The following is a 57,671-nucleotide window of genomic DNA, read 5'->3' as shown; positions in this document are numbered from 1 at the left end:
GAGAACCGTGTAAAAGGTATGGTTGTGAACTCCCGCATCTGGCTCCACCGCCTCATCAATGCCATTACCGCTGCGAGAGACAGGGAGGAAAGCATTTGGATGACCATTGGGTAGTGATTAGGGAGTAGTGATTAATTATTAGTGATTAATTATTAGTGATTAATTTTTAATACATTTTTATATCATGGAAAAAAATTATAAAACAAAAAAAGAAGAGATGAAAATGAAGGAGAATGAAAAGACAGCGGGTAATGCTATCGTGTTCGAAAACCCTGAATTCGGTAAGATTCGCACCTTGACCGATGAAGATGGAGAACCCTTGTTCTGTGCGAAGGACATCTGTGATGTACTGGGATACAAAAGAGCGAATGACGCTGTAAGCCAACTAGTTAAACCACTTGATACGGCAAAACGCAGTGCATGGGTAGTGACAGGTTTTAAGAAGGATGGAAGCGAGGCTAAACGCTGGACTCAGATGCTTTTCGTTAACGAGAGCGGATTCTATGCTTTGGTTCTCGGCTCCAAGCTTCCTACGGCGGTAAAGTTCAAAAACTGGGTTACTTCCGAGGTGCTGCCACAGATTCGCAAGACGGGCGGTTATATTCCGGTACGGCAGGGAGAGAGTGATGAGGAGACGATTCGACATGCTGAAGAGATTCTCAGGGCTACACTCAATGAGAAGGAGAAGCTGCTGAAAAACCAGCAAGTGCAGATAGATCAGCAGAAGAAACTCATCGGAGAACAGGATACGGAGATTCGACGGCTGAACGGTGTGGTGGATGAGCAGGTGGTTTGCATCGCCAAGAACGGTGAGAACATCATCCAGTTGGAGAATCAGGTGGATCATCTTCTGCCGAAGGCGCTCTACACCGACAATGTTCTCAACTCTGTTTCCTGCTTCACCACCACGCAGATTGCGAAGGAGCTGGGTATCACGGCGCAGGAGTTGAACCGCCAGCTCTGTGCCCTTCATATCCAGTACTACCAGAGCGGCCAGTATCTGCTCTATGCTGATTATGCCCACATGGGCTTGGCGAAGAGCCGCACCCGCTACTCTACCCTCCCCGACCCTCACTGCGATGGGGCACAGGAGAAGCTGGGCACCGCCTACACCCACACTTATCTCGTATGGACAGAAAGAGGAAGGAAGTTCATACATTTAAAGGTAAAAAGGTAAAAAGGTAAAAAGAGCCTAGCGGGGGGGGGTAAGCTAGGCTCTTTTTACCTTTTTTAGGGGGACCAGCGATAGAATCGCTGGGGACGGGGGCAGGAAGGGGGAAAGCCTCTTCCTGCCCCTTTGCGCCCCGTTCCCAGCGATTCCATCGCTGGTCCCCTAAAAAAAAGAAAGAAAAATTTGGTAGTTAGTGAATAAAGCCGTAACTTTGCAGGCTCTTAGAACAGAATAAAGGAAATAGATTAGTAATTAAAAGCAAATATGAATAATCATACAACATCAATAACGACGAACAAGAAACATCACTACCGGGAACTGCTAGCTATCGGCATTCCTATCATCATCGGACAGCTGGGTACCATCATTCTGGGATTTGCCGATACGCTGATGATTGGCCATCACAGTACACCGGAACTGGCGGCTGCCGGACTGGTGAACAATATCTTCGGTCTGGTATTCGTATCCTATATGGGATTCACCTACGGCCTCACTCCTATCATCGGACGGCTCTACGGCGAGGAACGGACCGACTGCATCGGACAGAAAGTGCGCAATGCCTTCTGTGCCAACATGCTGACGGGCATCATCTTCACCCTCGCCCTCATTGTGCTCTACCTGAATCTGGGGCGCATCGGACAGCCTGAAGAACTGCTCTCGCTCATCCGCCCTTACTTTCTGGTAAACCTTGCCTCGGTGCTCTTCATGGGCATCTTCTTCACGATGAAGCAATTTCTTGACGGACTCGGACAGACCAAGGTGGCGATGTGGGCGATGATTGGCGGCAACGTAATCAATATTCTGGGCAACTGGGTACTGATTTACGGTGTGGCGGGCTTCCCGGAACTGGGTTTGCTGGGAGCCGGTATTTCGACGCTGGTGAGCCGCATTCTGATGGCGCTGGCGATGGTGGGCATGCTGATGACGGGCAAGAATTTCGGGGAATACAGACGCGATATTCTGCACAGTTCTCTGACCAAGGCTGACTTCAGGGAGATGAACCGGTTGGGCTGGCCTGTGGCGCTGCAGCTGGGCATGGAATCGGCTGCCTTCACGCTGAGCTGTGTGATGGTGGGCTGGCTGGGAACCATTCCGCTGGCGGCTCATCAGGTGATGATTACCCTCTCGCAGCTCTTCTATCTCGTGCTTTCGGGCATGGCAGCTGCGCTGGCTATCCGCGTGAGTCATTTTATGGGTCAGAAGGACTACGCTGCTGTTCGCCGCAATGCCTACGACGGTTTCCGGCTGAACCTGTTGTTCTCGCTGTGCATGGGTTTGCCGGTGTTCCTGCTTCGCCATCAGATAGGTGGCTGGTTTAATGATAATGTGGAGGTGCAGGCGTATGTGGCTACGCTGATTATCCTGATGATGGTATATCAGTTTGGCGACGGACTGCAGTATACTTTTGCCAATGCGCTGCGTGGCATCGCCTGTGTAAAGCCGATGGTGCTCTATGCCTTCATCGCCTATTTCGTCATCTCATTGCCGCTGGGCTACACCCTGGGTTTCCCATGCGGCTTAGGCATTCTGGGCATCTGGATCGCCTTCCCGTTCGGTTTGACCATAGCGGGAGAGATGTATCGAAGAAGATTTGAGAAAGAACTGAAAAAGATTGAGGAATAAAAGGATACGCAGGAACGCCTGACGGACCATAACGCCTGACGGGATTGAAAAACTGCATCTATTAAAAATAAAAAAAAGGGTGTTCATACTCTATTTCTAGAAATATGAACACCCTTAAATATAAACTAACTGCAATTTCCTTTACTCAGCAGCCTGCTCAGCACGATCATCTACATTCTCACCCTCTGTAGGAGCGAGAGTAGCCTTGAAATCGGTGATGCCGTACTTAGCAAGAATGTTGTACCACTGGAGGAGCTTCTTGATATCGCTGTCGTGAACACGGTCGCGATCGTAGTTAGGAAGAACCTCAGCAAAATAAGCGTGGAGCTCAGCAACAGGCGCCTTCTTGTAGTTGAAAGTGCTAGGCTTGCCCTCTTCCTTCTTGCTTACGCTGTCGAGCACTTCCCAGAGTGGCACCTCATCAGCGTCTGTATACATAGCGATGTCACCAAGACTTGTTACACGGTCTGTAGCGAAAGCTGGGACACGCTTGTGAGTCTCATCGAGCGTTTCTACGATGAGGTTTCTGTTGCCTCTTGATACCAATTTATAAAGGCCTGGTTTGCCTGCAATTGAAAGGATTGTTTCCATTGTCTTTTCTATTATTCTTTATTATTAATGATATCCAATAATTTTCTTACCTGTGCATCGATATCCTGCTCGCCATCGTTCACGATTTCGAAATCGGAGCGGGCTGCAAGCTCTTCCTGCGGCATGACGGCATCTATCCACTGCTGCGCCTTCTCGGCCGAGATATGGTCGCGCTGCATGATGCGCTGGATGCGGACCGGTATGGGAGCCGTTACGCAGACCACGAAATCGAGGTGGACACGGCGGTAGAAACCGCTATCGAAGAGGATGGCACTCTCCATCCACTCATAGCTGCTCTGCTCGAAATCGCGCGCCACAGCCGGATGAACCACATCGTTGACAGCCTGCTTGTTAGCCTCGCTGGCAAGCAGAAACTGAGCCAGCACGGGCTTCTGCAAAACGCCCTCTGCGCTGTAAACCTGCTCGCCTACCAGCTTCTTCAAGCCAGCCTGCAAGCGGGCATCGGTACGCATGAGCCGCTTAGCCTCGGCATCGCAGTCGTAGACCCTGATGCCCTGTTTCTCCAATATCCGGCACACATAGCTCTTACCGCTACCTATGCCACCCGTTATCGCTATCTTCATCATAGTAGAAAAACTATCAACTATAAACTATCAATTATCAACTATCATTGCTGTTCCAGCAGATAATCTACCGTTTCCAGTTCGAGATGCGCCTTGCTCACCGAGCGCGGCACGCTGCGCAGCTGGAGGTGGCACTTGTCTGAAGGGTTGTTAGCCAGATCATTATAATCTACTACCACCTTAAACTGGCTCGGCTTGATGGTTCTGAAGAGGCTGGCTCCGATGGTGAATCTTACCGAAACCTTAGACGGGAAGGTACGGAGCACCATGTTATCCGGCATGTTGATGGCCGTAACAGGCACCTCGACCGCCTCTTCGGTAAGCACATCAGGATATACCGCCAGACGCACCATCTGAGGCACAATCTTCATGCCGCGTATCTTCTTGATAAGCACGCTGCGATGAATGGTATCCTGCAGGTTGCGCATGTTGAAAGGCTCGATTTCTACCGATTCCAACTGGTCGAGCATCTTCTTGTTGGCGTAAACCATCACCGTAGACGGCAGGAATTCGGTATGCGCCAGATAATAGCTCTTGCTGGTTGTAATCTTTCCTCTGAACACCACAGGCACCCGCTTGGAAGAGCCGTAGGTGAAGAAGAAATCGAATTTTGCCGGTTTGATGGAGATCAGTTTGGTAGAGCCATAGAGCTGGGATGCCACCTGTTTCTGCACATCAGCCATCGGAATCTGTCCCGTTCCCGTATCCTCGTCGGCATAATTGGCAAAACGGAATGTGAGCGGATGAATCTTGCCTCCGTAAGCATAGGTAACGAGGGTGAATCCCTTATCGCGCACCGTAATATGCACGGTATCAGGGATATCGCCGGTTATCACCGCATTGCGGGGCACGCCGGTCAACTGCACAGGGATATGGAATTCTCTCTCGGTAGTCTCATTGAGCGTCATCATCAGCCAGAAGATGCCGCTAAGAGCGAGAAAGAACAAAAAAATCAGAAACTCCTTATTCAGACCACTGAACAGGAAGTTTCTGACAGCTTTTAATATGCTCTTGATACTATGCATTAGGTGTCTGACTAGCTGCATCAGCAAACACGTAGCCCTTAGCTACAGTGATTACCACGCCACGAGCTATCTCAACATCAACGGTGTTAGCCTCGAGGTTAACACGCTTAACAGTGCCGTAAACACCGCCACCTGTAACTACCTTAGTACCCTCTGCCAAAGCATTCTGGAACTTGCGGATTTCCTTCTGCTTCTTCTGCTGAGGACGGATCATAAAGAACCACATGATAGCGAAGATGGCTACCATCATGATGAGAAAACTCATGCTGCTACCACCGGCAGCAGCTTGCAATACTAAATTTGTCATGTCGTTAAAGTATTATCTATTATTATTTATGTTCTATATATAAATAAGGTGTGGCCAGCAAGAAAGGCCTCCGTTATTTACTCACCCTCGCCCGGAGCGCGATGAATGCGCGGACGACGGCCGGCTGGGTGCTGGTTGTCTGGGCGCTGTTTGCCGGCATGTTCGCCGTGCTGTGCATGCTGATGCTGCTTACGCTCAGGCATCTCCTTCTGGATGAGGTTGCGGCTGATGAGCTCGCGGCAGATGCTGTCGAGCATACCGTTAACATAACCGCCGCTTCGAGGAGTGCTGTATGCCTTGGCAAGTTCTACATACTCATTGATAGTGACGGTAGCCGGGATGCCAGGGAAGTTCATCACCTCAGCGATGGCAATCTGCATGATAATCACATCCATATAGGCAAGACGTGAGAAATCCCAGTTGCGCAAAGCCTCGCTCATATAGCGCTGGTAGGTATCGCAGTTGAGGATGGTAGCACGGAAGAGCTTGCGTGCAAACTCTCTGTCTTCAGCATCCTTGTATTCTGGCAGCAATTCCTGCTTGGCCTTAGCCTCTGGGTCGAAACGCTTGATGGTCTTCAATACGAAAGTATCTACGATATCCTTGTCATCGTTCCAGTAGAGGCTCTTTTCCTCGAGGAATGCATCAAGATCTTCATTGTTCTGAATGAACTGCTTGTAGATGCGGCGCCATACCTCACGGTCGCGGTTGTACTCGTCGAGATCGGCGAGTTCCTCATCAATAGCTCCGCTGATATAATCAGCATAGAGATCGCTGGACGTAATCGCAGTATACACTTTGCGCACCATCTCGATATCCTCATCCCAGTTGGAATGCTTTACATCTATCCATTCGAGCAGCATCTTGTTCTCTTCGAGCTGCAGAGCGAACTTATTGAATGCGAAACGTGGTGAAGGTTCCTGCTCACCCTCTCTCTTGGCACGAGCTACTTCTACATCGTAGCGCTTGCGTGCCTCCTGGGTGACGGCAACGATAAGCTGCAACATGTAGTTGTACAAATCGTATGACTTGGAGAGACTAAACATCAGCTCCTTCTCAGCGTTATCCATGTTATGATCGCTGTTTTGATAGTATGCGTAGGTTAACTGCACAATCTTACGTCTTATCAAATCCCTATTAATCATTCTCTAATGTTTTTAAAAGATTTATATATTAAATTACCTAATACGCTTGCAAAAATACACATTAAATAGGTAATAGACAAGAAAACGGGCAAAATTTTCAGTTTATTTAAGCAAAAAAGTGTATTTTCCTTAATTTTTCTGCATGTAGAACATGTTTTTCAGTAAAAAGTTTGCTCATTCCAAATAATTTTCGTAATTTTGCACCCGCTTTAAGCAAAGCTAATCCGTGTGATGGCGAGTTAAGGCACATTTTTTATTAATAACTTAATTTAGAGTAACACAAAATGAAAGAGATTAATGTAACAGGTCAGAAGCGTACAGACCTTGGCAAGAAAGCTTCTAAGACATTGCGTAAGGAAGGTTTGATTCCATGTAACCTTTATGGTGAGAAGAAGGGCGAGAACGGTGCTCCTGAGGCTTTGTCATTCGCAGTTCCATTCGCTGAGTTGCGTAAAATCATCTACACTCCTCATGTATACGTTATCAACCTCATCATCGACGGTGAGAGCCACACAGCTATCATGAAGGAGATTCAGTTCCACCCAACAACAGACGCTCCTCTGCACGTTGACTTCTACGAGGTTAACGACAAGAAGCCTATCACTATCGGTATTCCAGTTAAGTTGACAGGTCTTGCACAGGGTGTACGTGATGGTGGTCGTATGAACCTCTCTATCCGTAAGATCAACGTTACAGCTCCTTACCAGGTTATCCCTGAGCACCTCGATATCGACGTTACAGAGTTGAAGATTGGTAAGAGCATCAAGGTAGGTGACCTCTCATTCGAGGGTCTCGAGTTGGCTACAAGCAAGGCTGTCGTAGTTTGCTCTATCAAGATGACACGTAACGCTCAGCTCGCAGCTCAGGCTGCTGATGATGCAGAGGCTTAATCGCTGAGTCATCAAGATTTTACGAACCTGAGTAAAGCATTATCAAACATTGGATAAATATTTGATTTGTGGGCTTGGTAACCCTGGCGATGAATACGCCGGCACCAGGCACAACACAGGATTTATGGTATTGGACGCTTTTGCTAAAGCGTCCAATATTCATTTTGAGGATAAGCGATATGGCTTCGTAGCCGAGACTACGCTCAAGGGAAGAAAGATTTTCCTGCTCAAACCTACCACATTCATGAACCTGAGTGGTAATGCGGTAAGATATTGGCTGAATCAGGAAAAGATTGACCAGAGCCGACTCCTGGTTATCAGCGATGAACTCGCCCTGCCACTGGGTGCCTTCCGACTGAAGGCAAACGGCAGCAACGGCGGCCATAACGGATTGGGACATATCCAGCAGCTTATCGGTCAGAATTATGCCCGCCTGCGCATGGGCATCGGCAACGATTATCCGCGTGGCGGCCAGATTGACTGGGTACTGGGCAAATATACTGAGGAAGACATGAAGCAGCTGCAGCCGGCCATCGACCTGGGTGTAGAGATCATCAAGAGCTTCGTCCTTGCCGGTATCGATATTACAATGAACCAGTTTAACAAGCTAGGGAAGAAATAGGAAGCCAGCAGAAGCCAAAGCCAGCAGAAGCCAGCCCCCGTTCCAAGCGATTCCATCGCTTGTCCCCCCAAAAAACAAAGCAGAAATGAAAGAATCAGCAAGAATAGACAAGTGGCTCTGGGCAGCCCGCATTTACAAGACTCGCAGCATTGCTGCCGATGCCTGTAAGAATGGTCGTGTAATGGTAGGAGGCGTAACGAGAAAGCCTTCCTTTATCATCAAGCGTGGCGATGTGGTAAGCGTCAAGAAAGCCCCTATCACCTATTCTTTCGAGGTTCTCGACTGCATAGAGCAGCGCGTAGGAGCCAAAATGCTCTTCGGAGTCTATAAGAACGTGACCGATCCTAAGCAATATGAATTGCTGGAGATGAGTCGCATCAGCGGATTCGTAGATAGAGCAAGAGGCACTGGTCGCCCAACTAAGAAAGAACGCCGAGCCCTGGATGCCTTCGTTGATCCAGCCATGTTTGGATTTGACGAAGAAGACTGGGACGAGGATGAAGAATAAAAAAGAGGATTGAATTTACTATATAAAGTAATTCAATCCTCTTTTTCTTTAATTTCTGAGCTTTGGCATGTGGTTTTGGAATACAAGAAAACGGGGATAAAAAAAATCTAAAAATATTCGATTTGGTAACAATTTCGTATTTTTTCGCCCGATTTTAGCAAATAATCATTAATTTGTTTGGACTCTATTGTAAAAACCTATATCTTTGCACCCGAGAGATGATGGAAAGGCATGATAAATGGCTACCTCATTTTCAGTTTTATAGTAACATACTATTTCAAAAGCGACGAGAATATTAACAGTTTTAAATTTATAAATTGAAAGAGTTATGAAAAAATTATTTATTATGGCAGCTATGGTGCTGTCTTCAGTAGGTGCTTTCGCACAGCAGGCTGCAGGTACAACAACTATTCAGCCTAAGGTAGGTTTGAACGTTTCTACAATTGGTGATAATGACTGGAAGGCAGGTTTCGCTGCTGGTGCAGAATTGCAGTATCAGGCTTCTAGCAACTTTGGTGTTGCTGTAGGTGCTCTCTACTCTGTACAGGGCTACAAGGCTAAGGATGTTGAAATCGATACTCCAATCGGAGACGTTACCGTTAAGAACGACTCCAAGTGGAATCCAGGCTATATCAATGTACCTATCACATTGAACTACTACCCAGTAGCTGGTCTTGCTCTCAAGGCAGGTTTGCAGCCAGGTTTCTTGGTAAACAAGGATGATGCAGAGCACGTTAAGACCGTAGACCTCTCTATTCCTGTAGGTCTCTCTTACGAGTACCAGGGCATTGTATTCGATGCTCGTTACAACATCGGTGTAACTAAGGTTTTTGAAAACTGGGATCACTACAACAACGTAATCCAGATTACTGTAGGTTACAAGTTCTCTCTCTAATCAATGAACTTTTAGTAATCCCAAATAAAACAATCCCCGTTCTTCATTACGAAGAGCGGGGATTTCTTTTTTTCTCGTCATACCTATTTGAAATGAGCCTCACGTAAACATTGAGTGAGGCTTACTATCGTTTTAAATGAAGCTTACTTCAAAGGCAAATGAAGCCTGTTTCATACGCAGATGAAGCTTACTTCAATGCCCAATGAAGCTTACTTTGTTTTCAAGAGAAGTTTTTTAGAACATTCTTCCACCTGGACGACCACCGCCAAAACCGCCATTGAAAGGACGGCCATGGAAGTTTGGACGGCCACCAGGACCACCAGGACCGCCAGGTCCACCCCTACGGGCATCCTTGCCTCCGAAGAGATTCAGGCGGTAAATCACGTGCAGCATCGCATAGCTGTTGATAGCATTATACTCCGTATCCGTACGGGATGTAGCAGAAATGGCACGAGAGAAGGTGCTCTGCTGGCGGAGAATATCGTAGAACTGCAGCATGATGGTAAGAGGCTTGCCCTTCAGGAAACCCTGAGAGAGCTGCGCATTCCATACAAACTCATCCGTATTCATGCTGCTGTCGCTATAACCGCGGCGGCTGCTGATAGAGAGGCTTGAGTTCAGACTGGTACCCCAAGGCGCTGTAAGCGTCATGCTTGGTCCATAAGAGAACTGCCAGGTATCGAGGTTGCTGTTAGGCTGCAACTTGTTTGTAGCATGGTTATAATTCAATGTTCCATCGAGCGATAACTCCAACCAGTCGTTGCGATAGCTGAAAGAGAGGCGTTCTCTCCAGGTAGTACTGCGGGTGGTATTCTTCTGGGAATCAGACTGCTTGTCGAGACTCAGATAACTCACGTAGTTGTTGTAACCCAAGTAGGTGTCAGTATTCAAGTTCCATACACCGGCACTATCGATAGAGCAGTTGAACATGAAGGCTCCCATCACATTCCAGTTGCCATTGATATTCTCCGGTCGGGTGATTCTTCCACCAGTCGCCTCATTGTAGGTCACCTTATTGCTGATGCTATTGTTGGTGGTTGAGAAGTTGATGAAGGTCATGACACCCTTGTTGTGGTTCTGCACGAAGTTGTTGTAGAACAATCGGAAGTTCTGGGTGAACGATGGCTTCAAGCCAGGGTTACCCTTCGAGATGTTCAGCGGGTCGCTGTTATCTGTGATATCAAGCAACTGAGAGATGCTTGGCTGAGAGGTAGTACCACGGTAGTTCACGCGCAGGTTGCTCATCTTTGAGAAGCGATAACGGAAATCGAGGGTTGGACTGAAATTCGTTACGTTGCGAACGGTATCTACATGCACTCCCTGATATTCCTGGATATATTTCGACTGTTGTGGCTGAATCATCACACCGAAGTTCAAGTTATACTTCTGACGGACGAATCGCATCATCACCTGGATATCGTGATTGTAGTTGCGATACTCAGAGAACCGGCTCAATTCATCATTTCTGTAATTATCAAGCTGACCGGCAAACGGATTCAAGTAGCTATCCCAACTACGATATTCATGATCGCCATTCATCGCATACTTGCTGAAATCGTAGGTACTGCGGTCGCTCTTGGAGTAGCTGTAAGTAAACTTATAGCTGAACTGCAAGAAGGTAGCCTTCCAGAGCGGCTCACTATAGGTCAACTGACCCGCATAACTGTAATCCTTCGAAGGAGTCAGGTTATAGCGGTTGGTCTGATAAGTAGAGTCCTTACCCTCCGCTGTCTGTACGAGATAGAGCTTGGCATTGTTGAGCGAGATGCTCTTGCTGTCCTTATCCGTATATTTGGCATCCACACGGAAAGTGATGTTGCGTCCCTTGTTGCCCAACTTGCGGTTCACCTGCAGCATACCCCTGATATTGTTATTATCAGAATAGGTGATTCCGTTAGTCAACTGACTGTTCACCATAGCCTCAGCCTTCTCCAACTCATCAATACCTTCCTCAGAAAGAGGGTCTTTGGTGGTAATGGTATAAGGATCCTTGTTGTAAGAAGCCGACTGGCTGCCACTCAATCCATCGCTGGTACTCCAGGAGATGGAAGGACGGAAGAGGATATTGGTCATGGAATCAGGCATCCACTCCAATCGGATGTTACCGTTCCAGCTGTTGCTGCGGGAGAAATTCTGGCTCAGGCTATTGCTGAAAGAGCTGCTGCTACCCATGAAGTTCTCGCTGGAACGGCTGCTCCAAATATCGCCATCGCTGTGATTCCAGCGAAGTGAAGTATTGAACTTGAATTTATTCTTCAGTTCGTAATTGTAGTTGGCAGCAATCATCTTGCTGGCATTCAAACCGTTAGCACCTCCGAAGCCTCTACCGGGGCCACCGCCTCCGAAACCACGGTCGCTGGTGTTATTGGCATTAGCAAAGAGCATGAATCGGTTGTTATCATTGAAATAACCTCCCATGCCACGCATATTGTAGCGGCTCTTGTTGCCCACGCCCAGGTCGATATTGGAAATCAAACCCCTGTTCATACCCTTCTTGATACCGAAGTCGAGCACGGTCTGCTCCTCACCATCATCAATACCAGTCACCTTAGAGAGATCACTCTTCTCATCGTATGCCTTGATTTTCTCGATGATGCTGGTAGGCAGGTTCTTCAAGGCTGTCTTGGTATCGCCCGTCATAAACTCCTTACCGTCTACGAGAATCTTCTTTACCTCCTTACCGTTGATCTTGATAGTACCGTCATCGCTCACCTCTGCACCCGGCAGACGCTTTACGAGTTCCTCAACTACCGAGCCTTCCGGTGTGCGATAGGCAGAAGAATTGTACACGAAAGTATCCTCCTTCAGAGTTACCTTCTGAGCCATAGCTGTTACCACTGCGCCTTTCAGCATGATAGCCTCAGCACCCAGCACAATCTTACCCATAGCCAGATCCTTGTTATCAGAAATTTGGATATGCTTCACAGTAGACTTATATCCTACACTCGAAATCTTGAGCAGATATTTGCCATTTGCCGGAGCGGTGACATGAAAGAGTCCGTTCTCATTACTGATGGCACCAGCTACATACGTGCTGTCGCTCTTAAGCAATTGAACCGTTACCTGCTCAATGGCTTCCTTGGTATCGCGGTCAGTAATCTGACCGGATATCAGTCGCTGTTGAGCAAAGGATGCCATTGCCATCAACAGCAGCAGCATCGTCAGAATTGATTTTTTCATTCTTATTTTTAATTTGTTATTATTTCCAACTATGAGTGTTTTCACACATAATGGCTATGATATTCTATTATCATTTTTGTTACTCGATTGTTTTGACGCGTTAAAAACGCCAAGGTTTAATGCATTATGAGAAAAAAAACGCTAATTTAGCAACTTTTTTTTTGTATTGTCTCCATTTTAGTGTATCTTTGCACAAAAATTAATACGTTAGAATGTTATGGAACAAAGAGTAATCATATCAACCCAACTGGAAAGCGAACTGGTAAGTGCACTTTCAGAATGTGAGCACGACAAGCTTTTTGTGCTTACTGATACTACGACATTGGAACTATGCATGCCTGTATTGCAGAATTTTTACTGCATGAAGGAAGCCCATATCATCACTATTCCGGCTACAGACAGCCATAAAGACATCGAGAGTCTGATGATGGTATGGAAAGGACTGCAGGAGGGTGGAGCTTCACGCCACTCCTGTATGATTAATCTGGGCGGCGGTATGGTAACCGACCTGGGTGGCTTTGCTGCCAGCACTTTTAAGAGAGGCATCAACTTTATCAATATTCCTACCACCCTGCTGGCTATGGTAGACGCATCGGTAGGTGGAAAGACAGGCATCAACTTCGGCGGACTGAAGAACGAAGTAGGTGTGTTCAATGATTCTAAATTTGTTATTCTCGATACAGAGTTCCTGAAGACGCTCGATGCAGAAAACATCTGTTCGGGCTATGCAGAAATGCTGAAACACGGTCTGATTTCTACAGAAGCCATGTGGGAAGAACTGGTCAGCTTTGACCTCGACAAGCCTGATTTGAAGCAGTTGCAGCGCATGGTAGGCGACAGCGTGAAGGTGAAGGAGCGCATTGTAGAGCAGGATCCGCACGAGCAGGGCATCCGCAAGGCACTGAACCTGGGCCATACTTTCGGTCATGCATTCGAGAGTTGGGCATTGAAGCGCAAGCCTATCCTGCATGGTTATGCAGTGGCATTCGGTCTGATTCCAGAACTCTATCTGAGTGTTGCCAAGACCGGATTCCCTACAGAGAAGATGCGCCAGACCGTAAACTTCATCAAGGAATTCTATGGTACACTGGATATTACCTGCGATGACTATGATGAACTGATAGAACTGATGCACCATGACAAGAAGAACCAGAATGGTATCATCAACTTCACGATGCTGGGCGGCATAGGCGATATCCGTATCAACCAGACTGCTACGACAGAAGAAATCAAGGAAGCACTCGATTTCTTCAGAGAAGGATAATTCAGCTAAAGAATATTTCTTCAGAGAATCCTTTTAAAGAAAGATAGAGCGCTTCGGCTTTCCGGTTTCGGTAAGCGGGAGTTGATTTACATGAAGGAATTCTCTTGGAATCCAATATTTATGATCAGATAAGAGGCGGCGAACAGTCGCCTCTATTTTTTTCATATCCTCATCTTCCGTCAGGAGGACAGCAATTTCTCCAAACTTCCCGTCTTTCTTCTTGGCTATCATGAAAGGTTTTTCGAGATAAGGCTTCAACAGAGCCTCAACCTCTTCTATCTGAATCTTAATGCCTCCGCTGCAAATCACATTGTCTTTTCTGCCTTTGATGCGAAAACGGAGTTTTTCCACCTTATTATATATATAGGATTCTATTTCCACTATATCGTTCGTTACCAGGGGCTCAGCACAGACCTGCGGAGCATCTATCACCAGACAACCTTCATCGGTCTGACTGATTCTGACACTATCGAAAGGCTGGTACCATTCACTAGCCTCAGCACCGTTAATTCTTCTCAGGGCAATATGCGAGAGCGTTTCGGTCATTCCGTAGGTACTCCAGATGGCAATATCTCCGGGAAGAGCCTTCAGTTTCTGTTCGAGAGCCTCATCTATGGCCCCGCCACCGATAATAAGATGACTGATGCGGCAGAGTCGAGCCCGCTCTTCAGGAACCTGCAGGGTATTATAAACCTGCATCGGGACCATTGCAGCGAAGGTAATCTCTTTATTTACATCTTTCAAAGGATGCCCACTTGGGGATACAGAAATAAGATGGAGATGGCGCTCTATACTCCGCACCACCACCATCTTACCTGCAATATAATCGAGCGACATGCACAACAGGGCACTGTCGCCAGGCTTCAATCCCAGGAAATCACAGGTGATGCGGGCTGAGTTGAGCATTCGCTTCTTCTCAACCAACATCGGTTTAGGCTTGCCTGTGGAGCCACTGGTATGCACAAGCACCGTGTCGCTATCGTTATTCCATTCAGAAAGGAAATCTTCTAAAGTCATTACGAGAATTCTTTGAAAGTTATTACGAAAATTCTTCCAGAGTCATTTTACAACAAAGAGTTTATCCCCCCGGATTTCCAATGGCATCGGTATATTATCAGTAAAGAGCTGACCGGTACCCAAGCCTTGCGGCATCTTGACATTAGGACCATATACTTTAGCTGCATAATGAGCAATAGCATTCAGACCGATATTACTCTCAAGAGCAGAAGTAATCCAGCTGCCGATGCCTCGCTGGTTAGCCAGTTCTATCCACTCGTTACATCCATAGATTCCACCATGAAGCGAAGGCTTCAAGATGATATATTGCGGACGAATGGTATCGAGCAATGCCTCCTTCATGCTTCTGACATTCACACCAATCAACTCCTCATCCAGGGCGATAGGAAGCGGTGTTTCGCGACAAAGCTGAGCCATCTTTGGCCACTGATGCTGCTTGATAGGCTGCTCTATCGAATGAATGTCATATTTAGCCAAAGCCTCCAGCTGGCTCATTGCATTCTCCGGCAAGAAGCCGCCATTGGCATCTACACGCAACTCAACCTGCTCCTTGGTATATACATCACGGATACGCTTGATGAGATCGAGTTCCTTGAAGAAATCAATGGCACCAATCTTCAGTTTCACGCAATGGAAACCCGCCTGGAGTTTTTCCTCCAACCGGGCCAGCATCTCCTCGTAAGTACCCATCCACACCAGTCCGTTGATTGTGATACCTTCTTCACCTCTTCCGAAAGGAGAATCGAAGAGATTGACAAGATTCTCCATTCCCATAGGAACAGAGACTCCCGCCTCCTTCAGTATTTCGACAGAAGTCTTTCCCTCAGACAGATTCATTGCCCCCAGCTTCTTCTTCGCTTCATCAAAGAACGAAGCAAAGGCGGTTTCGAGACCGAAAGTAATGCTTGGATAAGCACGAATCATATCGTAAGGGATGCGTCCCATCTGCTCTACCATCTGACAAACCTGTCGCAAGGTCATCTCATATTCCGGTTTGGCATCGCAACTGAGATCTGGGAGCGTAGCACACTCTCCCACTCCCTCTACTCCCGGCATTTCATCCGAGGTAAGAGTGAGATAATAACTGTGTCTCGTGGTATAGACGCCACGAGACGTGCCTGCCGGCTGCTTGAAGTGGAGCGTGCGCTCCGAGATTTCTATCTTATACATTCTTTATATATATCAATACAATTGAATTCTTCACTCTTCGTTCTTCACTCTTCACTTAACTTACTTTTTCTGTTTCAATTCATACAGATCCTTGCGGCGGTCGCGAAGATTTCTTACAGCACCGTAGGTATGAAGCTCATTCAAGAGATTCAGGTCAACATCTGATACGAGAATCATCTCGGTATTAGGTGTTGCCTCTGAACGCTTGCCATCGTTAGGGAAAGCAAAGTCGCAAGGGGTGAACACGGCGCTCTGGGCATACTGGATATCCATGTTATGAACACGAGGCAAGTTGCCCACACTACCCGCAATGGCTACATAGCACTCGTTCTCGATGGCACGCGCCTGGGCACATACTCTTACTCGAGAGTAAGCATTCTGCGTATCAGTCATGAATGGAACGAAGAGAATCTGCATGCCATCATCCGCCATTAATCTTGACAACTCAGGGAACTCCACATCATAGCAGATCACGATACCAATCTTACCGCAATCGGTATCGAAGGTCTGGATATGGCTACCGCCACTCAATCCCCAGCACTTCTGCTCATCTGGGGTAACATGAATCTTCTCGTACATGTCTACGCTACCATCTCTACGGCAGAGGAAGCCCACATTATAGAGGGAATCGTCCTTGAGATAAGGCATACTACCCGTGATGATATTGATGTTGTAACTGATGGCCAACTCGCGGAAACGGTCACGGATTTCTTCGGTATACTGCGCCATCTTTCGGATGCTCTGTGCCTCACCCAAGTCGTTGAAACGAGCCATCAAAGGCGCATTGAAATACTCAGGGAAGAGGATGAAATCGCTCTTGTAATCGCTCACAGAATCAACGAAGAACTCAACCTGTTCGAAGAGGTCATCCACCGAAGCGTATGGGCGCATCTGCCACTGTACCAATCCGATTCTTACGGTTGGCTTGCGGTCTACATAAGAATCCGTAGGTGGCTGATAATAGATGTTATCCCACTGCAAGAGGGTGGCGCAGTGTTCGCTCTCCTCATCACTAGGAAGATAATTGCGAATCACGCGGCGCACGTGGAAATCATTGGAAAGCTGGAAGGTAAGAACCGGGTCATAGATTTCACGGCTTCTTACATGCTCGATATACTCCTTAGGGCGCATCTTATCGGCATACTTGTGATAGTTTGGTATACGACCGCCAAACATGATAGCCTTCAGATTGAGCTTCTCGCAGAGTTCCTTGCGATACTCATACATACGGCGAGCCAGGCGCAAACCGCGATAATCAGGGTGGATAAATACCTCGATGCCGTAAAGAATGTTTCCATTAGGATCGTGGGTATTGAAGGTTTCATTACCCGTAACCTGAGCATAGGTATGATCGCCCTTCACCATATTATAATTGACGATGATAGAGAGCGCACAGCCCACAATCTTATCATCAACGATAATAACCACCTGTCCCTCAGGGAAGATGGTAATGAGTTTCTTAATCTGTTCTTTTGTCCAGAATACATCTGAGTCTGCGTAAATACGCCTAAATGACTTGGCAAGCTGATCATAATCCTCCATGCGAAGGTTGCGCATGCCTACCTTTTCGATTTTTCGAGTTGGTTCCATAACAACTGTATTTTTATTATTATCTAAATCCGGGTGCAAAGATACAGCAAATTATAGATACGACAAAGAGTTTTCGCAAATAATTGACATTTACGAAAACTCTTTTCATGTATTTTACAGCAAGAAAGCCTTTTGGCTTATAAATTAACACTAAAACTTGGCATCTTCCTGCGGTATTGCCTCATCATGATCATCGAGATAGAGCAATTTCGTTGGATGATATTTACCACTTGCCACCGAGTATTCATCCAGACGATAACGGGTCTGAATGCCACCGATGCCCAACATAGTATGAAAAGCCGAAAGACTACTCTGCACCTGTTTTGACCGATTTTCTCCCAATGCCTTCAATATATCCGGATATTGTTTACTGAATCCAGCAGAAGTCCAGATGATGAAAGGCACATGCAGTTCGTAATCCGAAGCCTTCGGTGCGGCGTGAAGGAAGAGGCTGCGCTCATCATCAAAGATATTCTCTCCATGATCGCTGGTATAGAGCATCGCTGATGTAGGCTGATCATATACCCCATCCGTCTTAGTCTGTACCCCCTCCCATTTCTGCAGACGTTCTACGATACCATGCAGGATATAATCGGTATACCGGATGGTATTATCGTATGCATTCAGCAGGTCACGCCGGTTCTCTGGCTTCGCTTCGCTCTTACTGTCAGGCTTGAAGTAAGCGAAACTACGAGGATAACGCTCCTGATAATTGAAGTGAGAACCATAGGAATGAAGAACCACGAAGAGTTTGCGATAACGGTAATGGTAATGGGCAGACGAGGAAGCATCAGCCAATGGCAATATCTCATCCAGTTTCTGCAACAGATCCTCATCATAATGGTTGCCTTGCGAAGCATCCTCTTTCTTCAGAAAATAATGCTCATCAGCCTGTTCTCCCAGAAAATCGATAAACGAATGATTGGGCAACTGGTTGCTGATAAACACTGTATGGAATCCGGCTTCCTTAAAGGCCGCCAGGATGCCTTTCTCATGAAAAAGTCGCTCAAAATCCTCGGCTGATGCAGCAGACAAGAGCATCGGTACACTCTTATGAGTGGTATTGCTCTGCGTTGTCACATTCGGGAAAGCTTTGATACCCGGTGTCTTGAAAAGCAGAGGATTGGTATTTCGAGGATAGCCGTAAAGACTGAAATTATGAGCTCGTGCCGTCTCTCCTACTACCATCACATACACCTCGGGAGCCGTGGCAGAATGCTCACTCCTGGCATCAAACTTAAAATCCCGGCTTGCCTCCCTGTAATTCTCTGAAGCCGCATTACGCTCGAAAGCAAGATAGAGATTATAGCAAACGTTAACAGGATAAAGCTGGTTGCGCATACGGTAACCATCCACCACCAGATAGCTTGCCAGCAGACAGAACAGTCCTATAGCCCCAATCTGCATTGCCCAATGGCGAACTCTCTGCTGGAAAGAAACCGACAACCGGCTATCTCTTCTGATATTGACACCCCCCAGGATAAGCAAAGGCAAATAAACCACAAACACACCTACCACGGCTGGTGCCAGATTATCGAGCAGCTCCATCGCCTCACCGGGATTGGTAGTTACGAGATTCAGAAACATATCTACTGCTATCACTCCCGTTCCGAAAAGATAAAGCAATACCAGCTGGAACGCAGCGAAAAAGACAAAGATAAATGCCCACCATATCATCTTACCAGGACGCTTAGCCACAGAAAAGAACAACATATACAGCGACAAAGGCAGCAACACGTTGACACCACATGCCCACGGAGCCAAGCACTCGGTATAACACAAGGCTATATTAGGCAACAGCAATGCCACCACAGCATAAACATACAGGAATTGCCCCGATGACACCTTATTATATATATAAGATAAACGATTCATTCTTCTCTTGTATTAAAACGCTTCATTGATATTAAACAGGAAGCCAGACTGCCCCGACTTACCGAATCCATAATCCAGACGTACATTCACATTCTTCTTAAATTCCCAGCGATAACCTACACCGGCATTCGGCAAAATCTGTTTAGAGCGCAATGCCGAGAATTTCGGGAAGATGGTTCCAGCTCCAACCCACACTACGATGCCATTACGCTTCCATACATGTTGGCGCAACTCAACCGTAGCTTCCAGAGAATGTTTATCGCGATAACGGCCTTCATAATAGCCACGCATGGAACGAGTACCACCCAATTCAGCCATCATTCCCCACGAAGGATTACCAAAGTTGAAGTTAACCCCAATGTCCTCGGCAAGAACCGTTCCCTTACCCAGTCGCTGATAGGCATCAAAACGAAATGCCGTCGTACTGAAAGCATAATCATTTCCCATAAATCCAGGTCTGAACATCTGATTGATATTCAGATAGATACCACGATGTGGATTCGTAAGATTATCTCTGTTATCATATACCAGAGAAACGCCAGCTCCTACATTCCAAGTATGCTGATCCATGCCTTGCAGTAATTCCGGACGCTCAATATGTTTACCTATTACATAGTCATAACTCGCCATCGGTCCGATATAGAAATTATCTGCTACACGAAACAGGAAGCTAACTTCAGCCTGAGCCTGCCAACGCTTCATATCACTCTTATTGGCATCGTTATCGCCCATCTCATAGCCTATTCCCCAAAATTCAGAGGGAAAAGAATAGAAATAAAGGTGATAATCGATGCGATATCTTCCTTTAGGAGCAATATGGTTACCACGGACACCCAACATGTAGAAACCTACAGAACTCACATCACCATAAAGCGAGACATTAGAAGGAGGAAGAATACTGTCATTCGGATCTGTACGGTATAGTCCCGCTGCCACCAATCCCAATCCAAACTTGGTATCAGAGGCATAATGAGGACCACCTATCACACTAAAATCGAAACGCTTATGCTTCTTGTTTTTGTTGGAATCATTAAAGTAGTCAAGAATCCGGTTCACCCATGATTTCCCGGCATGTAAAGCCGTCGTATCCACCTTCTCTGCAGATGAGATACTATCGGTTACAGAAGGCTCAGAGGCATAGCTGCCCAATGCCAACATCATAATAAGTATTGTCAGAATATGCTTCATTTTGTCGATTTTATTATTTTAATACACCAATGCTACATTATCAATCCACAAGGTATTGCCTGGAGTTCCGATATAGGCTCCACCATCGGATGAGGAGAACTGAAGAATCAGATGAGTAGGCTTTTCGTTAGCACTCGCCCATCCTACTTCTTTTACCGGCACACTCTTACCCTTGCTGTTACGGGCATAGTCAGTGGATCGCAGTCCCATAGTAGCAGCCTGATAACCTGCCATGTGGCGGATATCGCCATAATGGATTGTATAGGTAGCATCTTCCACCCATCTATCGGTACTCTTTCCGAATCTGACTACCATCGTACCCACACGTTTAGCTGTTATATTTCCCTTAGCATCTTCATGCCGTTTCTGCAGATAGAGCACAGCTATAGCATGATCTCGACCTGCAACCGTAGAGGCTCCGCTAAATCCATTCTGCTTGATACGATTGGCTGCATGAGGGAGAGATGTCTTATAATCAAAGCGCAAAGCCTTAGGACGTGCGGTGAATGGTATACCCCAGTTGATGGCTTTAGGACCATCCTTGGTACTTGTTATCGGTTCACGAACATCACCCAGAAAAAGAGAACCGGCAGCCAAGACCTTGATATTGATGAGTCCCAGCACTTTTACTTTCTCAATATGGGTTACCAGTTTGGCACAATATCCACTACCATGTTTGTCACGAAACACAGAGTTATTCGTCTTATAGATGCCCGATACATGTGCCAGGACATTAGAGGAACCCCAAGGCGAACCACCCTTATTGGTATAAGGAATATTACCATTGATGGTCATATTAGGTCCAACGGCATAAACTGTTTTCTGATTTCCTCCGATAATGCCTGATTCTTTGATATTTCTGATTACCCAGTGGTCCATATTACCATATTTAAAAGGAACCACCTTTTCCTGTCCCTTAACGGGAAGGCACGCCAAGGCAGCAACCGCCATAGCGATGCCTGATATTATTATTATTTTCTTCATATCTGTTTATTTTATATATCATTAAGGCTGCAAAGATAGAAAAATATTTTCTAGTTTTCAGTTTTCTTCGACATAAAGCATAAAAAATTAAGAAATAATAATATATTTACTGCATTTTAATTGCCATAAAACAAAAAAGTCCTGTATTTGCTGTTATAAACAAATACAGGACTTTCTGATTTAATATATAAAACAGAATCTCTTGCACCGATTACAATAGAGACATGCACCGGTTACAATAGAAACATGTTCCGATTACGCCAAAAGCTATTATCGGTTTGAATACATATTATCGTAATACTTCTGATAATCACCAGAGGTTACATTGTCCATCCATTCCTGGTTCTCGAGATACCACTTCACGGTCTTCTCGATACCCTCCTCAAACTGGAGAGATGGCTCCCAACCCAATTCCTTCTGCAACTTTCTAGAGTCGATGGCATAACGCATATCGTGACCCTTTCTGTCGGTTACATAAGTGATGAGGTCCATATCCTCGCCTTCCTTTCTGCCGAGCAGACGGTCAACGGTCTTGATAACCACCTTGATGATATCGATGTTCTTCCACTCGTTGAAACCGCCGATGTTGTAAGTCTCGGCAATCTTGCCCTTGTGGAAAATCATATCGATGGCACGAGCATGATCTACTACATACAACCAGTCGCGTACATTCTCGCCCTTACCATATACAGGCAATGGCTTGCGATGACGGATGTTGTTGATGAACAAAGGAATCAACTTCTCTGGGAACTGGTATGGACCGTAGTTGTTAGAGCAGTTGGTTACGATGGTAGGCATACCGTATGTATCGTGGAAAGCACGGACGAAGTGGTCTGAGCTTGCCTTAGATGCTGAGTATGGAGAGTGAGGATTGTACTTGGTAGTCTCTACGAAGAACTCCTCGCCGTAAGCCTCGTGGTTCTTACCGCTGGATGCCTTGGTGGTGAAAGGAGCAGGAATGCCCTCAGGGTGAGTCATCTTCAATGCACCGTAAACCTCATCAGTAGAGATGTGGTAGAAGCGCTTGCCCTCGTATCCCTCAGGAAGACTCTCCCAGTAGATCTTTGCCGCCTGGAGCAGAGACAGGGTACCCATCACGTTGGTATGAGCGAAAGTGAATGGATCCTTGATACTTCTATCTACGTGGCTCTCGGCAGCGAGATGGATGATGCCATCCACCTTGTAGTCCTGCATCAGCTTCAACATCAGGTCGAAATCGCAGATATCACCCTTTACGAAAGTATAGTTAGGCTTGTCCTCGATGTCCTTGAGGTTAGCCAGGTTACCAGCGTAAGTCAACTTGTCGAGGTTGATGATGTGATACTCAGGATATTTGTTCACGAAAAGTCTTACTACGTGTGAGCCGATGAAACCAGCACCGCCCGTGATAATGATATTCTTCATTTACTTTGAACTTTGAAAATTGAACTTTAAACTTTATGATTAGTATTTTTGAGCAGAAGCTGCGAAAACGTCTAACTCAAATGTTCTAACTCTTGATTATTTAGCTTCCGCCAATTCAGCGATACACTTCTTCAAACTGTCAGTCCAGTATGGCACCTTGAACCCGAAGGTCTGCTTCAGCTTGCTCTTATCAAGTACAGAGAAGTGAGGACGCTTTACAGGGCTTGGGAACTCCTCGCTGTAACAAGGCTGTATATCGCAAGTATTTCCGCTCAGTTCGCAGATAATCTTAGCGAAATCAAACCAAGAGCATACGCCCTCATTAGAGAAGTGGTAGATACCCGTCTTATCCAGCTGATCAGTTTCGATGATATGCGAGATGACAGCAGCCAGGTCGCCTGCGTAAGTAGGAGTACCCACCTGGTCGAAAACCACCTTCAAGGTATCATGACTTGCAGTTAAGTTCTGCATAGTCTTAACAAAGTTTTTACCCCACTGAGAGTAAAGCCATGCAGTACGGATGATGATATGCTTGCAGCCGGTAGCTTCAATACTCTTCTCACCTGCAAGCTTCGTTTTGCCATACACACCCAATGGATTCGTTTCCCAATCTTCACGGCAAGGGATATTCTTATCGCCCTGGAACACATAGTCGGTAGATACATGAATCAAAGTACCATCTACCTCCTTCATTGCCTGAGCCAAGTTACCTGCAGCAGTATTGTTCAGCAGATTAGCCAGATCGAAATCAGTCTCTGCCTTATCTACATTGGTATAAGCAGCGCAGTTAACAATTACCTGAATATCGTTTTCCTTCACCTTTTCGCGGATTGCGTCAAGGTTAGTGATATCCAGTTTCTCATAGCCTTCAGCAACATCAGTGAAGACAAACTTGTGATTACTCTTTTTGGCGCAAATCTGCATTTCATGGCCCAACTGACCATTAGCGCCTGTTACTAATATATTCATTGTTATAATATTTAATACAACACAATACTTTAAAGTTCACTTACCCGATTTCCCTCTACTTATGAAGGAAAATTGATTGTTCCTCCAATTAAGTTCTTCTATATATAAATATGTGGCAAAGATAAAAAAATAATTTGAGCTGACCAAAGAAAAAGGAGAAAAAGATAAGAAACTAACATATATTAAACAAAGACCGCCACACTTTTTCCCAAAAGCGTGGCGGTTTTCCCTAAAACATAATAGATAAGCTTTGCCTTTACAGACAAACTTGAATTATCAAGTAGCCTAGTCTATTACCAATCCTTTTTTCCCTAATATAAACTAAACCTGTTTCCTATTTAAATCAACATACTAAATCAACAAAAGGAATTTTCATTATCATTAAATACTTTTAGAAGACTTGAAGTGGTAATTAACCATCAAAACTACTGTTTTCTGATTTCGGTTGCAAAGGTATATCTTTTTTTTGAAAGTTGTATGCCTGAGTAGCGTTTCGGTAAAAAATCAATCTATTAAAGAAATTGATAACTCCTTATAAATCAGCAAATTTAATATATTAACTATTTTTGTCTAAAGTAAACAACATTATATGAAAGGAAATTTGTATCTTTGCACCACAAAACGGACAAAAGGAAGAAAACAACATTATAAAGACAAGTTTGTTATATCATAAAGAAACATTAAAGATGAAGCTACTTATATATTTACTTCTTTTGCTTACTATGCCATTGACTGCTCAAGGCAAAACGGACGAGAAGACTTTATTGGATCGTATAGACAAGATGATAGAAAACGATCAATATTATCAGGGAATCAAAGAAAGGGAATTAAAACATCTGAAGCGACAAGTTTATGAAGCTGAAGACAACCAAACCCGACTACTGTTTCTTGACAGCATATATCATGCCTATAGCGCTTACCGCTACGACTCAGCATACGCATATATGAAACAGGGGTTTGAATTGGCTAAAAAATGTCATAACACCTCTTATATCTTACGCAACAAGATAAACCAAGCGTCCATACTCTCGGTAAGGGGTTTTTATGACAAAGCAGAAAACTTACTCAAATCTCTCAATCCCGATGAGATGCCATACCAGTTGAAGCTATACTATTACTTCACCTTCGCCTGGATCTATAATTACTGGGAATCATACGCCAAGAACTCTGATTATGCCGGTGAATTCCGTGCCCAGAAGAAGCATTATATGAGCCTTCTGATACAGAATTTCAACGAAAACAGTAAGAAATCTGCCTACTATAGCTATCTCATGGGCGAATATGCCTATATCAACAGCCCTATCAGCAAGGAATCGCTCAACCATTATCTGAAGGCACTGAAGATGTCGCCAGCCAAATCCCGCATCCATGCCATGTCAGCTTATGGTATAGCCAGATATTACAAAAATACCGGCAAATTCGACCTTTACGAAGAATATCTCGTAGAGGCATCCGTGAGCGATGGATTGTGCCAACTCAAAGAAACTGTTGCGCTTCAAAAGCTAGCCTACTACCTCTTTAAAAAGGATGCGAGCAACAGTAAGAGAGCTGCCAAATATATCCAGCATACGATGGAAGATGCCCAGTTCTTCAACAACCAGTTGCGCATGATGGAGATTTCCAACATCCTTCCAGTCATCGCTTCAGCCAACCAGCAGGCTGCCGAGCGCTCGCGTACCCGCTTTCTTTGGGGGTTCATTGGTGTAAGCGTAGCGCTGGTCATCATCCTCATCCTCTCCTTAGTCAACAACCGACAGAAGAACAAGCTGAAGAAAAACAAGGCAGAGATTGAAGAACAGAACAGGAAGCAGAAAGAGATGAATACACAACTCACAGAACTGAACCAGCAGTTGATAGAGACCAATATCAAGCGAGAGACCTATATGCGCCTCTTCATGGACATCAGTGCGGCTTATATCAGCAAGTTATCAGATTATCGCAAACTGGTAAGCCGAAAAATCAAGGCAAACCAGACTGCCGATTTACTGAAGACTCTCAACACCCATAAATTGGAAGAAGAGGAATCGCAGATGTTCTACAACCGGTTCGACAAGGCATTCATGGAATTGTATCCGGGTTTCGTTACTGAGTTGAACAAGCTCCTGCTGCCAGAATGCCAACTGGAAGTTCCTACTACGCACGACCTGACCACGGAGATTCGCATTTTTGCCCTGATGCGGCTGGGTGTAACCGACAGCCAGGAGATTGCCACCCTGCTGCATTACTCCACTCAGACCATCTATAACTACAAGTCAGGAATGCGGGCAAAAGCAATCAATCGCGATTCATTCGAATCTGATATCAATCAGCTTTGCCACATCATTAATAATAGTTAATAATTAATAGTTTATAGCATAAACCGCTTTGACAATCTTGCTCAACGGCACAGCCTCTATAAACTATTAATTCAAGTTTCGCAAGTGGTTCAAGAACGGGCTGAAGGCCCAAAAGCTCCTAGCCCAGGGCAGCGCCCTGGGTAAAATAGCAGTCAGCAAGTCGCCCTGTAAGGGCAAAAGCTTTAAAATACTGGGTAATATACAAAGCTTTTGCCCTTACAGGGCGTCTTGCTGATTGCTATTATACCCAGGGCGCTGCCCTGGGCTAGGAGCTTCTGCCCTTTCAGGGCGTGTGGAGTTCACTTGCAAAACTTGAACTATTAACTATTAACTGTAAACTATTAACTAGCTTCTATGTATCACGGTTCCGTTAGCCTGATGTGTAGCAAGAACCAGAACCTCAGCTATTTGCACATGTTCAGGAGCACTTGCAGCATAGAAGGCTACATCAGCCACGTCATCGCCGTTCAGAGGCTCTATGCCGCGGTAAACGTTGTCTGCGCGGTTCTGGTCACCATGGAAACGGATGTTGGAGAAGTTGGTTTCAACCAAGCCCGGTTTCACATTGGTAACACGCACTTTCGTATGTGCCACATCAATGCGCAAACCATCAGTAATAGCCTTTACAGCCGCTTTTGTTGCACAATATACATTACCTCCCGCATAAGCAGCATCACCCGCCACACTACCTATATTGATTACATGACCATGATTACGCTCAACCATACCAGGTACAATCAGGCGCGTCATGGTTAAGAGTCCCTTGATATTGGTATCAATCATCTGGTCCCAATCTTCAAAATCGCCCTCATATTCAGGTTCCAACCCACGTGCGAGTCCTGCATTATTGATAAGCACATCCACATTGCGCCACTCCTCAGGGATGTAATCCACCGCTTTCTTGGCAGCTTCACGGTTACGCACATCGAAAGCCAAGGCAAGCACCTCAACGCCCTCAGCCTCGAGTTCTTTCTTCAGGATTTCCAACTTTCCCGTATTTCTACCTGTAAGAATCAGGTTATAGCCGCCACGGGCAAAACGACGTGCACAACCTTCGCCTATACCGCTTGTTGCGCCTGTAATAAGAGCAATTTTATTCATATCTTTGATACTTTAAATTATACTTTGAACTTTGAACTTTGAACTTTGAACTTTATGATTAGCGAAGCAATTGAATTCTTCACTCTTCACTCTTCACTCTTCACTCTTCACTTTTCATTCTTCACTCTTCACTTTTCATTCTTCACTCTTCATTCTTCACTTAAAGAATAAGAACTCTCACCTCAGCATTCGCCATTTTCTCAATCTGGTTCATCGGACGTTTATAATAAACGCTCTGGATAGCTTTGTTGATGATGCCATGCCCCACAGCAAGAACGGTCTGGTCAGGATAAGTAACCTTGAGCCAGGTAAGGAAATTCTGGGCTCTTGATTTCATCTTTTCCAGCGTCTCTATGTTGTCCGGCCAATCCTTTGGGTCCTTCGGCAGGTCAGGGATGAATTTGCCCGTGAAATCGCCCCAATCGCGCTCTCTGAGCAAGGGAGTGGTGACAACGGGATGCGAGCCGGCGATAATCTCACAGGTCTGTATACTGCGATAGAGATCGCTCGATACGAAAACATCGATAGGTGTACCCGCCATTTTCCTGGCCACTTCCTCAGCCTGCTCAATACCTTTCATATTGAGCTTTCCCGGTGTTTGTCCCTGCATAATTTGCGCCTTGTTATCCACCGTTTCACCATGGCGCACCAAATATAATTTTGTCATTGTCTTTACTTTTTCCGTCTATATCAAAAATGAGTTTTAACTTTTTCCGAAATCTTTACTCAAGACATAGTTTTTGCTTTCACTAAGTCTCTGTTCAAGACATCAGTATTTTGATTTTGCTTACAAAATTACGGCTTTCTATCGAGACCAACAAATAATTTGCGTTAAATATAGCAATAATTAGCGTTAAATATAGCAATAATTTATGTTTATATAAAAAACTTCTTGCTAGTTTCGGATTTCTTTCGTAACTTTGCCCCGAAATAACAAATATCAGTTTTAGTATGAAGGTAATACACAGTTCAATATTCCGCGCAGTATGCGCCATCATCGTAGGAGTCCTGCTCATCCAATATCGTGAGCAGACCGTCACCTGGATAACCGTCGCCATCGGTGTCTTGTTTTTCCTTTCAGGTGTCATCTCCCTTGCCAGTTATTGGGCAGCCAAGCGCAATGCAGAGAAGATGCAGGGCCAGATACTGTCAGATTCCAATGGTAAGCCTATCATGGGCATGATGCCTAAATTCCCGCTTGTAAGCGTAGGCAGTCTTATCCTGGGATTACTGCTTGCCCTGATGCCTCAGGTGTTTATCGCCTGGCTGATGTTCATCCTGGCATTCATCCTGATTCTGGGTGCTCTGACCCAGTTTGTCAATCTGGCTTCAGCAGCTAAGATGGGACGCGTAGGCATCCTCTTCTGGCTCTTCCCTTCAGTCCTTCTTCTGTTGGGTCTGCTCACCATCATCAAGCCTTCAGCCATCGCCTCTGCCCCTCTTCTCATCATCGGTTGGGGTATGCTCATCTATGGTGTTGTAGAGCTTCTCAACGCCTTTAAAATCTCCAACAACAAGAGAATCTGGCTGAAGAACCAGCAGAAACTGGATTCTAAGGAGAGTTATGTGGATGTAGAGGAAGTAAAGAACGAAGAGTAAAGCATTCTATCGCATATACTGTTCAAGAAATTCTGAGTCAAAAACAACGAAATCATTATATCATCATATATGAATAAAATTAAAGCTCTCTTTGCCTGGTTATGGCAAAAGTTTCGCGCATTCTGGCCTTGGTACAAGGGATTGTATCAGGGCAGAGCGTGGTATACCAAGACCCTCATTGGCTTGGCAAGTTGCATAGTCGCCTTCATCTTGTATCTGGGCGCAGTAGATATCAACTTCTTATGGCTCTTCGGCAAGTCGCCTGGCTATTTCTCAGGCATTCTGGATCCACAGACCTCTGAGGCCTCTGAAATCTATTCGGCTGATGGAAAACTCATCGGCAAGTATTTCAACGAAAACCGTACTCCGGTAGAATATGGTGAGGTAACACCCGATTTCTTCAAGGCACTGGTAGATACCGAGGATGAACGATTCTACAAGCATATCGGTATCGACCCTATCGGCGTGTTTGCTGCTGCCAAGGATGCACTCCTCCATCATAACGGGCGCGGTGCTTCTACCATCACACAGCAGCTGGCTAAGAACATGTTCCGTGTACGTTCGCAATATTCTACCGGTTTGCTGGGCAAGATTCCTGTGCTCCGCCTGCTCATCATCAAGAGCAAGGAATGGATTATCGCGGTAAAACTCGAAACGGTGTTCAGCAAGAAGGAAATCATCACCATGTATGCCAACACGGTTGATTTCGGTAGCAATTCCTATGGTATCAAAACCGCTGCGAAGACCTACTTCAACACCACCCCTAAGGAGTTGACCACCGACCAGGCTGCCGTGCTCGTAGGCATGCTCAAGGCTACCACCTACTACAACCCACGCACCAACCCGGAGAACAGTCTTGCACGACGCAACACCGTATTATATAATATGGTGACACATGGCGATCTCTCAAAAGACAGATACAATGAACTGAAAGATGAGCCTATCAAGCTCGATTTCAAGGTAGAGGAAAACTACGACGGACAGGCAAAGTACTTCCGCGAGGCTGTAGCCAACTACCTGAAAGACTGGTGTAAAGACGAAGGTTACGACCTCTATACCAGCGGTTTGAAGATTTATACCACCATCGATACCCGCATGCAGAAGTATGCTGAAGATGCAGCCCGCAAACAGATGAAGCAGGTACAGCAGAACTTCAACAACCACTGGAACATCCGCCGCACCCAGGCAGGCAAAGGCAACTGGATGGGTCAGGATCCTTGGCAGGATGAGAACCACAACGTGATACCAAACTTCATCCAGGGCATCGCTGAGCGCCAGCCTTTCTACAAGGCATTGATGGCCCGCTTCCCTGATAATCCCGACTCAGTAAACTATTACTATAAGGAGTGGGTTCACCCGGTTAAGGTATTCGATTATGACAAGGGCAGCATCACGCTGAACATGACATCAGAAGACTCCATCAAGTATATGACCACCTTCATGCACTGCGCCTTTGTAGCCATGGAGCCACAGACCGGAGCAGTAAAGGCATGGGTGGGCGATATCGACTTCGACCACTGGAAGTATGACAAGGTAACAGCCGAGCGCCAGCCTGGTTCTACCTTCAAGCTCTTTGTTTATACCGAGGCGATGAATCAGGGTTTAACCCCTTGTGACAAGCGCCGCGACGAATATATCTCTATGGAGGTATACGATAAGAAGAAGCACGAAATGACCACCTGGCGTCCATCCAACGCCAATGGTTCGTTCTCGGGCGACAGCATCCCATTGAAGAGTGCCTTTGCCAAGAGTATCAACTCTGTGGCTGTGAGATTAGGACAGGAGATGGGTATCAAGCGCATCATCGAGACAGCTAAGAAGATGGGTATCAACAGTCCGTTGGATGACACCCCATCTCTCGCCCTCGGTTCCAGCGACGTCAACCTCCTGGAGATGGCATGCGCCTACAGCACCATTGCCAACAATGGCAAGCACCACGATCCGGTATTGGTTACCAAGATTGTAGACCACGACGGTAAGGTGGTTTACGAGGGTCCTTCTACAGAAGAGCAGGTAATACCTTACAAGAGTGCCTTCCTCATGCAGCAGCTCTTACAGGGCGGTATGAAGGAGCCGGGAGGTACATCCCAAAGTCTCTGGGGCTATGTAGGCAACTACCGTGATACCGAGTTCGGTGGCAAGACAGGTACCACCAACAACCACTCCGATGCCTGGTTCATGTGTGTGAGCCCTAAGCTCGTAGTTGGTGCCTGGGTAGGAGGCGAATACCGCTGTCTCCACTTCCGCACCGGAGCCTTGGGTCAGGGTTCGAGAACCGCTCTTCCTGTGTGCGGTTACTTCCTGCAGAGTGTCTTTGGCGACCCAGCCTTCCAGCAGTATCACGGCAAGTTTGACAAGCCACAGGACAGCGATATCACCAGCGATATGTACATCTGTGCAAGCTATGCACCAAAGCCAAAGGTAGATACCACCAGGGTAGACAGTACCGCCTTCCAGGAAGAGATTGTTCTCGATGACGAAGGCAACCCTATCATCCGCGAGGTTCCTGCCAAGAAGGCTGAAAGCGAATCTGCCACCGGTACAGCCACCACAGAAGAAAAGAAAGAGAAGAAGAAGGCCAAGCCAACCGAGCAGCCTGTCAACTTCGATGATCTCTAAATTTAGTTTATAGTTTACTCAAGTTTCGCAAGTAAGCCCCACACGCCCTGAAAGGGCAGAAGCTCCTAGCCCAGGGCATCGCCCTGGGTGTTTATGGACGCAAACCTGTCGCCCTGTAAGGGCAAAAGCTTTCAAATACCTGGAAATATACAAAGCTTTTGCCCTTACAGGGCGCCTTGCTGATTGCCACTATACCCAGGGCGATGCCCTGGGCTAGGAGCTTTTGGGCCTTCAGCCCGTACTTGAACCACATGCGAAAGTTCAGCATAGAACATTGATTTTTTTGTTAAGAAATAGTAAAATCGGCTTTTCCCGTGCAAGGATTAGCCGATTTTTCATTTTATCTTCAGAACTCACGATTCAGATTCCGATTCGGGAACTGCCTTTTAAAGAGGAACAGTCCCTTTGGGGTCAGGAGCGTTGAGTCATTAAAATGAACAAATAAATTAGAGAAATATGTATAAGAAAGTATTTAGTGCAGCTATTTTAGCTTCAGCTGCAATGGCAATGACTTCTTGCAGCACTAGCAAGAATACACAGAATGAGAACGCAACAAAGGCTGAGAAGATAACGGAGGCAGAGGCTGCCCGTCCGTCAGCAGATGAGGAAATGGACGAGGGCTATCTTGTCCTCTCAGAGGCTCAGCAGAACATTGTGAAGAAGAACAACGATTTTGCTTTCAGACTTTATCAGCAAATCAGTGGTATGGATTCTGAGGTGGTTTCGCCAATGAGCATCGCCTATCTGATGGGAATGCTTGCGAATGGTGCTGATGGCAAGACACAGCAGGAAATTCTGAAGGCAATCGGTTGCGAGGGCGTGAGCGTGAAGGAGCTCAATGACTGTTATAAGGCGCTGATGCTTTCGGCTGGCAAACTTGACAAGCAGACAACCGTAAACATTGCCAACTTTATCGCTATCAACAAGAATTTCAGATTGAACAGCGATTTCGCTCGTACCGTAGCCGATTCTTATCAGGCTGGCGTTGAGAGCATGGACTTTACCAATTCTAAATCTGCCGCCCACATTAATGACTGGTGCAAGAAGCAGACTAAAGGCATGATTCCTAGCATCATCGACCAGGTAGACCCTGCAGCCGTTTCTTACCTCCTGAATGCTATTTATTTTAATGGAATCTGGCAGGAGAAGTTTGATGCGAAGAATACCCGCCTCGAGAACTTCAGCGGTTACACCCGCGATATTAAGAAGGTGAACATGATGCACCTGAACAAGAAGTTTGCCTATACTGAAAATGATATGTTGCAGGCTGTAGAGCTGCCATACGGAAATGGAAGTTATCAGATGACCGTTCTTCTTCCTAAGTCTGGCAAGAGCATCAGCGAGGTGATGAAGGAGATGGATGCTGATAAACTTCAGAAGTTGAGTAATGACATGGACCGTTGCCAGGTGGATTTGAAATTCCCTAAGTTCACTACCGAGATGGATCTGTCGCTTAATCAGATTATCAGTAAATTGGGAGCTCCAAGCATCTTCCAGCCAGGCACGGCAGATTTCAGCCGTTTTGCCAATGGCAGCTTCTACGTATCGAAGATGTTGCAGAAGGCAAAGATTGAGGTAAGCGAGCGTGGAACCAAGGCTGCTGCCGTAACAGCTGCTGTGATGCTGACCTCACTGGGTCCTAACGAGATGAAGCGTGTAGAATTTCATGCCAACCGCCCATTCGTTTATTTCATTACAGAACGTAACAGTGGCGCCATTCTCTTCATGGGTCAGTTCCTGGGAGAATAATAACAGAGAATTTGCAGGTTCTTAAACAGTAAAAAGCGAAAGCCAAATCCGTATTCCGGAATCTGGCTTTCGCTTTTTCTATTTTGTTTTATTCGCTTGCTTGCTCCTGAAACTTTTCAATGAACTCATCCTCTGTGATAATCGGAATATTGAGTTCATGGGCTTTCTTGTTCTTCGAACTCTGCGAAGCAGCATCGTTGTTAATCAGGAAGTTAGTGCTCTTGCTCACACTTCCCGTAACCTTGCCGCCCTGGCTTTCAATATAAGCTTTCAGCTCGTTGCGGTTCTTGTAATGATGCACATCTCCCGTTACGACGAAAGTCAGTCCCTGGCATTTGCTTCCCGTTTCTACAGGCTCCTGTTCCTCGATAATCAGCTCGGACAACAGATGCTGCACATGCTGGAAATGAATATCGTCCTTGAACCAGGCGATAAACTTGGCACTCTTTTCCGGTCCAATGCCATCGATGCTTGCAAACTCATCATCAAACATGCTCAGACGAGCTGTCTCTATCAGCTCCTTCACCTTGTAACGGCTGAGCAGTTTTTTAGCTACATCGCCGCCGCAGAGCGGAATATTCAAGGCGTAGAGCAGATGACGGCCATCAGTATGGCGGCTTTTCTCTACACTCTCCAGAAGATTGCTTACGCTCTTCTTGCCAAATCCTTCGAAACAGGAAATCTCGAACGCATAATTCTTCAGTTTGTAGAAATCAGCATATTCCCTGATAAAACCATGATTGATGAATTTCCAGACAGTCTGTTCTGAGATTCCATCAATATTGATTCCTTCCTTGCTGACGAAGCGGGCAAATTTCTTGAGCTGTTTGGCAGGGCAGGCTGCATTGGTGCAATGGAGAGTCTTGGTGCCGCTCTCGCTCTCGCGCACTACAGCTGGCGCATGGCAGACCGGACATTCGGCGGGAATGACAAAACTACCCACAACCTCTGTAATATTGATTACCTTCGGGATAATCTTGTTGGCCTTGATAACCTGCAGTCTGGTTCCCTTGTCGCCAATGCCCAGACGCTCGCATTCGCTTACATTGCAGAGCGAGGCGCGCTGCACGGTGGTTCCTTCCAATTCTACCGGTTTGAACACCGCTACAGGCGTAATGGTGCTGGCTGCGCACGACCATTCGATGTGGTCGAGTTCTGTCTCTGCATGCTCGTCTTGCCATTTAAAGGCAAATCCTGCCCTCGTAGCGTGGTGGCCTGTAACCGAACCGGTAGCTGCATAAACCGTATCATCGTAGCAAATCACCAGTCCGTCTACCGGGAAAGGATTCTTCTTGCTTGTCACCTTCTCCGTAAACTTGTCTATTTCCTGCTGGATGTTTTCTGTGGTAGGGTGGTCAATACGCTCACGTTCTACAGGATTCATCCCCAGGTCTTTCAGCATCTGCATGCGTTCGCCCCATGAGGTAATCTCCCGCTCAGTATAAACCAGGGTGAATGGAATCCACTGGATGTGGCGCTGCTTCACCTCTTCAATATCCTTCAGTGTGAGTGAGCCTGAAGCGAGGTTTCGTGGATTGGCGTAATCGCCTTCGCTTTCGATGATGAACTGTTCGAAATCAGCATACGAAATAACAGCTTCTCCTCTTACTACAAGATGTCCTTTTTCTGAAATGGTAGCAGGAATGCCTGAAATGGCTGGAGCCAAGTGGGTAATGTTGGTGCCGATGTGTCCGTTTCCGCGGGTAACAATCTTGGTAAGTTTTCCGCCGTCATAGGTTACTACGAGGGTAAGTCCGTCCAGTTTCCATGAAATCCAGATAGGGCGGTCTTCTGCCCATTTTACAAGATCACTTACCTGTTTGGTCTTTGCCAGAGAGAGGGCAGCAAATTCATGTTCCTCTTTCTTTCCTACGATAGAATCTTCTGACACGCGATTAGTAGGGGAGTCGGGCAGAATTTCGCCTGTTTCCTCTTCCAATCTCTTGAGCTGGTCGAAAAGGGCGTCCCACTCATAGTCGGTCATGAGTTCGCCTTTTCCGTTATAATAACTATCTGAAGCTTGGTTGAGTCTTTCAACCAAGTTCTTCATCTGCAATAGTTTCTCTTCCATAATATATATTTGAGGGTGTTAATCAAATGTTGTGTTTTTCGATGGTCAGAGAATTATGATTCTGGTTCCATGGCTATGGAGAGCTTTTCGAAGGCAAAACGCTGGCCTCTGTTTCCTCCATAGTTTACACGTCCGCAGATGCAGAAACCCATCGAAGACAGAAGGTTGATCATCGGCGTGTTGTCAAAGTTGGTGTCAACCTTGATGCTAGGTATTTTTTCAACCTCGCACATGCTGTTCACCTTACTGATGAAAATACGCGCTAAACCTTCACGCTGGAAACTAGGCAACGTGGCAAAGCGATGTATTACATAATAATCGCCATCGGTAATCCAGTTGCCTACTAATTTCTTATATTTGGGTTCACCATTCAATATGACTGCTCCATAGACAACCACCTCTTCGTTTACAGTTAGAACGAAGGCGTTGCCATTCTCTATGTCTTTTCTGATGTCTTTTTCAGATGGATATTCCTCAGTCCATTGATGACGTCCCGATTCTATCATACTTTGGCGAGCTTGGTCGATGACTTTCCAGCAAGCAGCAAAGTCCTTAATATACGCCTGTCTGAAGTTTGTCTTCATATTAATTAATTACGCTTTTATTATTTGGGTGCAAAATTAACAAAAAAAAACGAATTAAACTAAAAAACGGAGGAAAAACTTCACTTTTTTGTTCGTTTTCCTCCGTTTTTCGTGTTTTCTGCTCATTTTGAGCTATTTTCCCCTTTGCTTTTTGCTAAGAACTGGGCAGAATTAGATTCAGCAATATTTGTTCTGAAGATAAACTTCTGTTCTGCTTGTCTACTTCTTTAATCTGTTTTATGCCAGACATTTGTCGAGTTCAGCAATAATAGCATCTTTCTGCTCCTTGATATGCTGACCGATGAATACGATTTTTATCATGCGGTCGCCCAATTCCTGATCCCATTCCTTCTGCAGCTGTGGGTTGTTCATCAATACCTGGGCGAGTTCGTCTTTCGGCATGGTTGCCAGCCATTGACCAGCCTGCTTCACAGTCTTCTGTTTGCCAGCCTGCTCGAACACGTAGCACATATCCCGTTCATCATCAAAATAGCAGATTCCCTTGGCGCGAACCACGTCTCTAGGCCATTTTCTTGCTACGAAATCATCGAAGAGGCCCAGGTCGAAAGGTTTGCGGCGGTAGTAGACAAATGTACCGATTCCGTATTCCTCAACTTCTCCGCCTTCATGATCATGGTCATGATCGTGGTGATGATGATGGTGATGATGATGCTCATGCTCATCATGGTCATGCTCATCGTGGTCATGGTGATGATGCTCATGTTCCTCTTCCTCGTCATGATCGTGATGATGGTGATGATGTTCATGTTCGTCTTCATCATCATCTTCTTCATGCTCTTCGTTTCTTTCTGATTCAATCTCCTGAATCCAACCGGCTGAAGTGGATACGGTTTCCCAATCAAACTTCTTAGTGTTGACAATCAGATTCAAGTCAACGTCACCATAGTTGCATTCAAAGATTTCTGCCTTAGGCTGGATGGCGCGGATAATCTGCTTCAGGTGCTCCAGCTCCTTAGGCTCAACCTCAGCTGCTTTGTTCAGGAGAATGATGTTGCAGAACTCAATCTGCTGGATGACGAGCGAAGCCAAATCTTCCTCATCAATTTCCTTCTTCATCAGGTCGCTGCCGTTAGAGAATTCATCCTTCATGCGCAAAGCATCTACTACGGTAACGATGCTGTCGAGACGCAGAATGCCATTCTCGATGTACTGAGGGCCGAGGGATGGGATAGAGCAGATGGTCTGGGCAATAGGAGCCGGCTCGCAGATTCCGGAAGCCTCGATGACGATGTAATCGAAACGCTTCATGTCTACGATTTCCTTGAGCTGTTCTACCAGGTCCATCTTCAATGTGCAGCAGATGCAACCATTCTGGAGAGAAACGAGCGAATCGTCTTTCTGACCTACTACGCCACCTTTTTCTATAAGGGCTGCATCAATATTGACTTCACCAATATCGTTGACGATGACGGCAAACTTAATACCTTTTTCGTTAGCTAAAATCTTGTTGAGAAGGGTTGTCTTTCCACTACCCAGGTAGCCTGTCAAGAGCAATACAGGCACTTCCTTCTTTGTGTTCATATTAAAATATTTTAATGTTATACTTCTTAAATTCATTCTGCTGATAATGCTGCTTTCTCGGGCAGCTGACATCCGGCAGTCTGACGGTTTTGCGAAACTGCAAAGATTGTGCCACACCCTTATTTTTTTGCCATCTTTTTTTTATATATCCCTTTTTGTCAGTTATCTTGTGTTATTTTTAGGTTATATTTCATGTTTTTCTCATTTTTTTTTGGTGGTTTCAACAAGAAATAGTATATTTGCAGAGAAAAATGTTTTAAACAGCACATAAACTTAATGAATAAACATATTTAATATCATAAGTTAAGATGAAAAAGTTTAAGTTTTTAGTTCTGACGGTTGTGGCAGCCCTGGCGCTGTCATCTTGCGGCACTACTCAGACGGTGCCTCTGACCGGTCGCACTCATCGCATCTCTGTATCTGATGAGCAGGTTCTCAGTCTGTCTAATCAGGAATACACAAAGTACATGGCTTCTGCCAAGAAGTCGACCAATGCAGCCAATACGGCGATGGTTCAGCGGGTAGGAAAGAGACTTGCCAATGCTGTTGAACTCTATTTGAAGCAGAATGGATTTGAAGCCGATGTGAAGAATTATTCATGGGAATTCAACCTGGTACAAGATAAGTCTGCCAATGCATTCTGTATGCCTGGCGGTAAAATCGTGGTTTATGAAGGACTTTTGCCTTATACTCAGAATGAAACCGGTTTGGCAATCGTTTTGGGCCACGAAATAGCTCATGCTGTGGCTAAGCATAGTGCTGAGCAGCTCACCAAGCAGCAGAATCAGCAAACCGGCACAAGCATTCTGGGAACTGTGTTGAACCAGACAGTAGGTAATGGTGTAGGAAATGTGGCAAGTGCAGTTGCCGGACAGTATTTCTCATTTCGCAATCTGAAGTACTCCCGTGATAATGAAACCGAGGCAGATTACATGGGGCTTATCTTCGCAGCCATGGCAGGTTACGATCCTCAGCAGGCCATTCCTTTCTGGAAGAGAATGTCACAGGGTTCAAGCAGTAATCAGAGCGATATTTTCAGTGATCACCCTTCAGACGCCAAGCGTATTGCTGCCTTGCAGAAGGAAATGCCTACTGCACTGAAGTATTATAAACCTCAGACTACTTATAAGGTAGGTTCTAAGGGCAAGACTTCTACCACCAGAAAGAAGACTACAACCCGCAGAAGATAAGGATTAGAAGAATCAAACTAAAATTGTTAAGTATGGAGTATTTATCTCATAACCTTTGGCTGATATGGACATCGGTGATGTTCATCTGCCTCATCTTAGAGTTGTCTTCGGGCGATTTCTATGTTACTTGTTTTGCCATTGGTGCGCTCATCAGCATTCCTGTGGCATTGGTAGGAGCACCTTTCTGGGTGCAGGTAGTGGTTTGGGCAATCTGCTCCATGCTTAGCATCTGGCTGGTTCGTCCGCATCTGCTGAAATCGCTGCATAAGGGTGGGGAAGACCGCCGCAGTAATGCCGATGCGCTGGCAGGACAGATTGGGGAAGTGACCGAGATGATTCCTGCCGGAGGATATGGTAGAGTGAAGCTGGATGGAGATGATTGGAAAGCAGAAGCTCCGCATCTTGCCGAACCGCTTGCCGTAGGCGATAAGGTTCGCATCTTAGGTCACGAATCTATCATCCTCAAAGTAGAAAAAGTTTAAGTAGGAAAGTTTAGAGTCAACATTATTCACTTAATCGTATAAACATCATGAACATAGGAATTTATGTGCTGGTGGCTCTAGTAGCACTTGCACTCGTAGTGGTTAAGAAAACCATTGTTATCATCCCTCAGAGTGAGACGAAAATCATAGAGCGTCTCGGACGATATTTTGCCACGCTCAAGCCGGGTATTAATGTCATCATTCCTTTCATTGACCATGCAAAGGATATTGTGGCGATGAGAAACGGAAGATACGTTTATACAAACAGCATCGACCTTCGTGAACAGGTTTATGACTTCGACCGACAGAATGTAATCACTAAGGATAATATCCAGATGCAGATAAATGCGTTGCTCTATTTCCAGATTGTAGACCCATTCAAGAGTGTGTATGAGATCAATAATCTGCCAAACGCTATAGAGAAGTTGACACAAACCACCTTGCGTAATATAATAGGTGAGATGGAGCTTGACCAGACGCTTACCTCCCGCGATACGATTAACACCAAACTCCGTGCGGTTTTGGATGATGCAACCAATAAGTGGGGAATCAAGGTTAACCGAGTAGAGTTGCAGGATATTACACCTCCAGAGAGTGTGCTCCAGGCGATGGAAAAGCAGATGCAGGCAGAACGCAACAAGCGAGCTACCATCCTGACTTCAGAAGGTGAGAAGGAAAAGCAACGTCTGCTCTCAGAAGGTGAGAAGGCTGCCATCGTGAACAAGGCTGAGGCTGCCAAACAGCAGGCTATCTTGAATGCAGAAGGTGAGGCTACTGCCCGTATCCGTAAGGCTGAGGCCGAGGCTATTGCCATTCAGAAGATTACGGAAGCTGTAGGGCAGAGTACGAATCCAGCCAACTATCTCTTGGCTCAGAAATACATCAGCATGATGCAGGAAGTGGCTCAGGGTAAGGATAATAAGGTGGTTTATCTGCCATACGAGGCAACCAATCTATTGGGCTCTATCGGAGGAATCAAAGACCTTTTCAAGGGATAAAGACCTCTGAGTCAATGGATAATGCCCTTTGGCTCAAGAAATAAAGCACTCTGATATCAGTAAACTGTAACTTCAGTAAATATATAAAACAGGATAAAAATGAAGAAAATCTGTATCGTTGCAGGCGCAAGACCTAACTTTATCAAGGTTGCGCCCGTAATTAGAGCAATTCGTAATGCTCAGGAAGCTGGTAACGAAATCAGCTATCAGTTGGTTTACACAGGAAAAGAGGATGACCCGACATTGGAATCTTCTCTTTTCGATGACTTAGGCATTCAGAAACCTGATGCTTATCTCGGCGTAGACTGTCCAAACATGAACGAACTTACCGGACAGGTGATGGGGCAGTTTGAGCGCTATCTACAGCAGAATGCTACAGATGTTGTCATTGTGGTTGATGATCTGGCTTCAACCATGGCCGTGGCTATTGTTACCAAGAAGCAGGGTGTGCAGCTTGCTCATATTGCAGCCGGAACCCGCAGTTTTGACATTACTATGCCAAAGGAAATCAACCGTCTGGTGATTGATGGTTTGTCAGATATCCTTTTTACCGCAGGCATTTCTAACAACAGCATCGCCAACAAGGAAGGTGCAGAATTGTCTAAGGTTTATATGGTAGGAAATGTGCTTATCGACAATATCCGCTTCCTTCAGTCTAAAATGCAGCGTCCTGAAGTCATGGACGAGTTTCATCTGAAAGAAGGCGAATATATGGTTCTGACCTTGAACCGCAAGGCTATCGTCAATAACATTGATGAGATGAAATCGCTCATTTCTGTCATAGATGAAGAGGCGCGCCAGGCTGGAGTGAAGGTGATTGCTCCGCTTCGAGGTAAAGCATTGGGCTTCGTGCTCGCATTCAAGGCTTATCAGGAAGAGAGTAATCATCAGAGTGGAATCCAGGTGGTTCAGCCGCTCGATTATCTGTCGTTTGCTTATCTTACAGCTCACGCCAAAGGTGTGATTACCGATTCCGGTAATGTGGCTGAAGAAGCTACCTTCAATGGGGTTCCTTGCATTACGCTCAACAGCTATACTGAGCATATTGAAACCGTAAAGGTGGGTACAAACGAACTGGTTGCTGAAGATCCGGAGTTACTGAAGCAATCTATGCAGAAACTTCTGAAGGGTGAATGGAAGAAAGCAGGCATTCCTGACAGATGGGATGGCCGCTCAGCAGAAAGAATAGTCCAGATTCTCGCTGAATAGAATCTAAACTCATAGGTATAATCTCATGGAGAGAGATGATTCTATGTAAACTGATTCTTTTCAGAATAAACTTAGAGGTTCACTTCAATATGATTATATTGAAAAGTGAACCTCTTTCTTTTTATGCTTTATCTTTTCCTTAATCCTTTTCAGGTGCCTTTGGCACAGGATAGTCGTATTGCTTGAAATAGGCTGGCGTCTTATTATCATACCATACTCCTTCTACGTTTAAGCCGATAGAGAAAGTCTTTTTGGAGTTGGTGTATCTTACGCCGGCTCCTAAAACGTTGGCTCCAGGTACTCCCATTCCATAGCCACCCGGCATGATTCCTCTGCCCATTCCCCAAGGATACATTCCGTAGCCCCAAGGCGAATAGCCGTATGGGCCATAGCCATAACCGCCATAACGGCCGTAGAGAGAATTGTAATTGTTGGCAACACTAAGCTGACCGTAAACATAAGCCTCCCAATGCTCATTAAACTGGTAGCCCAGAATGCCGTAGACTCCACCGTCATGATAACTGTCTCCACCATAGTTTACGTTGTTGATATAAGTACCAAGAGCCAGCCAGAGTTTGTTGTCTTTGGTGAGTGGCGTTAAGTAGGTTGCATTGATGGTCTGGGTGAAACCGCCTCTGTGAGGCACATTCTTGCCGAATGTGGCAAAGGCAGAAAGATCTACCGAGAGATTCAGCCCCTTGTGCAGCCCCCAGCCATAGCCCAGCGGATAACTTAGACCGTTGGTAAGGTTGGAGATGGGATTATTATAATAGGTGCTGTCGAGTGAAGCTTTCCCCAGTAACCCGTTCTTGCCGAGAGTCTCTTTCTTGTCTGATAGTTGGGCAGGAGCCAGATAAGCATTCTTCATCGGTTTCCCCTGATAAATCATAGGTTTTCCTGCCTGGTAAACCGTATCGCCAGGCAGCAACCATTCTTCGCGCGGACTGTCCGGACTGTGCAATGGTCCGAAGCTTACCTGTTGCTGTGCACTTGCTTCTGTAGTGAGGAAAGTGCAAAAAGCGATGATAAAATATATATTTTTCTTCATAATTGATTGCATTTTCTGTCTTCTGCTGCAAAGATATGAAGAATGTATGAAACAAAGGAACTTTTCCCACATAAAAAATCAATTTTTTAGAATAAAATTATTATCTTTGCATCCGATAACATAAATAGATGTAAAATTATACAAAAATATGAAGAAGATCATCAGATTATTGACTCTCGCTCTTCTTACGATGCCTGTTACGACATTCGCTCAGAGTGAAGGCAATCAGAACACATCAGAACCAGCAAGAAAAGTTGTGGCGTCTAAGCCCGATTCTCTGCTCGATTGGGAAACACCGCACGATCCAACTTGCCCTCAGGTGTTGCTGGAAACTACGATGGGCAACATTCTCGTGGCTCTCTACAACGATACTCCCAAGCATAGGGATAATTTTCTGAAACTTGTCAATTCGGGCTATTATGATGGTTGCATCTTTCAGCGCGTCATCAAGAATTTCATGATTCAGGGTGGCGATTATTCATGCAGAAAGGTGAATATGGAAAAGCCGCAGAAGTTTGATGTAAACTATACGATTCCGGCTGAAATCATCTATCCAAAATATTATCATAAGCGCGGACAGCTCTGTGCTGCACGCGAAGGGGATGATGAAAATCCGACCAAAGCTTCGGCGCCGACTGATTTCTACATTACCTGGGGCAGAAATTTTTCTCCCCGACAGATGGAATATTATGTAGAAAAGCAGAAACGGGAAGGTAAGGATTACGCCATTCCTTCTGAACAGTTGCAGAAGGGCTACATCAAGCATGGTGGTGTTCCTCACCTTGACAACGGCTACACCGTGTTCGGAGAGGTGCTCGAAGGTATGGATGTGGTTGATAAGATTCAGAATGTGGCTACCGATAAGGCGAACAACGACAGGCCTCTCACGGATGTCATCATCCTGAAAGCCAAGCAGGTGAAGTAACTTTCGGATGGTGAACCGAAGAAATAAGTAACTGAGCCCATTTAAAAGGTAAAATCGATAAGTAAAAATATCAAATACGAGAGAAAAATATGAAATCATTAAAGGAATTATATAGAATAGGTAAGGGACCATCGAGCAGTCATACGATGGGGCCTCAGCGTGCTGCCAAACTTTTTCTGGAGCGTTGCCCTAACGCTTCTTATTATGAAGTAACCCTCTATGGAAGTCTGGCTGCTACAGGTAAGGGACACATGACTGATGTGGCAATAGAAGAAGTGCTCAGACCTCATAAAACCGTGAACATCATCTGGCAACCACAGACTTTCCTGCCTTATCATCCCAACGGAATGAAATTTGTGGGCAAGGATCTGAACGGCGATATTATTGATGAATGGACCGTTTACAGTATTGGTGGTGGAGCCATCTCTGATGGTACTGCCGGCAACGAAGAGCTGGGCGCCAAGGATGTTTATAATCTGAACAAGCTCGCTGACATCAAGCAATGGTGCTATGATAACGGACGCTCATTCTGGGAGTATGTTGAGAAATGCGAATCGGATGATATCTGGGATTATCTCGACATGGTTTGGCAAACGATGAAGCAGAGCATCAGGAATGGTTTGGACCATGAAGGTGTTTTGCCTGGTCCGCTGAAGCTGCAGCGTAAGGCTGCCACCTATTTTATAAAGGCGAAGGGTTACCGTGCTTCCCTGCAGAGCCGCGGCTTGGTTTATGCTTATGCGCTGGCTGTGAGCGAAGAGAATGCTTCGGGTGGCACCATCGTTACAGCTCCTACCTGTGGCGCCTGCGGTGTATTGCCAGCTGTACTCTACCACATGTTTACTTCTCATGATATGAGTGAACAGCGCATCTTGAGAGCCTTGGCTACTGCAGGATTGGTAGGCAACATCGTAAAGCAGAATGCTTCTATCAGCGGTGCTGATGTAGGTTGCCAGGGGGAGGTAGGTGTTGCCTGCGCCATGGCTTCGGCTGCAGCCTGTCAGCTTTTCGGAGGCAGTCCGGCTCAGGTAGAATATGCTGCCGAAATGGGATTGGAGCATCATCTCGGAATGACCTGCGACCCGGTTTGTGGACTGGTTCAGATTCCTTGTATCGAGCGAAATGCCTTTGCTGCCGCCCGAGCTTTGGATGCTGATCTCTACGCTTCCTTCTCAGATGGCCATCATACCGTATCTTTCGACCGGGTAGTTGAAGTGATGCGACAGACGGGACATGATCTACCTTCGCTTTACAAGGAAACAAGCGAAGGCGGTTTGGCAAAAGGATTTCCAAGAGACATTTAGTCATAAGATTCAATTTTCGTAAGTAAACCTCACACGCCCTGCAATAGCATAAAGCTTTGGATATTTCACTAATGTAATGAAGCTTTTGCTCTTGCTGGGCGTGTTGTATTTTGGGCCTTTCCGTCCTTCCCTTTATTTTGGCACGCTATTTGTAAGCCCCCTTGCCAAACAATAATAAAGTAAATACGAATAAAAACATTTTATATTATGGCACAGAAAGGTAATATTGGTGTAACGACAGAGAACATTTTCCCTGTCATCAAGAAATTCTTATATTCAGATCACGACATCTTCCTCCGTGAGATGGTTTCAAACGCCGTAGATGCTACACAGAAGTTGAAGACTCTTGCAGCTCAGGGCGATTTCAAGGGCGAGATAGGCGACACAACCGTTCGTGTCTCTCTCGATGAGAAGGCTGGAACCTTGACTATCAGCGACCATGGTATAGGTATGAATGAGGAGGAAATCGATAAATATATCAACCAGATTGCATTCTCAGGCGTAACTGACTTCCTCGACAAGTATAAGGAGAATGCCAACGCCATCATCGGCCACTTCGGTCTCGGCTTCTATTCTTCTTTCATGGTAGCCAGCAAGGTAGAAATCATCACTAAGAGCTACAAAGAGGGAAGCAAGGCAGTAAAGTGGAGCTGCGATGGTTCACCTGCTTTCGAAATCGAAGATGCAGACAAGGCTGAGCGTGGTTCAGACATCATCCTCCATATTGCTGATGACTGCAAGGAGTTCCTGCAGAAGAGCAAGATTGAGGAACTTCTGAACAAGTACTGCAAGTTTATGGCAGTGCCTGTAGCTTTCGGCAAGAAGACCGAGTGGAAGGACGGCAAGAATGTGGAGACTGATGAGGATAACATTATTAATAATGTGGAGCCTCTCTGGACCAAGACTCCTAGCACCTTGAAGGATGAGGACTACAAGAAGTTCTATCACACCCTTTATCCAATGCAGGACGACCCGTTGTTCTGGATTCATCTGAATGTAGACTTCCCATTCAATCTCACGGGTATTCTCTACTTCCCACGCATCAAGAGCAGCATCGACATGCAGCGCAACAAGATTCAGCTCTATTGCAACCAGGTGTTCGTAACCGACCAGGTAGAGGGCATTGTACCAGAATTCCTCACATTGCTTCATGGTGTAATCGATTCACCGGACATTCCGCTGAACGTAAGCCGCAGCTACCTTCAGAGCGACAGCAACGTGAAGAAGATTTCTACCTACATCACCAAGAAGGTAGCCGATCGTTTGAACTCTATCTTCAAGGAGAACCGCAAGGAGTTTGAAGAGAAATGGGATGATCTCAAGATCTTCATCAACTACGGAATGCTCTCTCAGGAAGATTTCTACGAGCGCGCAAAGGACTTCGCACTTCTGAAAGATGTTGAGGGCAAGTACTTTACTTTCGAGGAGTACAAGACGCTGATTAAGGACAACCAGACCGATAAGGACGGCAACCTGGTTTATCTCTATGCCAACAATAAGGAAGAGCAGTATTCTTACATCGAAGCTGCCAAGCAGAAGGGATATTCTGTACTCCTGATGGAAGGTCAGCTCGATACGCCGATGGTAAACATGCTGGAGCAGAAGTTGGAGAAGAGCCGCTTTACACGTGTTGACGCCGACATTATCGACCGCCTCATCGTGAAGGAAGATGCTAAGAAGACCGATTTGAGCAAAGAGCAGTCTGACAACTTGACAGAAGTATTCCGCTCTCAGATGCCTCAACTCGACAAGACAGAATTCTTTGTTGAGATTCAGGCTTTGGGCGAACAGAACCAGCCAGTGCTCATCACTCAGAACGAGTACATGCGCCGTATGAAGGCGATGAGCCAGTTCCAGGCAGGCATGAACTTCTACGGTCAGATGCCAGACAGCTACAACATCGTACTGAACTCAGACCATGCTCTGGTAAAGAAGGTATTGGAAGATGCTGAGGCCAACACTGCTGAAACATTGAAGCCAATCCTTGCAGAAATCAAGGGTCAGGAAGCTCGCCTTGCCGTACTCCATCAGGAGCAGAACAAGAAGAAGCCTGAAGAGATTACCCAGCAGGAGAAGGATGATGTTCACAATACAGAGAAGGCCATCAGCGATGAGAAGGCTAAGCGCAACGAAATCATCTCGGGCTATGCTAAGAACAACAACATTGTTCACCAGCTCATCGACCTTGCCCTGCTTCAGAACGGTATGTTGAAGGGTGCTTCGCTCGACGCATTCCTCAAGAGAAGCGTTGACATGATTAAGTAATCCAACCTGAAAAAAGGTTTGAATTAAGAAATAAAACTTTGCGATGCGTAACATTTCATGTTACAAATTGTATCTATCATATGTGCTAAATGTTTCAAAACGAACATTTAGCACATTTTTTTTCGCTTTCCTTTGGTGGCTTTCCTTTTTTTTATTACCTTTGCAATATCGATAAACGAAAAACATGATTAAAAAAATCGCCATCATGGAACAAACAAATTCAAATTACAGCATTATTGCTGATTATTACTCTGAACACTACAACGAGCTGAAGTTGTATGTCATGTCTCGTTCGCTTCCGGCAGACGAGGCTGAAGACATCGTGCAGAATACTTTTGTGCGATTACTTCGAGGCGATAAGATGATTACGCCTGTTACTTTACCTTGTTTTGTATACACCATTGCCAAGAATCTGATTATCGATTATTACCGTCGCAAGCATAAGATTGAGGAGTATGAACACTTCCTGGGAGCTACCGACTGGATGGGAAGATATGATGTTGATGGCGAATCTGTTTTCTCTGCCCAGCAGACCAACGAGATTCTGGAGCGTGGCATTGCCCGGCTCACGGAAAAGAGAAGCAAGGTTTACCGCCTGAATCTCTTCGAAGGAATGCAGGTGAGCGAGATTGCACAGAATCTGAACATCGGATATAAAGCGGCCGAGAACCGTCTGACTCTGGCTAGAAAAGAAATAAGAGATTATATGAAAAAAGAGTTGGCTAGTTAAAATGCTAGTCAACTCTTTCTGTTTATTCTTACTGCCTTACTGAAAGGCAATTCTTAACTATCTTTTAGTTTTCCTTAAACCCGATAACTCTTGTCAAACCTTTATCAAGATAAAAGGTTTGGGTTACTTCCTGCTTCTCGCCCTGATGGTTGGTCAGCTTGTATGTAGCCCTTAAATATAATAAGGTGTCGGGATAAGCTGCATCATTATAATCAATATTCTTCTTGACGTAAGGCAGTTTGCTGACATTTTGTCGCATTACCTTCATCTGGTCGAAACTGATCATGGCGGTAGGAGTGAGGCGGGAGAACCGCTCATAGCTGCAGTCCTGATCTACGAGGTTCTTATCAAGAAAATCCTTGACCAGAGATTGAGCCTTGTGCTGATCACCACACGAGGTGAACATCAGCACAAGTCCTAGAGCCATGACAAACATTATTTTCTTTATCATAGACTTCTTCTTTTTTATTAAGCCGCGCTGATTTATTCAGCACGCTTGCTTATTTAGCCACGCTGCGGAGAATCTCCAGCAAGTGATTCCAAACCATCTCTACAGTAGGAATGAGAAGAGCCTCGTCTGGGGTATGAACATTGCGCAGGGTAGGACCAAAACTTACCATGTCGAGCTCAGGATAGCGCTCTGAGAAGAGACCGCACTCCAAACCGGCATGAATGCCCTTTACCAATGGCTTCTTGCCGAAGAGCTTTTCGTAAGCCTTTACAGCCAGGTCGGTAAGCTCGCTGTTGGCGCGCATCTTCCAAGCAGGATACTTGTCGCCTACAGTTACCTCGGCGCCAGCCAGAAGGAAGACTGCCTTTACGGTGTTGGTCATGTTCGCCAGATTGCTCATTACGTTACTTCGCTGAGAAGCTACGATGTTGATGCTGTTTTCATCGGTCATCACGCTTGCCACATTGCTTGAGGTTTCTACCATCCAGGCAATCGCCTCATCCTGGCAGGTGGTAAGCGGACCGTTGTCTACAGCCTGGAGAGCCATTACGAACTTGTCGGCTACAGCTTTCTCGATGACAGGTGCAGCATCGGTGCTGCTCATATTGAACTGCATAGCCTGTTCTGTTACGTGGAATTCATCTTCTACTTCTGATGCAAAGATATTCCAGTCGGCACGAACCTGCTCCTTATCAGCATTCTTAACAGCGAAAACAATCTTTCCGTCACGAGGAATGGCATTGTGCATTTTGCCGCTGTTGAAGCTTACGAGGCGCAAACTTCCATCCAGTTTCTCATTCTCGAGGAAGAGGAAACGGGCAAGAATCTTGATGGCATTGGCGCGTTTCTTATTGATGTCATCGCCTGAATGACCACCGTTGAGACCCTTCAGCGAAGCTTCCATGAAGAAATAACCCGCAGGAGCTTCTTCGCGAGAGAAGTGGAAGGTGGCATGGGTAGTCTGACCACCAGCGCAGGATACGAAGATTTCGCCCTCATCCTCTGAGTCGAGGTTGATGAGCATCTTTCCGGTCATAAAGCCCGCCTTCATGCCGTGAGCACCGGTCAGTCCGGTTTCCTCATCACGTGTAAAGACGCACTCGATAGGACCATGTTCAATATCGTTGCTTGCCAGGATAGCCAGTTCGATGGCGCAGCCAATACCGTCGTCAGCACCGAGGGTAGTACCCTTTGCCTTGAGCCATTCGCCGTCTACGTAAGTCTGGATTGCATCTTTGTGGAAGTCGAAATCCACATCCACCAGTTTGTCGCAAACCATATCCATGTGACTCTGCAGGATGATAGTTTCAGCGTGCTCGTAGCCTGGAGTGGCAGCTTTGCGGATGAGCACATTACCGGTTTCATCTACCAGCGTTTCGAGTTGATGAGACTCACCGAAAGATTTCAAAAACTCAATCATGTTCTCCTCGTGCTTGGAAGGACGAGGTATTTCGTTGATTTTTGCGAACTGCTCGAACACGAGAGCAGGCTTTAATTCACTTTTATTCATTTATTTTCTATTATTTTGTTTTGATAAAACATTTATTTCTACTATTTTGTTTTGGTTATTCCCAAAAAAATAGTACCTTTGCACCCAAAAGTGCACTAAGGCACTGCAAAGGTAATAAAAATGATAAAATTAATGTTATTAAGCGTGTTAATAATTGCTATCTGTATGGCATTATTTTGCGTAAAGTTGATTTTTAAGAAGAACGGCAAGTTCTCTTCCCAGCATGTGCATGACAATCCGGGCTTGCGCAAGCAGGGCATTCATTGTGTGGTGGATCAGGACCGTGAGGCAAGAGAAGCCAACAAGGCTTATTAGAAAATAGTAATAATATAATATGATAGAAAAAATGAGAAAGAACATTTTGGGTTCAGTGGCAATCGCAGCAGTTGCTGCCCTGTCATTGGCATCATGCAACAAATCTCAGCCTCAGGTAGAGGCTAAGTCAGAGAGCAAGGCTCCTGCTGAATTGAAAATTGCTTATGTAGAGGTAGACTCTATCATGACTCAGTATACCTTTGCTAAGGAGTATTCCTCTATCTTGGAGAAGAAAGGCCAGAACATTCAGGCTACCATCGCGCAGAAGGGTCAGCAGCTTCAGGCTGCAGCAGCCAACTTCCAGCAGAAGATTCAGCAGAATGCTTACACCCGTGAGCAGGCTGAGGCTATTCAGGCTGGTTTGCAGAAGCAGAACAACGACTTGCAGGGCTTGCAGCAGCGCTTGAGCAACGAGTTTGCTGCTGAGCAGGAGAAGTACAACAAGGCTCTCCACGACAGCATTGCCAACTATCTTGCACGCTATAACAAGGACAAGAAGTACAGCATCATCTTCTCAAAGAGCGGCGATAACCTGCTCTATGCTGACAAGGCTTACGATATTACAAATGAGGTTATTGCCGGCTTGAACAAGGCTTACAAGGGAAAGCTGAAGAAAGAGGAGGCTGCTCCTGCTAAAAAGTAAGAGAAATGCTTCGTAAGGAAAGATACGATTTTATATTGAATCATTTCAGAAGTGCGCTGCCGAATGTAACTACCGAGTTGCAGTTCGGTAGCGCATTTCAGCTTCTGGTGGCTACCTTGCTTTCTGCGCAATGCACCGACAAGCGTATCAACATGGTTACGCCTGCTCTCTTTGCCCGTTATCCTGATGCGCAGCACATGGCACAGGCGAGCGAGGAAGATATTTATGAGTTGATCAGTTCGGTGAGTTATCCGAATGCCAAGGCGAAGCATCTGGCTGAAATGTCTCGCCAGCTGGTTGAGATGTTCGGAGGTGAGGTGCCTGAGGCTGCGGATGATTTGGAAAAGCTGGCTGGAGTAGGGCGCAAGACGGCGAATGTGATTCGTGCCGTATGGTTCGGTCATGCTACGATGGCGGTGGATACGCATGTTTATCGTGTGAGTCATCGCATGGGTTTGGTGCCAAAAACAGCTGATACACCACGAAAAGTAGAAGATTATCTGATGAAACACATTCCGGCAGAGGATATTCCGAATGCTCATCATTGGATTCTGCTGCATGGCAGATATATTTGCAAGAGTACGAAACCACTCTGCGATAAATGCTTTTTTAATGAATATTGCCCAAAACTGCTGAAGGACAGCAAACTTTAGAAATAGTTAATAGTTATTCAAGTTTCGCATGTATGTTCCACACGCCCTGAAAGGGCAGAAGCCCCTAGCCCAGGGCATCGCCCTGGGTAATTACGGACGCAAACCTGTCGCCCTGTAAGGGCAAAAGCTTTAAAACTCCAGGCAAAACATAAGGCTTTTGCCCTTACAGGGCGCCTTGCTGATTGCTATTATACCCAGGGCGATGCCCTGGGCTAGGAGCTTTTGGGCCTTCAGCCCGTACTTGAACCACATGCGAAAGTTCAGTTAGTTATTAGTTATTAATTAGTAGCGATTAGTTTGTTAATCACTAATCACTACTAATTAATAACTAATTAAAGTTTTATTGTTTTATTCAAGAGATAATTGTCCAGGATAACCATGGCTGCCATGGCTTCAACCACCGGAACGGCTCTTGGCAAAACGCATGGGTCATGTCGGCCACGGGCAGTCAGCGTAGTGGCATTTCCTTCCAAATCTACCGTATTCTGTTCCATCAGAAGAGTAGCCACCGGCTTGAAGGCAACACGGAAATAGATATCCTGGCCGTTGCTCAAACCGCCCTGTATTCCTCCGCTATGATTGCTTTTTGTCGTGATACGGGCAGCAACATCTTGATTCACGGCTGCATCTTCTGGCACCTCAGCTGCATCAGCCTTCGGGATAAAGACATCATTCTGCTCACTTCCGCGGGCAGTAACTCCGGCAAAACCCTCGCCATATTCAAAACCCTTCACGGCGTTAATGCCAAGCATGGCAGCACCCAGTTGGGCATGAAGCTTGTCAAACTCAGGCTCGCCCAATCCTACCGGACAACCCTTGATGACGCAAGTGATGATTCCGCCAATCGTATCGCCGTCGGCCTTAACCTGGGCGATGAGATCTTCCATCTCCTTCGCCTTCTGCTGGTCAGGACAGCGCACCGGATTATCTTCTATGGTGTTGAGGTCATACAGATGATAATCTTTCTCCAGCGAGATGCTGCCCACCTGTGAGGTATAGGCCGTGATGCTGATGCCCAGCTGGCGCAAGGCAAGTTTAGCCAAGGCTCCGCCTACGCATCGGGCAATGGTGATGCGGGCTGACGAACGGCCGCCACCACGATGATCGCGAACGCCATACTTCTCGTGATAAGTGAAATCGGCGTGAGAAGGGCGGAAGAGGCAGCGCATATTCTCATAGTCCTGAGAATGCTGGTTCTGGTTGCGTACCTCAAAACCGATAGGGGTTCCTGTAGATTTGCCTTCGAATACACCACTCAGAAACTCCACCTGGTCAGCTTCCTTTCTGGCCGTAGTGATATGGCTCTGTCCTGGGCGTCGGCGGTTCAGCTCGCTCTGGATAAAGTCCATGTCGATTTCAATGCCTGCAGGAAATCCGTCAATAACGCCTCCTACGGCTATTCCATGACTCTCGCCAAAAGTTGTGAGAGTGAAAAGATTACCAAATGTATTCCTCATTACCTTATATATTATAAAGGTGTTTATTACTTGTTGCAGCCGCCTTCGCAACCACCCTCGCAGTTGCCATCCTTGCAGTCGCCGCCGCAGTTGTCGCAGCCACCTGAGCAGCCACCACCTTCGCCGCTGATCATCTGAGCCATCTTGGCAATCTCCTCAGCAGTAGCCTCGCGGCTCTCGAGAATCTGACCGCAGAAGTTGAGCTTCAAGCCAGCCAATGGGTGGTTCAGGTCGCAGGTTACCTTTGTATCGCTGATGTTCTTCACTACTGCGTTGAAGTGGTTGCCATCCTCGTTCTGCAATGGGATGATAGCGCCTACCTGTACGTGCTGTGCATCAAACTGGCCGTTGACGGTAAAAATCTGCTTGTCGAGCTCCAGTACGCGCTCATCATAGTGCTGACCATAGGCCTGCTCTGGATCCAGCTGGAAGTCGAACTCATCGCCCTTAGCCAGGTCTACCACCTTCTCTTCGAAAGCTGGCAGGGTAACGCCCATACCGCTGATGAAGATGAACGGACGCTCGTCGGTAGTGCGCTCGATGAGCATCTCTTCGCCGTTGTCACCTTTAGTTACATCATACAGTGCGTATGAAACTACAATAAACTTGTTCTTGTTGTTTGTTTCCATTTTGTTATTTATTTTTTATTATTTCTTTTTCTTTTCTGAATGCTTACGCTCTTAACCATCTCCATGCGCTCCAGATAGATGGGGCGCCATTTGTCGATGATGTCCTGCAGACTTTTACTCTTCTGCGAGAGTTCGGCATATTCCTCGCCGTCGGTCAGATTCTCCTTCTTGAGATCCAGCATTCGGGCGAGGAGCTGTTTCTGATGTTCTTCAGCCGCCTTGAGCTGGTTGCCCAGTTTTTCGAGACTTTCCATGAAGGCGAGTGCCTTGTCTATATGATTTTCCTGTACCATTTTGCTTGTTTTATAGGTTGAATCTTTTGCAAAGGTACAAATAATAATTGGTATAAACGAAGAAAACGGGCTTTTTTTTCGATGATATTACAAAATGATAGTGAAAATGTAATATCTCTAACGTTCTGACGCCTTTTTCGGAGTATTGTTGTTGATTTAAGTCAAGAAATAGGCGGAAAACTGAAAATATCCCAAGAAATGTTTGCGCACACAGAGAAAAGTTCGTATCTTTGCAGCGTCTTAAAGAAAAAGACTATAGGATAATGTTTAACAGAGCCGGTGTCTACGGATGTGCAAGGCTCACAAAGTAAAGAAAGGTAAAAAGATTATGAAGAAGATTATGGTATTAGCAGTAGCTATGTTTGCAATGGCAACAGCTACTTTCGCAGCAGAAGAGGAGACAAATGCAACAGCTGCTTTCAACATGAACGTTAACATGTCAAGCTTGGCAGATGCTTTGAGTTTGAATATTGATCAGGTAGAGGCTGTAGCTGATGTACACAAGAACTTCACCGCAGACATGATGAATGCTGCAACAGTAAAGGGTGAAGATCGTTCTGCAATGATTGACAAGGCTGTTATGAAGGATCTCAAGTACATGCACGTTGTTTTGAACAACAATCAGTATCGTAAGTACGTGATGCTTCTCAACACAACCCTTATCAATCGTGGTTTGAAGTAATCATCTTTTATAGATGAGAAAAATAATGAGAGAGATTAAAAAAATGAATCCCAGTCAAGGTTTTATCCTGACTGGGATTTTTTTTGCCTTTAGGGTTCGTGCGCCCATGCTGTCTGATACTCCGGGCTATCATCTTACATTCTGTAGGCATAAATTCCTCATTAATCTGTTATCCGAAGTATCAGGCTGAATTTATTACTTTACGATTTCTTTTCCTGCTGCCTGCCAGCCATTAAAGCCTGAATCGAGTTCTATTACCTTATAGCCGTTCTTTGTCAATATAGCTGCGGCATTCTTGCTTCGCTTTCCGCTTCGGCAGTTCACGGCGATTGTCTTGCTCTTGGGAAGAGTGGCGGTGGCCTTCTGTTCGAAGTCTGATTTCAGTACGTCAATGTTGATTGCGCCACGAATATGCCCATCGGCAAACTCCTCGGCGGTTCGTACGTCTAGACGGATTACTGTGGTGTCAGTGATGGCTTTCTCATAGTCATCTACCGACAGACTCTTATAGCTTTTATTTTGCGCCTGACAAGAAAGCAGGCTTGATAGCATGGTTATGATGCTCATGATAAATATTTTTTTCATATTACTTTGTTTTTTCTTTTATAAATGGAAATTCCCACCAACCATCCGCATCCTTGCCGGAATGGGAAAGTTGGTGGGGTTCATCAGATGAAGGTCACCACATTTTTTCGGGTGAACCTTTTGAAAACAATCCGTTAATATCGGGTTGTCTCATCAGTCTATGTCGATTACCTGGAAATGCTTGTTGAAGGTTAAATCCAACCCATTTGCCAATTCCACTTCGTATTCATTCTTGCTCATTTCAATCTTCTTTACCGCTTGCGCTGGATAATTCTCCTTCAGGAAGTTTCTGATGGCCTGCGGAATCAGCTTGGCTGGCACTTTTCCCTGCTTGCAGTCAATCTCTGTGAGATTGCCTTTCTTATCAAATTCCAGCTTGGTTCCGTTCTGCAGAACCACATCATAGCTCTTGTTGATAACCCCCGTCTCAATGGTAGCAAGCATCACCTTCTGATTGTTGAAATGGTTGCTGAGTAAGGTTTGAGCCTTTACCGGGAGTGCATTAACGGCGATAGGCTTGTCATTGCCTGCATTTGCTGCCATATTGCATGTTAGCATGCAGCAAATGACAATCATCAAAATTCTTATCATTCTTTTCATAAACCACAAAATTTAAAAGTTTATAATTTCTATTTGCGACGAATGTCTGAACATCATTGTATGAGTCAGAACATCATTATCTGAACATCATACAGAAATTAGACGCAGATCATCCGCAAAGGTTTAAAATAGATATTCTTTTTTCGCTTTTTCCTTTCTATTTCTCTTCTCCTGCTACATCTTTTATCAAATATCAAACGGTTAAATCTCGTTAATGTAATAAATCTTTTCAAGTTTAATAAATCAAAAGAAAGGGTTTTAGTAGAAACCATGATGCTTTCGTGTCGAATGTTTCGCAAGTGAATAAATATCAACTTGCTTGTTTATAAATATACTGAACTTTCGCATGTGGTTTAAGTACGGGCTGAAGGTCCACAAGAGGGTGTGTCATAAATCAACAGCTCGCAAATCAGTATTACGGACTTATACCACAGCACCTGCTGCCCTGTTAGGGCGTGTGGAGCTCACTTGCGAAAGTTCAGTCTTGTTATATTCCTCATCGCTCACAGCCTCCTGCCACTCGTTGGATGTGTTCTCACCAGGTATTTCAAAGGCGAGGTGGGCAAAAATGCGAATAATCTGTTCATGATTCTATTTCTTTACTATCTATGCAGTTTTGCGATACTCGCTTGGAGTCTTTCCCGTCTGCGCCTTGAAAAAGCGGACGAAGTGCTGAGGATACTCAAAGCCGAGGTGCTGACTGACTTGCGTAATGCTTAAGGTCTCATCTACAAGCAGTTGGCGGGCTGCAGAAAGCAGTCGGTCGTTGATCATACTCTTAGCGGTTTTGCCTGTCTCTGTCTTGACTAATTCACCGAAATATTTGGTAGAATAGCAGCATTTGTCGGCAAAGTAGGCTACGGTAGGCAATCCTTCACGCATCGCTTCACGGGCAATGTATTCATCGAGTAGAGAGATGAACTTTTTTACCACCGAATGATTGATCTCCTCGCGAGTGATAAACTGGCGGTCGTAGAAACGCAGACAATAGTTCAGCAGCAACTCGATGTTAGAAACGATGAGCTCACGCGAATGCCTATCTATAGGATGCTCTAGTTCCTGACTAATCATTGAGAGCACGTCACGGAAGATGTTTACCTCGGCAGCGGATAAATGTAGTGCTTCGTTGCTTGTATAGTCGAAAAACTCATAGCGGGAGATGTTCTTGCCAAGCTGGGTGCGGTTGAGCAGCTCGGGATGGAAAATCAATACCGTATATTTGGCTATCGGAACTCCTGGAATGGGTTCTACTTTAATCGATTGTCCGGGAGCAAACGAGGTTACGGTCATCTCGTCAAAGTCATATTCTGTTCTGCCGTATGACAATTTACACCCTTTGTTTTCCTTCAGGAAGAGGGCATAAAGTCCGTAGTGATGCACAGCCTCCTGAATAGGAGAGGTGTTCTCTACACGCGCAATGCTCACCAGAGGATGAAGTGTTTTCACCCCTATGAAGTCATTGAACTCTTGTATGGTATTAAAGAAAAATTCCTTCATAATCCTATACTTTAAATTTCTAAAACGTTTGTAACATGCAATTTTATTTTTACGGGGGCAAAGATACGCACATTATCTATATTTCTTTATACCTGAAATTCGGAAAGTATTACCAGTAATGTGGATAAGCCATGCTCAACCTCCATGTTGGCGCAATCTTACTCTTTATTCTGTAGGTTTCACTACAGCTCTCCACTCCATAAACTGCTTGGTCGTTTCTCCGCTATGATGGTCGAGGAAGAGACTGTGGGCGGTGTCGAGCGCAGCAATCTTCTGCATGTCCTCAGCATCAAGATTGAAGTCGAAGAGGTTCAGATTCTCTTCCATGCGTTCCTTATGAATAGTCTTCGGGATGATGATTACGTCGCTCTGCAGCAGCCAGCGCAAGGCTACTTGTACAGCAGTCTTGCCGTATTTCTCGCCAATCTGGGTGAGGGTTGGGTTGGATCAGGTTCCACCTGATAAACACCATAACCCAGTTGTGGCATTTCTACGCCATTGCTTAACTTTATCTTCTTCATAATCTATATGTTTTAATGTTCGTTACTCCATTCTTCCATATTTCATTTCCACGCCCTCTTTATCATACTGCTTGCGCTTGC

At 45.7% G+C, this 57,671-nt stretch carries 54 protein-coding genes (1 of these 54 running past the window's edge); 24 read left to right on the top strand and 30 right to left on the bottom strand.

The window, feature by feature from the left end; all coding sequences use genetic code 11:
• The 3 genes from KSW37_RS04825 to KSW37_RS04815 all read left to right on the top strand — a co-directional run.
• Positions 1-114, top strand: the end of a protein-coding gene (locus KSW37_RS04825; protein ID WP_217314143.1) for a DUF5675 family protein. 447 nt of this gene lie to the left of the window's left edge; only the last 114 of its 561 coding nucleotides appear in the window; its start codon lies off the left edge, out of view; it ends in the stop codon at positions 112-114.
• Between the two features lie 109 nt (positions 115-223).
• Positions 224-1,177, top strand: a complete 954-nt coding sequence (locus KSW37_RS04820; protein ID WP_254368603.1) for a phage antirepressor — start codon at positions 224-226, stop codon at positions 1,175-1,177.
• Between the two features lie 258 nt (positions 1,178-1,435).
• Entirely contained in the window at positions 1,436-2,794 is a 1,359-nt protein-coding gene (locus tag KSW37_RS04815; protein ID WP_217314145.1) for an MATE family efflux transporter, read from the top strand.
• 141 nt (positions 2,795-2,935) lie between these two features.
• Here KSW37_RS04815 and KSW37_RS04810 read toward each other — a convergent pair whose 3' ends face one another.
• The 5 genes from KSW37_RS04810 to nusB form a co-directional block, all read right to left on the bottom strand.
• Positions 2,936-3,385 (bottom strand): DUF5606 family protein, encoded by a 450-nt coding sequence (locus KSW37_RS04810; protein ID WP_217314146.1) that lies wholly within the window; start codon positions 3,383-3,385, stop codon positions 2,936-2,938.
• An 11-nt stretch (positions 3,386-3,396) separates the two neighbouring features.
• Positions 3,397-3,969 carry a dephospho-CoA kinase gene (coaE, locus tag KSW37_RS04805; RefSeq protein WP_217314162.1) on the bottom strand — a complete coding sequence of 191 codons (573 nt, stop codon included), beginning with the start codon at positions 3,967-3,969 and terminating at the stop codon, positions 3,397-3,399.
• A 44-nt stretch (positions 3,970-4,013) separates the two neighbouring features.
• Entirely contained in the window at positions 4,014-4,994 is a 981-nt protein-coding gene (locus tag KSW37_RS04800) for a CdaR family protein (protein WP_217314147.1), read from the bottom strand.
• Positions 4,987-5,301, bottom strand: coding sequence for a preprotein translocase subunit YajC (gene yajC, locus KSW37_RS04795; protein WP_117587171.1), 315 nt, complete (start codon positions 5,299-5,301; stop codon positions 4,987-4,989). The genes KSW37_RS04800 and yajC overlap by 8 nt, the downstream gene beginning before the upstream one ends.
• A 77-nt stretch (positions 5,302-5,378) precedes the next feature.
• Complete coding sequence (nusB, locus tag KSW37_RS04790; protein ID WP_217314148.1) at positions 5,379-6,446, bottom strand: transcription antitermination factor NusB; 1,068 nt, start codon at positions 6,444-6,446, stop codon at positions 5,379-5,381.
• A gap of 284 nt (positions 6,447-6,730) precedes the next feature.
• Here nusB and KSW37_RS04785 point away from each other — a divergent pair, with 284 nt between their 5' ends.
• The 4 genes from KSW37_RS04785 to KSW37_RS04770 all read left to right on the top strand — a co-directional run bounded on the left by KSW37_RS04785 (position 6,731) and on the right by KSW37_RS04770 (position 9,361).
• Entirely contained in the window at positions 6,731-7,336 is a 606-nt protein-coding gene (locus KSW37_RS04785) for a 50S ribosomal protein L25/general stress protein Ctc (RefSeq protein WP_117692160.1), read from the top strand.
• Between the two features lie 49 nt (positions 7,337-7,385).
• Entirely contained in the window at positions 7,386-7,958 is a 573-nt protein-coding gene (gene pth, locus KSW37_RS04780; protein WP_118066592.1) for an aminoacyl-tRNA hydrolase, read from the top strand.
• Positions 7,959-8,043: 85 nt separating this feature from the next.
• Entirely contained in the window at positions 8,044-8,466 is a 423-nt protein-coding gene (locus tag KSW37_RS04775) for an RNA-binding S4 domain-containing protein (RefSeq protein WP_217314149.1), read from the top strand.
• Between the two features lie 328 nt (positions 8,467-8,794).
• Positions 8,795-9,361 carry a porin family protein gene (locus tag KSW37_RS04770; protein WP_217314150.1) on the top strand — a complete coding sequence of 189 codons (567 nt, stop codon included), beginning with the start codon at positions 8,795-8,797 and terminating at the stop codon, positions 9,359-9,361.
• Positions 9,362-9,595: 234 nt separating this feature from the next.
• On the opposite strand, the gene KSW37_RS04765 is transcribed toward KSW37_RS04770, so the two are convergent.
• Positions 9,596-12,541 (bottom strand): TonB-dependent receptor, encoded by a 2,946-nt coding sequence (locus KSW37_RS04765; RefSeq protein ID WP_217314151.1) that lies wholly within the window; start codon positions 12,539-12,541, stop codon positions 9,596-9,598.
• A 217-nt stretch (positions 12,542-12,758) separates the two neighbouring features.
• Between KSW37_RS04765 and aroB the strand changes: the two genes are divergently transcribed.
• Entirely contained in the window at positions 12,759-13,805 is a 1,047-nt protein-coding gene (gene aroB / locus KSW37_RS04760; protein WP_006847291.1) for a 3-dehydroquinate synthase, read from the top strand.
• A 33-nt stretch (positions 13,806-13,838) separates the two neighbouring features.
• On the opposite strand, the gene KSW37_RS04755 is transcribed toward aroB, so the two are convergent.
• The 8 genes from KSW37_RS04755 to rfbD all read right to left on the bottom strand — a co-directional run bounded on the left by KSW37_RS04755 (position 13,839) and on the right by rfbD (position 24,002).
• Complete coding sequence (locus KSW37_RS04755) at positions 13,839-14,822, bottom strand: AMP-binding protein (RefSeq protein ID WP_217314152.1); 984 nt, start codon at positions 14,820-14,822, stop codon at positions 13,839-13,841.
• Positions 14,823-14,864: 42 nt separating this feature from the next.
• A complete protein-coding gene (locus KSW37_RS04750; protein WP_217314153.1) occupies positions 14,865-15,992 on the bottom strand; it encodes an o-succinylbenzoate synthase in 1,128 nt (375 codons plus the stop codon).
• 60 nt (positions 15,993-16,052) lie between these two features.
• A complete protein-coding gene (locus KSW37_RS04745) occupies positions 16,053-17,582 on the bottom strand; it encodes a carbon-nitrogen hydrolase family protein (RefSeq protein WP_217314154.1) in 1,530 nt (509 codons plus the stop codon).
• Positions 17,583-17,732: 150 nt separating this feature from the next.
• Positions 17,733-19,457 carry a phosphoethanolamine transferase gene (locus tag KSW37_RS04740; RefSeq protein ID WP_217314155.1) on the bottom strand — a complete coding sequence of 575 codons (1,725 nt, stop codon included), beginning with the start codon at positions 19,455-19,457 and terminating at the stop codon, positions 17,733-17,735.
• A gap of 12 nt (positions 19,458-19,469) precedes the next feature.
• Positions 19,470-20,645 carry a BamA/TamA family outer membrane protein gene (locus KSW37_RS04735; RefSeq protein ID WP_217314156.1) on the bottom strand — a complete coding sequence of 392 codons (1,176 nt, stop codon included), beginning with the start codon at positions 20,643-20,645 and terminating at the stop codon, positions 19,470-19,472.
• A gap of 18 nt (positions 20,646-20,663) precedes the next feature.
• Positions 20,664-21,629: a PCMD domain-containing protein gene (locus KSW37_RS04730; protein WP_254368604.1), complete on the bottom strand. Its 966-nt coding sequence runs from the start codon at positions 21,627-21,629 to the stop codon at positions 20,664-20,666.
• A 270-nt stretch (positions 21,630-21,899) separates the two neighbouring features.
• On the bottom strand, positions 21,900-23,033 hold the full coding sequence (locus tag KSW37_RS04725) for a dTDP-glucose 4,6-dehydratase (protein ID WP_217314157.1): 1,134 nt from the start codon (positions 23,031-23,033) through the stop codon (positions 21,900-21,902).
• 96 nt (positions 23,034-23,129) lie between these two features.
• Positions 23,130-24,002: a dTDP-4-dehydrorhamnose reductase gene (gene rfbD / locus KSW37_RS04720; RefSeq protein WP_217314158.1), complete on the bottom strand. Its 873-nt coding sequence runs from the start codon at positions 24,000-24,002 to the stop codon at positions 23,130-23,132.
• Between the two features lie 782 nt (positions 24,003-24,784).
• Between rfbD and KSW37_RS04715 the strand changes: the two genes are divergently transcribed.
• Positions 24,785-26,338: a DUF6377 domain-containing protein gene (locus KSW37_RS04715; protein WP_254881133.1), complete on the top strand. Its 1,554-nt coding sequence runs from the start codon at positions 24,785-24,787 to the stop codon at positions 26,336-26,338.
• 345 nt (positions 26,339-26,683) lie between these two features.
• On the opposite strand, the gene KSW37_RS04710 is transcribed toward KSW37_RS04715, so the two are convergent.
• Positions 26,684-27,439: an SDR family oxidoreductase gene (locus tag KSW37_RS04710; protein WP_117587184.1), complete on the bottom strand. Its 756-nt coding sequence runs from the start codon at positions 27,437-27,439 to the stop codon at positions 26,684-26,686.
• A gap of 160 nt (positions 27,440-27,599) precedes the next feature.
• Complete coding sequence (locus tag KSW37_RS04705; RefSeq protein ID WP_118064606.1) at positions 27,600-28,106, bottom strand: histidine phosphatase family protein; 507 nt, start codon at positions 28,104-28,106, stop codon at positions 27,600-27,602.
• 284 nt (positions 28,107-28,390) lie between these two features.
• Between KSW37_RS04705 and KSW37_RS04700 the strand changes: the two genes are divergently transcribed.
• From KSW37_RS04700 to KSW37_RS04690, 3 genes are all read left to right on the top strand, one after another.
• Entirely contained in the window at positions 28,391-29,038 is a 648-nt protein-coding gene (locus tag KSW37_RS04700; RefSeq protein WP_217314160.1) for a DUF308 domain-containing protein, read from the top strand.
• A 69-nt stretch (positions 29,039-29,107) separates the two neighbouring features.
• The gene (locus KSW37_RS04695) at positions 29,108-31,657 is read left to right on the top strand and encodes a transglycosylase domain-containing protein (protein ID WP_217314161.1); all 2,550 of its coding nucleotides are present in this window, start codon (positions 29,108-29,110) and stop codon (positions 31,655-31,657) included.
• Between the two features lie 456 nt (positions 31,658-32,113).
• Entirely contained in the window at positions 32,114-33,406 is a 1,293-nt protein-coding gene (locus KSW37_RS04690) for a serpin family protein (protein WP_217314622.1), read from the top strand.
• A gap of 88 nt (positions 33,407-33,494) precedes the next feature.
• Here the strand turns inward: KSW37_RS04690 and ligA are convergent, their stop codons facing one another.
• The 3 genes from ligA to KSW37_RS04675 form a co-directional block, all read right to left on the bottom strand.
• A complete protein-coding gene (gene ligA / locus KSW37_RS04685) occupies positions 33,495-35,477 on the bottom strand; it encodes an NAD-dependent DNA ligase LigA (RefSeq protein WP_217314623.1) in 1,983 nt (660 codons plus the stop codon).
• A 53-nt stretch (positions 35,478-35,530) separates the two neighbouring features.
• A complete protein-coding gene (locus tag KSW37_RS04680) occupies positions 35,531-36,061 on the bottom strand; it encodes a GNAT family N-acetyltransferase (RefSeq protein ID WP_217314624.1) in 531 nt (176 codons plus the stop codon).
• A gap of 237 nt (positions 36,062-36,298) precedes the next feature.
• On the bottom strand, positions 36,299-37,603 hold the full coding sequence (locus tag KSW37_RS04675) for a CobW family GTP-binding protein (RefSeq protein ID WP_217314625.1): 1,305 nt from the start codon (positions 37,601-37,603) through the stop codon (positions 36,299-36,301).
• Between the two features lie 308 nt (positions 37,604-37,911).
• On the opposite strand from KSW37_RS04675, the gene KSW37_RS04670 reads away from it, so the two are divergent.
• From KSW37_RS04670 to KSW37_RS04655, 4 genes are all read left to right on the top strand, one after another.
• On the top strand, positions 37,912-38,793 hold the full coding sequence (locus tag KSW37_RS04670; protein ID WP_217314626.1) for a M48 family metallopeptidase: 882 nt from the start codon (positions 37,912-37,914) through the stop codon (positions 38,791-38,793).
• A 32-nt stretch (positions 38,794-38,825) separates the two neighbouring features.
• Complete coding sequence (locus KSW37_RS04665; protein ID WP_217314627.1) at positions 38,826-39,275, top strand: NfeD family protein; 450 nt, start codon at positions 38,826-38,828, stop codon at positions 39,273-39,275.
• 47 nt (positions 39,276-39,322) lie between these two features.
• Positions 39,323-40,273 carry an SPFH domain-containing protein gene (locus KSW37_RS04660; protein ID WP_118415368.1) on the top strand — a complete coding sequence of 317 codons (951 nt, stop codon included), beginning with the start codon at positions 39,323-39,325 and terminating at the stop codon, positions 40,271-40,273.
• 99 nt (positions 40,274-40,372) lie between these two features.
• Positions 40,373-41,482, top strand: a complete 1,110-nt coding sequence (locus KSW37_RS04655) for a UDP-N-acetyl glucosamine 2-epimerase (RefSeq protein ID WP_022120200.1) — start codon at positions 40,373-40,375, stop codon at positions 41,480-41,482.
• Between the two features lie 139 nt (positions 41,483-41,621).
• On the opposite strand, the gene KSW37_RS04650 is transcribed toward KSW37_RS04655, so the two are convergent.
• Positions 41,622-42,530, bottom strand: coding sequence for a hypothetical protein (locus KSW37_RS04650; RefSeq protein ID WP_217314628.1), 909 nt, complete (start codon positions 42,528-42,530; stop codon positions 41,622-41,624).
• A 148-nt stretch (positions 42,531-42,678) separates the two neighbouring features.
• Here KSW37_RS04650 and KSW37_RS04645 point away from each other — a divergent pair, with 148 nt between their 5' ends.
• The 4 genes from KSW37_RS04645 to KSW37_RS04630 all read left to right on the top strand — a co-directional run bounded on the left by KSW37_RS04645 (position 42,679) and on the right by KSW37_RS04630 (position 47,754).
• The gene (locus KSW37_RS04645) at positions 42,679-43,455 is read left to right on the top strand and encodes a peptidylprolyl isomerase (RefSeq protein ID WP_217314629.1); all 777 of its coding nucleotides are present in this window, start codon (positions 42,679-42,681) and stop codon (positions 43,453-43,455) included.
• Positions 43,456-43,544: 89 nt separating this feature from the next.
• Positions 43,545-44,759, top strand: coding sequence for an L-serine ammonia-lyase (locus KSW37_RS04640; protein ID WP_217314630.1), 1,215 nt, complete (start codon positions 43,545-43,547; stop codon positions 44,757-44,759).
• Positions 44,760-44,966: 207 nt separating this feature from the next.
• Positions 44,967-47,024: a molecular chaperone HtpG gene (gene htpG / locus KSW37_RS04635; RefSeq protein WP_217314631.1), complete on the top strand. Its 2,058-nt coding sequence runs from the start codon at positions 44,967-44,969 to the stop codon at positions 47,022-47,024.
• 184 nt (positions 47,025-47,208) lie between these two features.
• The gene (locus tag KSW37_RS04630) at positions 47,209-47,754 is read left to right on the top strand and encodes an RNA polymerase sigma factor (protein ID WP_217314632.1); all 546 of its coding nucleotides are present in this window, start codon (positions 47,209-47,211) and stop codon (positions 47,752-47,754) included.
• A gap of 64 nt (positions 47,755-47,818) precedes the next feature.
• On the opposite strand, the gene KSW37_RS04625 is transcribed toward KSW37_RS04630, so the two are convergent.
• Both KSW37_RS04625 and KSW37_RS04620 read right to left on the bottom strand, forming a co-directional pair.
• The gene (locus KSW37_RS04625; RefSeq protein ID WP_217314633.1) at positions 47,819-48,205 is read right to left on the bottom strand and encodes a hypothetical protein; all 387 of its coding nucleotides are present in this window, start codon (positions 48,203-48,205) and stop codon (positions 47,819-47,821) included.
• 49 nt (positions 48,206-48,254) lie between these two features.
• Positions 48,255-49,715 carry an aminoacyl-histidine dipeptidase gene (locus KSW37_RS04620; protein ID WP_217314634.1) on the bottom strand — a complete coding sequence of 487 codons (1,461 nt, stop codon included), beginning with the start codon at positions 49,713-49,715 and terminating at the stop codon, positions 48,255-48,257.
• 120 nt (positions 49,716-49,835) lie between these two features.
• On the opposite strand from KSW37_RS04620, the gene KSW37_RS04615 reads away from it, so the two are divergent.
• The 3 genes from KSW37_RS04615 to nth are packed head-to-tail and all read left to right on the top strand — an operon-like array spanning position 49,836 to position 51,326.
• On the top strand, positions 49,836-50,030 hold the full coding sequence (locus tag KSW37_RS04615) for a hypothetical protein (protein WP_006846653.1): 195 nt from the start codon (positions 49,836-49,838) through the stop codon (positions 50,028-50,030).
• 31 nt (positions 50,031-50,061) lie between these two features.
• Positions 50,062-50,673, top strand: a complete 612-nt coding sequence (locus KSW37_RS04610) for an OmpH family outer membrane protein (protein ID WP_217314635.1) — start codon at positions 50,062-50,064, stop codon at positions 50,671-50,673.
• Between the two features lie 5 nt (positions 50,674-50,678).
• A complete protein-coding gene (nth, locus tag KSW37_RS04605; RefSeq protein WP_006846651.1) occupies positions 50,679-51,326 on the top strand; it encodes an endonuclease III in 648 nt (215 codons plus the stop codon).
• Positions 51,327-51,658: 332 nt separating this feature from the next.
• On the opposite strand, the gene aroC is transcribed toward nth, so the two are convergent.
• Genes aroC through KSW37_RS04590 form a run of 3 tightly spaced genes read right to left on the bottom strand, consistent with a single transcriptional unit; the run spans position 51,659 to position 53,705 of the window.
• Positions 51,659-52,783, bottom strand: a complete 1,125-nt coding sequence (gene aroC / locus KSW37_RS04600) for a chorismate synthase (RefSeq protein WP_217314636.1) — start codon at positions 52,781-52,783, stop codon at positions 51,659-51,661.
• Between the two features lie 26 nt (positions 52,784-52,809).
• Entirely contained in the window at positions 52,810-53,412 is a 603-nt protein-coding gene (locus KSW37_RS04595; RefSeq protein WP_217314637.1) for an FKBP-type peptidyl-prolyl cis-trans isomerase, read from the bottom strand.
• A gap of 8 nt (positions 53,413-53,420) precedes the next feature.
• Positions 53,421-53,705: a hypothetical protein gene (locus KSW37_RS04590; RefSeq protein WP_217314638.1), complete on the bottom strand. Its 285-nt coding sequence runs from the start codon at positions 53,703-53,705 to the stop codon at positions 53,421-53,423.
• Between the two features lie 328 nt (positions 53,706-54,033).
• Between KSW37_RS04590 and KSW37_RS04585 the strand changes: the two genes are divergently transcribed.
• Complete coding sequence (locus tag KSW37_RS04585; protein WP_217314639.1) at positions 54,034-54,387, top strand: hypothetical protein; 354 nt, start codon at positions 54,034-54,036, stop codon at positions 54,385-54,387.
• A 195-nt stretch (positions 54,388-54,582) separates the two neighbouring features.
• On the opposite strand, the gene KSW37_RS04580 is transcribed toward KSW37_RS04585, so the two are convergent.
• The 5 genes from KSW37_RS04580 to KSW37_RS16110 form a co-directional block, all read right to left on the bottom strand.
• Positions 54,583-54,972 (bottom strand): rhodanese-like domain-containing protein, encoded by a 390-nt coding sequence (locus KSW37_RS04580; protein WP_217314640.1) that lies wholly within the window; start codon positions 54,970-54,972, stop codon positions 54,583-54,585.
• A gap of 153 nt (positions 54,973-55,125) precedes the next feature.
• Positions 55,126-55,515 carry a PepSY-like domain-containing protein gene (locus tag KSW37_RS04575; protein ID WP_217314641.1) on the bottom strand — a complete coding sequence of 130 codons (390 nt, stop codon included), beginning with the start codon at positions 55,513-55,515 and terminating at the stop codon, positions 55,126-55,128.
• Positions 55,516-56,178: 663 nt separating this feature from the next.
• Positions 56,179-57,069 carry a helix-turn-helix domain-containing protein gene (locus KSW37_RS04570; protein ID WP_217314642.1) on the bottom strand — a complete coding sequence of 297 codons (891 nt, stop codon included), beginning with the start codon at positions 57,067-57,069 and terminating at the stop codon, positions 56,179-56,181.
• Positions 57,070-57,234: 165 nt separating this feature from the next.
• On the bottom strand, positions 57,235-57,456 hold the full coding sequence (locus KSW37_RS04565) for a hypothetical protein (RefSeq protein ID WP_254368646.1): 222 nt from the start codon (positions 57,454-57,456) through the stop codon (positions 57,235-57,237).
• Positions 57,457-57,458: 2 nt separating this feature from the next.
• Positions 57,459-57,590, bottom strand: coding sequence for a hypothetical protein (locus KSW37_RS16110; protein ID WP_262897847.1), 132 nt, complete (start codon positions 57,588-57,590; stop codon positions 57,459-57,461).
• Between the last annotated feature and the right edge of the window lie 81 nt (positions 57,591-57,671).

It is taken from the genome of Segatella copri, assembly GCF_019127135.1.
In the GTDB taxonomy this organism is placed as follows: domain Bacteria; phylum Bacteroidota; class Bacteroidia; order Bacteroidales; family Bacteroidaceae; genus Prevotella.
This window is presented reverse-complemented; position numbering and strand designations above follow the sequence as displayed.

Bases quoted from the DNA above. Each gene is read 5' to 3' on its own strand.
- KSW37_RS04705 (WP_118064606.1), bottom strand. From the start codon at position 28,106: ATGACAAAATTATATTTGGTGCGCCATGGTGAAACGGTGGATAACAAG.
- KSW37_RS04640 (WP_217314630.1), top strand. From the start codon at position 43,545: ATGAAATCATTAAAGGAATTATATAGAATAGGTAAGGGACCATCGAGC.
- KSW37_RS04585 (WP_217314639.1), top strand. From the start codon at position 54,034: ATGAAGAAGATTATGGTATTAGCAGTAGCTATGTTTGCAATGGCAACA.
- KSW37_RS04800 (WP_217314147.1), bottom strand. From the start codon at position 4,994: ATGCATAGTATCAAGAGCATATTAAAAGCTGTCAGAAACTTCCTGTTC.
- KSW37_RS04785 (WP_117692160.1), top strand. From the start codon at position 6,731: ATGAAAGAGATTAATGTAACAGGTCAGAAGCGTACAGACCTTGGCAAG.
- KSW37_RS04765 (WP_217314151.1), bottom strand. From the start codon at position 12,541: ATGAAAAAATCAATTCTGACGATGCTGCTGCTGTTGATGGCAATGGCA.
- htpG (WP_217314631.1), top strand. From the start codon at position 44,967: ATGGCACAGAAAGGTAATATTGGTGTAACGACAGAGAACATTTTCCCT.
- KSW37_RS04715 (WP_254881133.1), top strand. From the start codon at position 24,785: ATGATAGAAAACGATCAATATTATCAGGGAATCAAAGAAAGGGAATTA.
- KSW37_RS04655 (WP_022120200.1), top strand. From the start codon at position 40,373: ATGAAGAAAATCTGTATCGTTGCAGGCGCAAGACCTAACTTTATCAAG.
- KSW37_RS04665 (WP_217314627.1), top strand. From the start codon at position 38,826: ATGGAGTATTTATCTCATAACCTTTGGCTGATATGGACATCGGTGATG.
- KSW37_RS04590 (WP_217314638.1), bottom strand. From the start codon at position 53,705: ATGGTACAGGAAAATCATATAGACAAGGCACTCGCCTTCATGGAAAGT.
- rfbD (WP_217314158.1), bottom strand. From the start codon at position 24,002: ATGAATATATTAGTAACAGGCGCTAATGGTCAGTTGGGCCATGAAATG.
- KSW37_RS04645 (WP_217314629.1), top strand. From the start codon at position 42,679: ATGAAGAAGATCATCAGATTATTGACTCTCGCTCTTCTTACGATGCCT.
- KSW37_RS04750 (WP_217314153.1), bottom strand. From the start codon at position 15,992: ATGTATAAGATAGAAATCTCGGAGCGCACGCTCCACTTCAAGCAGCCG.
- KSW37_RS04820 (WP_254368603.1), top strand. From the start codon at position 224: ATGAAGGAGAATGAAAAGACAGCGGGTAATGCTATCGTGTTCGAAAAC.
- coaE (WP_217314162.1), bottom strand. From the start codon at position 3,969: ATGAAGATAGCGATAACGGGTGGCATAGGTAGCGGTAAGAGCTATGTG.
- KSW37_RS04690 (WP_217314622.1), top strand. From the start codon at position 32,114: ATGTATAAGAAAGTATTTAGTGCAGCTATTTTAGCTTCAGCTGCAATG.
- KSW37_RS04570 (WP_217314642.1), bottom strand. From the start codon at position 57,069: ATGAAGGAATTTTTCTTTAATACCATACAAGAGTTCAATGACTTCATA.
- aroC (WP_217314636.1), bottom strand. From the start codon at position 52,783: ATGAGGAATACATTTGGTAATCTTTTCACTCTCACAACTTTTGGCGAG.
- KSW37_RS16110 (WP_262897847.1), bottom strand. From the start codon at position 57,590: ATGAAGAAGATAAAGTTAAGCAATGGCGTAGAAATGCCACAACTGGGT.
- nth (WP_006846651.1), top strand. From the start codon at position 50,679: ATGCTTCGTAAGGAAAGATACGATTTTATATTGAATCATTTCAGAAGT.
- KSW37_RS04630 (WP_217314632.1), top strand. From the start codon at position 47,209: ATGATTAAAAAAATCGCCATCATGGAACAAACAAATTCAAATTACAGC.
- KSW37_RS04755 (WP_217314152.1), bottom strand. From the start codon at position 14,822: ATGACTTTAGAAGATTTCCTTTCTGAATGGAATAACGATAGCGACACG.
- KSW37_RS04730 (WP_254368604.1), bottom strand. From the start codon at position 21,629: ATGAAGAAAATAATAATAATATCAGGCATCGCTATGGCGGTTGCTGCC.
- KSW37_RS04745 (WP_217314154.1), bottom strand. From the start codon at position 17,582: ATGGAACCAACTCGAAAAATCGAAAAGGTAGGCATGCGCAACCTTCGC.
- KSW37_RS04710 (WP_117587184.1), bottom strand. From the start codon at position 27,439: ATGAATAAAATTGCTCTTATTACAGGCGCAACAAGCGGTATAGGCGAA.
- aroB (WP_006847291.1), top strand. From the start codon at position 12,759: ATGGAACAAAGAGTAATCATATCAACCCAACTGGAAAGCGAACTGGTA.
- KSW37_RS04700 (WP_217314160.1), top strand. From the start codon at position 28,391: ATGAAGGTAATACACAGTTCAATATTCCGCGCAGTATGCGCCATCATC.
- KSW37_RS04735 (WP_217314156.1), bottom strand. From the start codon at position 20,645: ATGAAGCATATTCTGACAATACTTATTATGATGTTGGCATTGGGCAGC.
- KSW37_RS04725 (WP_217314157.1), bottom strand. From the start codon at position 23,033: ATGAAGAATATCATTATCACGGGCGGTGCTGGTTTCATCGGCTCACAC.
- KSW37_RS04595 (WP_217314637.1), bottom strand. From the start codon at position 53,412: ATGGAAACAAACAACAAGAACAAGTTTATTGTAGTTTCATACGCACTG.
- KSW37_RS04610 (WP_217314635.1), top strand. From the start codon at position 50,062: ATGAGAAAGAACATTTTGGGTTCAGTGGCAATCGCAGCAGTTGCTGCC.
- KSW37_RS04815 (WP_217314145.1), top strand. From the start codon at position 1,436: ATGAATAATCATACAACATCAATAACGACGAACAAGAAACATCACTAC.
- KSW37_RS04770 (WP_217314150.1), top strand. From the start codon at position 8,795: ATGAAAAAATTATTTATTATGGCAGCTATGGTGCTGTCTTCAGTAGGT.
- KSW37_RS04810 (WP_217314146.1), bottom strand. From the start codon at position 3,385: ATGGAAACAATCCTTTCAATTGCAGGCAAACCAGGCCTTTATAAATTG.
- KSW37_RS04740 (WP_217314155.1), bottom strand. From the start codon at position 19,457: ATGAATCGTTTATCTTATATATATAATAAGGTGTCATCGGGGCAATTC.
- KSW37_RS04580 (WP_217314640.1), bottom strand. From the start codon at position 54,972: ATGAAAAAAATATTTATCATGAGCATCATAACCATGCTATCAAGCCTG.
- KSW37_RS04660 (WP_118415368.1), top strand. From the start codon at position 39,323: ATGAACATAGGAATTTATGTGCTGGTGGCTCTAGTAGCACTTGCACTC.
- yajC (WP_117587171.1), bottom strand. From the start codon at position 5,301: ATGACAAATTTAGTATTGCAAGCTGCTGCCGGTGGTAGCAGCATGAGT.
- KSW37_RS04680 (WP_217314624.1), bottom strand. From the start codon at position 36,061: ATGAAGACAAACTTCAGACAGGCGTATATTAAGGACTTTGCTGCTTGC.
- KSW37_RS04775 (WP_217314149.1), top strand. From the start codon at position 8,044: ATGAAAGAATCAGCAAGAATAGACAAGTGGCTCTGGGCAGCCCGCATT.
- ligA (WP_217314623.1), bottom strand. From the start codon at position 35,477: ATGGAAGAGAAACTATTGCAGATGAAGAACTTGGTTGAAAGACTCAAC.
- KSW37_RS04575 (WP_217314641.1), bottom strand. From the start codon at position 55,515: ATGGCAGCAAATGCAGGCAATGACAAGCCTATCGCCGTTAATGCACTC.
- KSW37_RS04625 (WP_217314633.1), bottom strand. From the start codon at position 48,205: ATGATAAAGAAAATAATGTTTGTCATGGCTCTAGGACTTGTGCTGATG.
- KSW37_RS04650 (WP_217314628.1), bottom strand. From the start codon at position 42,530: ATGAAGAAAAATATATATTTTATCATCGCTTTTTGCACTTTCCTCACT.
- nusB (WP_217314148.1), bottom strand. From the start codon at position 6,446: ATGATTAATAGGGATTTGATAAGACGTAAGATTGTGCAGTTAACCTAC.
- KSW37_RS04620 (WP_217314634.1), bottom strand. From the start codon at position 49,715: ATGAATAAAAGTGAATTAAAGCCTGCTCTCGTGTTCGAGCAGTTCGCA.
- KSW37_RS04695 (WP_217314161.1), top strand. From the start codon at position 29,108: ATGAATAAAATTAAAGCTCTCTTTGCCTGGTTATGGCAAAAGTTTCGC.
- KSW37_RS04670 (WP_217314626.1), top strand. From the start codon at position 37,912: ATGAAAAAGTTTAAGTTTTTAGTTCTGACGGTTGTGGCAGCCCTGGCG.
- KSW37_RS04675 (WP_217314625.1), bottom strand. From the start codon at position 37,603: ATGAACACAAAGAAGGAAGTGCCTGTATTGCTCTTGACAGGCTACCTG.
- KSW37_RS04615 (WP_006846653.1), top strand. From the start codon at position 49,836: ATGATAAAATTAATGTTATTAAGCGTGTTAATAATTGCTATCTGTATG.